At 57.6% G+C, this 42,767-nt stretch carries 42 protein-coding genes (1 of these 42 running past the window's edge); 11 read left to right on the top strand and 31 right to left on the bottom strand.

Features of this window, described 5'->3' with window-relative positions:
* Positions 1-362: the end of a MurR/RpiR family transcriptional regulator gene (locus tag ACOTXT_RS03580; protein WP_008500456.1), read on the top strand. 508 nt of this gene lie to the left of the window's left edge; only the last 362 of its 870 coding nucleotides appear in the window; its start codon lies off the left edge, out of view; it ends in the stop codon at positions 360-362.
* Positions 363-499: 137 nt separating this feature from the next.
* A complete protein-coding gene (pyk, locus tag ACOTXT_RS03585; protein WP_008500455.1) occupies positions 500-1,942 on the top strand; it encodes a pyruvate kinase in 1,443 nt (480 codons plus the stop codon).
* A gap of 45 nt (positions 1,943-1,987) precedes the next feature.
* On the opposite strand, the gene lpxM is transcribed toward pyk, so the two are convergent.
* The 3 genes from lpxM to znuA all read right to left on the bottom strand — a co-directional run bounded on the left by lpxM (position 1,988) and on the right by znuA (position 5,359).
* Complete coding sequence (lpxM, locus tag ACOTXT_RS03590) at positions 1,988-2,959, bottom strand: lauroyl-Kdo(2)-lipid IV(A) myristoyltransferase (RefSeq protein ID WP_008500454.1); 972 nt, start codon at positions 2,957-2,959, stop codon at positions 1,988-1,990.
* A gap of 120 nt (positions 2,960-3,079) precedes the next feature.
* A complete protein-coding gene (gene mepM / locus ACOTXT_RS03595; protein ID WP_008500453.1) occupies positions 3,080-4,399 on the bottom strand; it encodes a murein DD-endopeptidase MepM in 1,320 nt (439 codons plus the stop codon).
* 15 nt (positions 4,400-4,414) lie between these two features.
* The gene (gene znuA, locus ACOTXT_RS03600; protein ID WP_025910050.1) at positions 4,415-5,359 is read right to left on the bottom strand and encodes a zinc ABC transporter substrate-binding protein ZnuA; all 945 of its coding nucleotides are present in this window, start codon (positions 5,357-5,359) and stop codon (positions 4,415-4,417) included.
* A 77-nt stretch (positions 5,360-5,436) separates the two neighbouring features.
* On the opposite strand from znuA, the gene znuC reads away from it, so the two are divergent.
* Together znuC and znuB are read left to right on the top strand one after the other, a co-directional pair.
* On the top strand, positions 5,437-6,192 hold the full coding sequence (znuC, locus tag ACOTXT_RS03605) for a zinc ABC transporter ATP-binding protein ZnuC (RefSeq protein ID WP_023344425.1): 756 nt from the start codon (positions 5,437-5,439) through the stop codon (positions 6,190-6,192).
* A complete protein-coding gene (gene znuB, locus ACOTXT_RS03610; RefSeq protein WP_069598488.1) occupies positions 6,189-6,974 on the top strand; it encodes a zinc ABC transporter permease subunit ZnuB in 786 nt (261 codons plus the stop codon). Before znuC ends, znuB begins: the two co-directional genes overlap by 4 nt.
* A gap of 52 nt (positions 6,975-7,026) precedes the next feature.
* Here znuB and ruvB read toward each other — a convergent pair whose 3' ends face one another.
* The 6 genes from ruvB to aspS all read right to left on the bottom strand — a co-directional run bounded on the left by ruvB (position 7,027) and on the right by aspS (position 12,282).
* Positions 7,027-8,037 (bottom strand): Holliday junction branch migration DNA helicase RuvB, encoded by a 1,011-nt coding sequence (ruvB, locus tag ACOTXT_RS03615; protein ID WP_008500449.1) that lies wholly within the window; start codon positions 8,035-8,037, stop codon positions 7,027-7,029.
* Positions 8,038-8,045: 8 nt separating this feature from the next.
* Positions 8,046-8,660, bottom strand: coding sequence for a Holliday junction branch migration protein RuvA (gene ruvA / locus ACOTXT_RS03620; protein ID WP_008500448.1), 615 nt, complete (start codon positions 8,658-8,660; stop codon positions 8,046-8,048).
* 80 nt (positions 8,661-8,740) lie between these two features.
* The gene (gene ruvC / locus ACOTXT_RS03625; RefSeq protein WP_003859749.1) at positions 8,741-9,262 is read right to left on the bottom strand and encodes a crossover junction endodeoxyribonuclease RuvC; all 522 of its coding nucleotides are present in this window, start codon (positions 9,260-9,262) and stop codon (positions 8,741-8,743) included.
* A gap of 34 nt (positions 9,263-9,296) precedes the next feature.
* Positions 9,297-10,037, bottom strand: coding sequence for a YebC/PmpR family DNA-binding transcriptional regulator (locus ACOTXT_RS03630; RefSeq protein ID WP_008500447.1), 741 nt, complete (start codon positions 10,035-10,037; stop codon positions 9,297-9,299).
* A 27-nt stretch (positions 10,038-10,064) separates the two neighbouring features.
* Entirely contained in the window at positions 10,065-10,508 is a 444-nt protein-coding gene (gene nudB, locus ACOTXT_RS03635) for a dihydroneopterin triphosphate diphosphatase (protein WP_008500446.1), read from the bottom strand.
* Between the two features lies 1 nt (position 10,509).
* A complete protein-coding gene (aspS, locus tag ACOTXT_RS03640) occupies positions 10,510-12,282 on the bottom strand; it encodes an aspartate--tRNA ligase (RefSeq protein WP_008500445.1) in 1,773 nt (590 codons plus the stop codon).
* A gap of 263 nt (positions 12,283-12,545) precedes the next feature.
* Here aspS and ACOTXT_RS03645 point away from each other — a divergent pair, with 263 nt between their 5' ends.
* From ACOTXT_RS03645 to cmoB, 5 genes are read left to right on the top strand one after another with little or no spacing between them, the layout of a single operon-like run.
* A complete protein-coding gene (locus ACOTXT_RS03645; protein ID WP_333165527.1) occupies positions 12,546-13,112 on the top strand; it encodes a hydrolase in 567 nt (188 codons plus the stop codon).
* A complete protein-coding gene (locus ACOTXT_RS03650) occupies positions 13,109-13,927 on the top strand; it encodes a DUF72 domain-containing protein (RefSeq protein WP_055321122.1) in 819 nt (272 codons plus the stop codon). The genes ACOTXT_RS03645 and ACOTXT_RS03650 overlap by 4 nt, the downstream gene beginning before the upstream one ends.
* A gap of 51 nt (positions 13,928-13,978) precedes the next feature.
* Positions 13,979-14,374 (top strand): MAPEG family protein, encoded by a 396-nt coding sequence (locus ACOTXT_RS03655; RefSeq protein ID WP_021240443.1) that lies wholly within the window; start codon positions 13,979-13,981, stop codon positions 14,372-14,374.
* A gap of 40 nt (positions 14,375-14,414) precedes the next feature.
* Positions 14,415-15,158, top strand: a complete 744-nt coding sequence (gene cmoA, locus ACOTXT_RS03660; protein WP_008500441.1) for a carboxy-S-adenosyl-L-methionine synthase CmoA — start codon at positions 14,415-14,417, stop codon at positions 15,156-15,158.
* A complete protein-coding gene (cmoB, locus tag ACOTXT_RS03665) occupies positions 15,155-16,126 on the top strand; it encodes a tRNA 5-methoxyuridine(34)/uridine 5-oxyacetic acid(34) synthase CmoB (protein ID WP_025912287.1) in 972 nt (323 codons plus the stop codon). The genes cmoA and cmoB overlap by 4 nt, the downstream gene beginning before the upstream one ends.
* 175 nt (positions 16,127-16,301) lie before the next feature.
* Here the strand turns inward: cmoB and cutC are convergent, their stop codons facing one another.
* A complete protein-coding gene (cutC, locus tag ACOTXT_RS03670; protein ID WP_333165544.1) occupies positions 16,302-17,045 on the bottom strand; it encodes a copper homeostasis protein CutC in 744 nt (247 codons plus the stop codon).
* A gap of 69 nt (positions 17,046-17,114) precedes the next feature.
* The gene (locus ACOTXT_RS03675; RefSeq protein ID WP_023325525.1) at positions 17,115-17,684 is read right to left on the bottom strand and encodes a VOC family protein; all 570 of its coding nucleotides are present in this window, start codon (positions 17,682-17,684) and stop codon (positions 17,115-17,117) included.
* Between the two features lie 239 nt (positions 17,685-17,923).
* Here ACOTXT_RS03675 and argS point away from each other — a divergent pair, with 239 nt between their 5' ends.
* Positions 17,924-19,657: an arginine--tRNA ligase gene (gene argS, locus ACOTXT_RS03680; RefSeq protein WP_008500436.1), complete on the top strand. Its 1,734-nt coding sequence runs from the start codon at positions 17,924-17,926 to the stop codon at positions 19,655-19,657.
* 58 nt (positions 19,658-19,715) lie between these two features.
* On the opposite strand, the gene flhE is transcribed toward argS, so the two are convergent.
* The 14 genes from flhE to ACOTXT_RS03750 all read right to left on the bottom strand — a co-directional run bounded on the left by flhE (position 19,716) and on the right by ACOTXT_RS03750 (position 35,095).
* Complete coding sequence (flhE, locus tag ACOTXT_RS03685) at positions 19,716-20,108, bottom strand: flagellar protein FlhE (RefSeq protein WP_008500435.1); 393 nt, start codon at positions 20,106-20,108, stop codon at positions 19,716-19,718.
* The gene (gene flhA, locus ACOTXT_RS03690; protein ID WP_008500434.1) at positions 20,108-22,186 is read right to left on the bottom strand and encodes a flagellar biosynthesis protein FlhA; all 2,079 of its coding nucleotides are present in this window, start codon (positions 22,184-22,186) and stop codon (positions 20,108-20,110) included. The genes flhE and flhA overlap by 1 nt, the downstream gene beginning before the upstream one ends.
* Positions 22,179-23,327, bottom strand: a complete 1,149-nt coding sequence (flhB, locus tag ACOTXT_RS03695; RefSeq protein WP_021240449.1) for a flagellar biosynthesis protein FlhB — start codon at positions 23,325-23,327, stop codon at positions 22,179-22,181. Before flhB ends, flhA begins: the two co-directional genes overlap by 8 nt.
* A gap of 148 nt (positions 23,328-23,475) precedes the next feature.
* On the bottom strand, positions 23,476-24,120 hold the full coding sequence (gene cheZ, locus ACOTXT_RS03700) for a protein phosphatase CheZ (protein ID WP_008500432.1): 645 nt from the start codon (positions 24,118-24,120) through the stop codon (positions 23,476-23,478).
* 10 nt (positions 24,121-24,130) lie between these two features.
* On the bottom strand, positions 24,131-24,520 hold the full coding sequence (gene cheY / locus ACOTXT_RS03705; protein WP_008500431.1) for a chemotaxis response regulator CheY: 390 nt from the start codon (positions 24,518-24,520) through the stop codon (positions 24,131-24,133).
* Between the two features lie 17 nt (positions 24,521-24,537).
* On the bottom strand, positions 24,538-25,587 hold the full coding sequence (locus tag ACOTXT_RS03710; protein ID WP_008500430.1) for a protein-glutamate methylesterase/protein-glutamine glutaminase: 1,050 nt from the start codon (positions 25,585-25,587) through the stop codon (positions 24,538-24,540).
* A complete protein-coding gene (cheR, locus tag ACOTXT_RS03715; protein ID WP_008500429.1) occupies positions 25,584-26,450 on the bottom strand; it encodes a protein-glutamate O-methyltransferase CheR in 867 nt (288 codons plus the stop codon). The genes ACOTXT_RS03710 and cheR overlap by 4 nt, the downstream gene beginning before the upstream one ends.
* A 19-nt stretch (positions 26,451-26,469) precedes the next feature.
* On the bottom strand, positions 26,470-28,071 hold the full coding sequence (gene tap / locus ACOTXT_RS03720; protein WP_008500428.1) for a methyl-accepting chemotaxis protein IV: 1,602 nt from the start codon (positions 28,069-28,071) through the stop codon (positions 26,470-26,472).
* A 44-nt stretch (positions 28,072-28,115) separates the two neighbouring features.
* Positions 28,116-29,783, bottom strand: coding sequence for a methyl-accepting chemotaxis protein II (gene tar, locus ACOTXT_RS03725; protein WP_021240451.1), 1,668 nt, complete (start codon positions 29,781-29,783; stop codon positions 28,116-28,118).
* Positions 29,784-29,867: 84 nt separating this feature from the next.
* Positions 29,868-30,830: a Csu type fimbrial protein gene (locus tag ACOTXT_RS03730; RefSeq protein ID WP_100121875.1), complete on the bottom strand. Its 963-nt coding sequence runs from the start codon at positions 30,828-30,830 to the stop codon at positions 29,868-29,870.
* Positions 30,827-33,211: a fimbria/pilus outer membrane usher protein gene (locus ACOTXT_RS03735; RefSeq protein ID WP_045372557.1), complete on the bottom strand. Its 2,385-nt coding sequence runs from the start codon at positions 33,209-33,211 to the stop codon at positions 30,827-30,829. Before ACOTXT_RS03735 ends, ACOTXT_RS03730 begins: the two co-directional genes overlap by 4 nt.
* The gene (locus ACOTXT_RS03740; protein WP_021240454.1) at positions 33,187-33,945 is read right to left on the bottom strand and encodes a fimbrial biogenesis chaperone; all 759 of its coding nucleotides are present in this window, start codon (positions 33,943-33,945) and stop codon (positions 33,187-33,189) included. Before ACOTXT_RS03740 ends, ACOTXT_RS03735 begins: the two co-directional genes overlap by 25 nt.
* Positions 33,946-33,961: 16 nt before the next feature.
* Positions 33,962-34,510, bottom strand: coding sequence for a Csu type fimbrial protein (locus tag ACOTXT_RS03745; protein WP_032635222.1), 549 nt, complete (start codon positions 34,508-34,510; stop codon positions 33,962-33,964).
* 12 nt (positions 34,511-34,522) lie between these two features.
* A complete protein-coding gene (locus tag ACOTXT_RS03750; protein WP_008500422.1) occupies positions 34,523-35,095 on the bottom strand; it encodes a Csu type fimbrial protein in 573 nt (190 codons plus the stop codon).
* A 430-nt stretch (positions 35,096-35,525) separates the two neighbouring features.
* Between ACOTXT_RS03750 and ACOTXT_RS03755 the strand changes: the two genes are divergently transcribed.
* A complete protein-coding gene (locus ACOTXT_RS03755; RefSeq protein WP_333165537.1) occupies positions 35,526-36,791 on the top strand; it encodes a dicarboxylate/amino acid:cation symporter in 1,266 nt (421 codons plus the stop codon).
* A gap of 472 nt (positions 36,792-37,263) precedes the next feature.
* Here ACOTXT_RS03755 and cheW read toward each other — a convergent pair whose 3' ends face one another.
* The 6 genes from cheW to flhD all read right to left on the bottom strand — a co-directional run bounded on the left by cheW (position 37,264) and on the right by flhD (position 42,690).
* Positions 37,264-37,767, bottom strand: a complete 504-nt coding sequence (gene cheW / locus ACOTXT_RS03760) for a chemotaxis protein CheW (protein ID WP_008500420.1) — start codon at positions 37,765-37,767, stop codon at positions 37,264-37,266.
* 19 nt (positions 37,768-37,786) lie between these two features.
* Positions 37,787-39,823, bottom strand: coding sequence for a chemotaxis protein CheA (gene cheA, locus ACOTXT_RS03765; RefSeq protein ID WP_023293970.1), 2,037 nt, complete (start codon positions 39,821-39,823; stop codon positions 37,787-37,789).
* Positions 39,824-39,827: 4 nt separating this feature from the next.
* Complete coding sequence (gene motB / locus ACOTXT_RS03770; RefSeq protein WP_008500418.1) at positions 39,828-40,757, bottom strand: flagellar motor protein MotB; 930 nt, start codon at positions 40,755-40,757, stop codon at positions 39,828-39,830.
* Positions 40,754-41,641, bottom strand: coding sequence for a flagellar motor stator protein MotA (gene motA / locus ACOTXT_RS03775; RefSeq protein WP_008500417.1), 888 nt, complete (start codon positions 41,639-41,641; stop codon positions 40,754-40,756). Before motA ends, motB begins: the two co-directional genes overlap by 4 nt.
* Positions 41,642-41,764: 123 nt before the next feature.
* Positions 41,765-42,343: a flagellar transcriptional regulator FlhC gene (gene flhC / locus ACOTXT_RS03780; RefSeq protein ID WP_008500416.1), complete on the bottom strand. Its 579-nt coding sequence runs from the start codon at positions 42,341-42,343 to the stop codon at positions 41,765-41,767.
* A 2-nt stretch (positions 42,344-42,345) separates the two neighbouring features.
* Positions 42,346-42,690, bottom strand: coding sequence for a flagellar transcriptional regulator FlhD (flhD, locus tag ACOTXT_RS03785; RefSeq protein WP_421625281.1), 345 nt, complete (start codon positions 42,688-42,690; stop codon positions 42,346-42,348).
* Positions 42,691-42,767: the final 77 nt, after the last annotated feature.

The following is a 42,767-nucleotide window of genomic DNA, read 5'->3' on the forward strand; positions in this document are numbered from 1 at the left end:
GTATGAATTGCAGTGAAGATGACGTCGTGGTACTGATTTCGCATACTGGCCGCACTAAGAGTCAGGTAGAACTGGCGCAGCTGGCCCGTGAAAACGATGCCATGGTGATTGCGCTGACCACGGCGGGCACACCGCTGGCCCGTGAGGCGACGCTGGCGATCACTCTCGACGTGCCGGAAGACACCGACATTTATATGCCAATGGTCTCCCGACTGGCCCAGCTCACCGTGATTGACGTGCTGGCGACCGGTTTTACCTTACGCCGGGGGGCAAAATTCCGGGATAACTTGAAGCGGGTCAAGGAAGCGCTGAAGGAATCGCGTTTTGATAAAGAATTGCTTATAAAGAGCGATGTTCGATAGTTGATAACGAAGACGTCACGAATAATGACGAAGTAACGATTTACGGCATTCGGTCCCCTCTCCACTGCCTTGCAGCAGATGAAGGCCGATTCAATGTTCACGCAACACCAAAGTTGTTTCAGTCAACGGAGTATTACATGTCCAGAAGGCTTCGCAGAACCAAGATCGTAACCACCTTAGGCCCGGCCACCGATCGCGATAATAATCTCGAGAAAATTATCGCCGCTGGCGCCAACGTGGTGCGTATGAACTTCTCTCACGGTACGCCAGAAGACCATAAATTACGTGCCGATAAAGTGCGTGAAATCGCAGCTAAACTGGGCCGTCACGTTGCGATCCTCGGCGATTTGCAGGGTCCTAAAATCCGTGTTTCGACCTTTAAAGAGGGTAAAGTTTTCCTCAATATCGGCGACAAATTCCTGCTGGATGCCAACCTGGGCAAAGGCGAAGGCGATAAAGAGAAAGTCGGTATCGACTATAAAGGCCTCCCGGCTGACGTCGTACCTGGCGATATCCTGCTGCTTGACGACGGTCGCGTGCAGCTGAAAGTGCTGGAAGTTCAGGGCATGAAAGTGTTCACCGAAGTCACCGTCGGCGGCCCGCTCTCCAACAATAAAGGCATCAACAAGCTGGGCGGCGGCCTCTCTGCGGAAGCGCTTACTGATAAAGATAAAGCGGATATTGTGACTGCTGCACTGATCGGTGTTGACTACCTGGCCGTCTCCTTCCCGCGCTGCGGCGAAGATCTGAACTATGCGCGTCGTCTGGCGCGTGATGCAGGCTGCGATGCCAAAATCGTCGCCAAAGTTGAGCGTGCGGAAGCCGTTTGCGATCAGGATGCTATGGACGACGTGATCCTTGCCTCTGACGTGGTGATGGTTGCGCGTGGCGACCTGGGTGTGGAAATCGGCGACCCTGAGCTGGTGGGGATTCAGAAAGCCCTGATTCGTCGCGCACGTCAGCTGAACCGCGCGGTGATCACCGCCACTCAGATGATGGAATCGATGATCACCAACCCGATGCCAACCCGTGCAGAAGTGATGGACGTGGCCAACGCCGTGCTGGACGGTACCGATGCGGTAATGCTCTCTGCGGAAACCGCTGCGGGCCAGTATCCGGCAGAAACCGTGGCCGCCATGGCACGTGTTTGCCTGGGTGCTGAAAAGATCCCAAGCATCAACGTCTCTAAACACCGTCTGGACGTGCAGTTCGACAACGTTGAAGAAGCGATTGCGATGTCTGCAATGTATGCGGCAAACCATCTGAAGGGCGTTACCGCGATCATCACTATGACCGAATCTGGCCGCACCGCGCTAATGACCTCTCGTATCAGCTCGGGTCTGCCGATCTTCGCCATGTCCCGTCACGAACGTACGCTGAACCTGACGGCGCTGTACCGCGGCGTGACGCCGGTACACTTCGACAGCACCAATGACGGCGTGGCCGCGGCGCACGATGCCGTAAACCTGCTGCGCGACAAAGGCTATCTGGTCTCTGGTGATATCGTCATTGTGACCCAGGGCGATGTGATGAGCACCATCGGCTCAACCAACACCACGCGCGTTATGACCGTCGAGTAATAACGTCTCTGTTAAAAAGCCCTCTCCAGATGGAGAGGGCTTTTTTTATTTCGTTGGATAAAGCTCTTTGCGTTTATACGGCTCTTTTTCACCCGGCTTACGCGTTTTAAGCAGCTTCAGGATCCACGTGTATTGCTCGGCATGCGGCCCTACCAGGATCTCCACCTCTTCGTTCATCCGACGGGCAATGGTGTGGTCGTCAGCGGTCAGCAGATCGTCCATCGGCGGACGAACCTCAATGCTCAGGCGATGCGTTTTACCGTCGTAGACCGGGAATAGCGGGATCACGCGGGCACGACACACTTTCATCAGGCGGCCAATCGCAGGGAGCGTCGCTTTATAGGTCGCAAAGAAATCGACAAACTCGCTGTGCTCGGGGCCGTGGTCCTGATCCGGCAGATAGTAGCCCCAGTACCCCTGGCGTACCGACTGAATGAACGGCTTAATGCCATCGTTGCGCGCATGCAGGCGTCCGCCAAAACGACGACGCACCGTATTCCAGACAAAATCGAAGATTTTATTGCCCTGGTTATGGAACATTGCCGCCATCTTCTGGCCCTGAGAGGCCATCAGCATCGCCGGAATATCAACGCCCCAGCCGTGTGGGACAAGGAAAATGACTTTCTCGTCATTGCGGCGCATCTCCTCAATGATATCCAGCCCTTTCCAGTCAACGCGATCGACAATTTTCTCCGGCCCTTTCAGCGCCAGCTCCGCCATCATCGCCATGGCCTGCGGTGCGGTGGTATACATCTCATCAATGATTGCCTCGCGCTCGGCGTCGCTCTTTTCAGGAAAACAGTAATAGAGATTGATCTGCGCGCGGCGGCGGGCACTTTTGCCTAAGCGCCCGGCAAGACGGCCAATTTTACCCAGGACAGGATCGCGGACGGAAGCCGGCAGCAACGCTATCCCCGCAAAGGCGTAGACACCGAGCCAGGCGCCCCAGTTGCGCGGATGGCGGAAGGATTTTTCAAACTCAGGAATGTATTCAATATTGTTTTTTTGGGTTTCCATGCTGGATCCAGGGTCTGATGACGCAAAATTAATTCAGATAGTGTAGCGAGGCAGTCGTCCGCGCACAAAAGAAAAAGCCGGCGTCAGGGTGCGCCGGCTTTTTTAACAAAAACAGAGGGCTTAGTCTAAACTCAGCTGCGGCAACACCTCTTTCACCTGCGCCAGGTAATCCGTACGATCTTTACCCGTCAGGCCCTCGGTGCGCGGCAGTTTTGCCGTCAGCGGGTTCACGGCCTGCTGGTTGATCCACACTTCGTAGTGCAGGTGCGGGCCGGTAGAGCGACCGGTATTACCGGAGATCGCAATGCGGTCACCACGCTTCACCTTCTGTCCTGGTTTAACCAGCAGCTTACGCAGGTGCATGTAGCGGGTCGTATACGTACGGCCATGACGAACCGCAACGTAATACCCGGCTGCACCGCTACGTTTGGCCACCACCACTTCACCATCCCCTACCGCCAGAACCGGTGTGCCCTGCGGCATGGCAAAGTCAACGCCACGGTGCGGTGCGACACGTCCGGTGACCGGGTTCAGACGACGCGGGTTAAAGTTGGAGGAGACGCGGAACTGTTTCGCCGTCGGGAAGCGCAGGAAGCCCTTTGCAAGGCCCGTACCGGTGCGGTCGTAGAACTTGCCGTCTTCGGCACGGATCGCGTAGTAATCTTTGCCTTCGGAGCGCAGACGCACGCCCAGCAGCTGGCTTTGCTCGCGCTTGCCGTCCAGCATTTCGCGGGACATCAGGACGGAAAACTCATCGCCTTTTTTCAGCTTGCGGAAATCCATCTGCCACTGCATGGCTTTGATCACCGAACTGATTTCAGCGCTGGTCAACCCTGCGTCGCGCGCGCTGGAGACAAAGCTTGCGCCCACGGTGCCTTTGAGAACGCTGTTGACCCAGTCGCCCTTCTGCATTTCGCTGGTCATTTTGAAACCGGTTGCCGTGCGATCGTAGGTGCGGGTTTCACGGCGGGACATTTCCCAGGTCAGACGCTGGAGATCGCCATCGGCCGTTAACGTCCAGGAGAGCTGTTGCCCAATTTTCAGGTTGCGAAGATCTTTATCTGCCGCCGCCAGCTGGCTGATATTGCCCATGTCGATGCCGTACTGGTTCAGCACGCTGCTCAGCGTGTCCCCGGTAGAAACTACATATTCGTGAATACCCGCTTCATTCTCGGTTTTATCGTCCAGTTCATCCTGTGGAATGGCTTCATCTTCCTGAGCCGACTGGTCGATAGGCTCACTGGCTTCAGGCAGCAAAGAGCGGATTTCGCTCTTTTCAAGCTCGATGGTTTTAATGATAGGGGCAGAACTCGGGTGGTAAACATAGGGCCGCCAGACGGCGACCGCTAAGGTGAGTACTGTAAGCGACCCCAGCATGACTCGGTGGGGTCGAGGCAGATTGTTAAATGCCAGGGCGACAGAGCGGGCTATCTGTTGCACGTATTCACTTCCTCGTTAATCTCCTTTCAGGCAGCTCGCATACTGGTTCGCCAGTTGGCTGAGGAACTGCGAATAGCTCGCTTTGCTCAACTGGATATTCGTTCCTAGCGGGTCAAGGGTCCCCATGCGCACGGATGTCCCCCTGGCCACGGCTTCTACGACCGCTGGCCTGAACTGTGGCTCAGCAAAAACGCATGTCGCTTTTTGCTCAACCAGCTGTGTTCTGATTTCATGTAAACGCTGCGCACCAGGTTGAATTTCAGGGTTGACGGTAAAGTGCCCCAGCGGGGTCAAACCGTAGTGTTTTTCGTAATAGCCGTAGGCGTCATGAAAAACGAAATACCCTTTTCCTTTCAACGGTGCGAGCTCATTACCTACCTGCTTATCGGTTGCGGCTAATTGTGCCTCAAAATCTTTCAGGTTGGCGTCTAGTTTGGCTCGACTTTGCGGCATAAGTTCCACTAATTTGTCATGGATTGCAACCGCTGAAAGCCGCGCTATCTCTGGGGATAACCAAAGATGCATGTTGTACTCGCCGTGATGGTGATCTCCATCACCTTTTTCACCGTCGGCAGCATGATGGTCATGTTCATCGCCGTCGTCATCCGTGCCTTTCATGAGTAACGGTTTCACGCCTGGGAGGGCGGCAATCGCGACCTGTTTTTCGCCCGCCACCTGTTTAGCTGACTTCTGCATAAACGCTTCCATTTCCGGACCAATCCAGACAACTAAGTCCGCGTTTTGTAAGCGTTTTACGTCTGAAGGGCGCAGGGAGTAGTCATGCTCGGATGCACCATCCGGGAGCAGAACCTGAGTTTCTGTTACCCCGTCAGCAATGGCTGACGCGATAAACCCGAGTGGTTTAAGCGAAGCAACAACCGCAGCGTTAACATCTTGTGCGGTTGTGCCCCAAAGGGCAGCGGATAATGCTGCGAAAAGAAGCGTATTTTTATGTAACATAATGCGACTAATCATCGTAGTGAATGCGTGGAATGTGATATTATAACATTCGTTGACTTCTTCAAGCTTAAAATGACATGACGACATTGGTTTCTCTTGAAAATATTTCGGTCTCATTTGGCCAGCGCCGCGTCCTCTCTGACGTGTCGCTCGATCTGAAGCCCGGCAAAATTCTGACGCTGCTCGGCCCCAATGGCGCAGGCAAATCCACCCTGGTTCGCGTGGTGCTGGGTCTGGTCGCACCCGATGAAGGCGTGATCAAGCGTGAGGAAAAATTGCGTATCGGCTATGTGCCGCAAAAGCTTCACCTTGACGCCACGCTGCCGCTGACGGTGAGCCGTTTCCTGCGCCTGCGCCCCGGCACGCGTAAAGCCGATATTCTCCCGGCGCTGAAGCGCGTGCAGGCAGGCCATCTTGTCGATGCGCCGCTGCAAAAACTGTCCGGCGGTGAAACGCAGCGCGTATTACTTGCCCGTGCGTTGCTCAGCAGCCCGCAGCTGCTGGTGCTGGATGAGCCGACTCAGGGTGTAGACGTCAACGGCCAGGTCGCGCTGTACGATCTTATTGACCAGCTGCGCCGGGAACTGAACTGCGCGGTACTGATGGTATCCCACGACCTGCATCTGGTGATGGCAAAAACTGATGAAGTGCTGTGTCTCAACCACCATATCTGCTGCTCCGGCACGCCTGAAGTGGTCTCCATGCACCCGGAATTTATCTCCATGTTCGGCCCTCGCGGCGCTGAACAGCTCGGCATCTATCGCCATCATCATAATCATCGCCATGATTTGCAGGGACGAATCGTTCTGCGTCGGGGAAATGGACACTCATGATTGAACTGTTACTGCCCGGCTGGCTGGCCGGGATTATGCTTGCCTGCGCCGCGGGTCCACTCGGCTCGTTTGTGGTGTGGCGCAGAATGTCTTACTTCGGCGATACCCTGGCGCACGCGTCCCTGCTGGGCGTGGCTTTTGGCCTGCTGCTGAACGTCAACCCGTTCTATGCGGTGATTGTCGTCACGCTGCTGCTGGCGGCCGGTCTGGTCTGGCTGGAAAAACGCCCTCACCTCGCCATTGATACGCTGCTTGGCATTATGGCGCACAGCGCCCTGTCGCTGGGTCTGGTGGTGGTCAGCCTGATGTCCAATATCCGCGTGGATCTGATGGCTTACCTGTTCGGTGACCTGCTGGCCGTCACGCCTGACGATCTCATCGCTATCGCCATTGGCGTTGTGGTGGTGCTCGGGATTCTGCTCTGGCAGTGGCGTAACCTGCTGGCGATGACCGTCAGCCCCGATCTGGCGTTCGTCGATGGCGTGAAGCTGCAGCGCGTTAAGCTGCTGCTGATGCTGGTAACGGCGTTAACCATTGGCGTGGCGATGAAGTTTGTCGGCGCGCTGATTATTACGTCGCTGCTGATCATCCCTGCGGCTACGGCGCGTCGTTTTGCCCGTACGCCGGAGCAGATGGCCGGTGTCGCCGTAATTATCGGGATGATTGCGGTAACGGGTGGGCTAACCTTCTCGGCGTTCTATGACACGCCTGCGGGGCCGTCCGTGGTGCTGAGTGCGGCGATGCTGTTTATCTTCAGTATGATGAAGAAGACCGCACAGTAGCGGGTATGTCCCCGGTGGCGCTTCGCTTACCGGGGCTGCAAATTATCGCTGCTTACGGCATTGCCGGTGGCGTAATGCCGAAATGATTCCACGCCCGCACCGTGGCCATACGCCCACGCGGGGTACGTTGCAGGAAGCCCTGTTGGATCAGATACGGTTCAAGCACGTCCTCAATGGTTTCACGCTCTTCCCCGATTGCCGCCGCCAGGTTATCCAGCCCGACCGGCCCCCCAAAGAACTTGTCCAGCACCGCCAGCAGCAGCTTGCGGTCCATGTAGTCAAAACCTTCGGCATCGACGTTCAGCATATCCAGCGCCTGCGCGGCGATCTCTGCGGAGATCGAACCGTTGTGCTTCACCTCAGCAAAGTCACGCACGCGGCGCAGCAGGCGGTTGGCGATACGCGGCGTACCGCGGGAACGCTTCGCCACTTCAAACGCCCCCTCTTCGCTCATCTCCAGCCCCATATAGCGGGCGCTGCGGCCAACGATGTGCTGGAGATCGGCCACCTGGTAAAACTCCAGACGCTGCACGATACCGAAGCGGTCGCGCAGTGGAGAGGTCAGCGACCCGGCTCGCGTCGTGGCGCCTATTAGGGTAAACGGCGGCAGATCGATTTTGATGGAGCGTGCAGCCGGACCTTCACCGATCATGATATCCAGCTGATAATCTTCCATCGCCGGATAGAGCACCTCTTCCACCACCGGTGACAGGCGGTGGATCTCATCGATAAACAGCACGTCATGCGGTTCGAGGTTGGTCAGCATGGCCGCCAAATCGCCCGCCTTCTCCAGCACCGGGCCGGAGGTGGTGCGCAGGTTCACGCCCATTTCATTAGCGACGATATTCGCCAGCGTGGTTTTGCCTAAACCCGGCGGGCCAAAAATCAGCAGGTGATCGAGCGCATCGCCGCGCAGCTTTGCCGCCTGGATAAAAATCTCCATCTGGGAACGAACCTGCGGCTGGCCAATGTACTCATCAAGCAGTTTTGGGCGAATCGCGCGATCCACCACATCCTCTGCCTGAACAGTGCCTGCCGAAACCAGGCGGTCTGCTTCAATCATCCTTTACCTCACAATGCAGCGCGCAGCGCTTCACGAATCAGGGTTTCACTGCTGGCGTCCGGTTTGGCAATTTTACTTACCATGCGGCTGGCCTCCTGAGGTTTATAGCCCAGTGCCACCAGCGCGGCAACCGCTTCCTGCTCCGCGTCATCATCCGCCGCAGGCGCACCTGGCGAGGTCAGTACCAGATCGGCCGCCGGCGTGAAGAGATCGCCATGCAGGCCTTTAAAGCGGTCTTTCATCTCGACAATCAGGCGTTCTGCCGTTTTCTTACCGATGCCAGGAAGCTTAATCAGCGCCGCAGGATCTTCACGCTCAACGGCATTCACAAACTGTGGTGCAGACATGCCGGATAAGATCGCCAGCGCCAGCTTCGGCCCGACGCCGTTGGTTTTAATCAGCTCGCGGAACAGGGTGCGTTCCTGTTTGTTGTTGAAGCCGTACAGCAGCTGAGCATCTTCACGCACCACAAACTGGGTAAAGACAATCGCCTCTTTGCCCGCGTCCGGCAGCTCGTAGAAGCAGGTCATCGGCATATGGACTTCATAGCCCACGCCACCCACTTCCAGCAGCACTAACGGGGGTTGTTTTTCAATGATGATGCCTCTGAGTCTGCCTATCACGTGACGCTCCTGCGTTCTGGAAGAAATTAACTGCCGACATAATAAAAAAAGGCTGGATAAACATCCAGCCTGATTTGTCATTATCGTAACCTGCCTCGCGCCAGATTGAGCCGCGATTCGCTCATTTGCATCGCGTTCTGGCTGACGTGACAGTGGGTAATCGCAATCGCCAGCGCATCGGCGGCGTCGGCCTGCGGGTTCGCAGGGAGCTTGAGCAGGGTCCGCACCATGTGCTGCACCTGACTTTTCTCCGCGCTACCGATGCCCACCACCGTCTGCTTAACCTGCCTTGCCGCGTATTCGAATACCGGCAAATCCTGGTTCACCGCAGCGACAATGGCCACCCCGCGCGCCTGACCGAGCTTTAGCGCCGAATCGGCGTTTTTCGCCATAAAGACCTGCTCGATGGCGAAATAATCTGGCTGAAACTGGGTGATGATCTCCGACACGCCCGCATAGATGAGCTTCAGGCGCGACGGCAGATCGTCCACTTTGGTGCGAATACAGCCACTGCCCAGGTAGGTTAACTGGCGTCCCACCTGACGGATAACGCCATAACCGGTGACGCGTGAGCCTGGGTCAATCCCGAGAATAATCGACATCACGCGTCTCCTGTAACGGATTTACACGCTCTCATCAGAGAGTCGCTGCAACCTCATCAGAGATTTCACCGTTGTGATACACTTCCTGCACGTCGTCGCAGTCTTCGAGCATGTCGATCAGACGCAGCAGTTTTGGTGCCGTTTCTGCATCCATGTCCGCTTTGGTGGACGGGATCATGGAGACTTCAGCGTTGTCCGCTTTCAGGCCCGCCGCTTCCAGCGCATCGCGCACGGCACCCATCTCTTCCCAGGCGGTATAAACGTCGATAGCGCCGTCGTCGAAGGTCACCACGTCTTCCGCACCGGCTTCCAGCGCCGCTTCCATGATCGCATCTTCGTCGCCTTTCTCGAAGGAGATGACGCCTTTTTTGCTGAACAGGTAAGCAACAGAACCGTCAGTGCCCAGGTTGCCACCGGTTTTGGTGAACGCGTGGCGCACTTCCGCAACGGTACGGTTACGGTTGTCGGACAGGCACTCAACCATCACCGCCGTACCGCCAGGACCGTAACCTTCATAAATGATGGTTTCCATGTTCGCGTCTTCATCACCGCCCACGCCACGTGCGATAGCACGGTTCAGGGTGTCACGCGTCATGTTGTTAGACAGCGCTTTATCCACCGCTGCACGCAGACGTGGGTTAGAGGCCGGATCGCCGCCGCCCAGACGCGCTGCCGTCACCAGCTCGCGAATGATTTTGGTAAAGATCTTACCGCGCTTGGCATCCTGTGCCGCTTTGCGGTGTTTGGTGTTGGCCCACTTACTATGACCTGCCATAAAAATATCCTCAAAGAGCGCGCCTTTTCAGGCAGCGTTAATTACAAATTCTTCAATCGCCTGCCGGTTGCTCCACGACTTGGTCAGTGCGGCGGCATCCGCCGCATTCACCCAGCGGTAGGTCAGGTGTTCGGTAAACACGATCTCCCGTTCATGGGGGAGCGCGAGACAGAACCACGATTCCGTATTGCGCTCGGTACCCGGCGCGTAGCGATGACGTAAATGGCTAAAAATTTCGAACTCCACCGTGCGCTGACAGTCCTTCAGGGTCAGTTGCTCGCGGGCAACGTCAATGGCGACCTCTTCCTTTACTTCACGCGCGGCGGCCTGCGGCGCGGTTTCCCCCTCTTCCAGACTGCCGGTAACCGACTGCCAGAATTCAGGGTCATCGCGCCGCTGCAACATCAGCACCCGCTTCGTGTCTTCTGCATAAATGACCACCAGGACCGAAACGGGGAGCTTATATGTCATATCAGTTTTTCTCTTCCTTCTTCACCACCTCAATGCCCAGCTCAGCCAGTGCGGCCGGGTTGGCAAAGCTTGGCGCTTCGGTCATCAGACACGCTGCAGCAGTGGTTTTCGGGAAAGCGATAACATCACGGATGTTATCGGTGCCGGTCAGCAGCATGGTCAGACGGTCAAGACCGAAGGCCAGACCCGCGTGCGGAGGCGTACCGTATTTCAACGCGTCCAGCAGGAAGCCGAATTTCTCGCGCTGCTCCTGCTCGTTGATGCCCAGGATGCCGAACACGGTCTGCTGCATTTCACCGCTGTGAATACGCACGGAACCACCGCCCACTTCGTAGCCGTTGATGACCATATCGTAGGCGTTGGCGACGGCCTCTTCCGGTGCCGCTTTCAGCTCGGCAGCCGTCATGTCTTTCGGCGAGGTGAACGGGTGGTGCATCGCGGTCAGGCCGCCTTCACCGTCGTCTTCAAACATTGGGAAGTCGATAACCCACAGCGGCGCCCATTTGCTCTCGTCGGTCAGATTCAGGTCTTTACCGAGCTTCAGACGCAGCGCGCCCATCGCATCCGCAACGACTTTCTTGTTATCTGCACCGAAGAAGATCATGTCGCCGTCCTGCGCGCCGGTGCGCTCCAGGATCGCTTCCACGATGTCCGCGTTCAGGAATTTCGCAACCGGGCTGGTGATACCTTCCAGACCTTTCGCACGCTCGGTCACTTTAATATAGGCCAGACCTTTCGCGCCGTAGATCTTGATGAAGTTGCCGTAGTCGTCGATCTGCTTACGGCTCAGAGCCGCTCCGCCCGGCACACGCAGCGCGGCCACGCGGCCTTTGGCGTCGTTAGCCGGACCCGCGAAGACCGCGAACTCCACGTTTTTAACCAGATCAGCTACGTCCACCAGCTCCATCGGGTTACGCAGGTCGGGTTTGTCAGAGCCATAGCGACGCTCGGCTTCCGCGAAGGTCATGATTGGGAAATCGCCCAGCTCAACGCCTTTCACGTCATTCCACAGGCTACGCACCAGGGCTTCCATCACTTCACGCACCTGCTCGGCGGTCATGAAGGAGGTTTCCACATCGATCTGGGTAAATTCAGGCTGGCGGTCAGCACGCAGGTCTTCGTCGCGGAAGCATTTCACGATCTGATAGTAGCGATCGAAGCCGGACATCATCAGCAGCTGTTTGAACAGCTGTGGAGACTGTGGCAGCGCGTAGAATTTGCCTTTATGGACGCGGGATGGCACCAGGTAATCGCGCGCGCCTTCCGGCGTGGCTTTGGTCAGCATCGGGGTTTCGATATCGAGGAAACCGTGGTCATCCATAAAGCGACGCACCAGGCTGGTGATTTTCGCACGGGTTTTCAGGCGCTGAGCCATCTCCGGACGACGCAGATCCAGATAGCGGTATTTCAGACGCGCTTCTTCAGTGTTGACGTGGTTGGAGTCCAGCGGCAGCGCTTCAGCACGGTTGATGATCGTCAGATCGGACGCCAGCACTTCAATGGCACCCGTCGCCATGTCGGCGTTAACGTTTTTCTCGTCACGCGCACGCACGGTGCCGGTGACCTGAATGCAGAACTCATTACGCAGCTCAGAGGCCAGCTTCAACGCATCTGCGCGATCCGGATCGAAGAACACCTGAACGATACCTTCGCGGTCGCGCATATCGATGAAGATAAGGCTACCAAGATCACGACGACGATTGACCCAACCACACAGGGTGACCTGCTGTCCGACGTGGGACTGACGCAGCTGCCCGCAATATTCTGTACGCATGAGATATCCCTTAATTAGCCGCAGGCTAAATGTCGCCTGGTATGCAGGCTACTATGTCGCAGCTTTCTGTATGTCACAACTGGATGAAAAAAGGCGGCTATTATACTGGAAATTCCGCCGGACGATAAGAGCGAACCACGGCCAGGCGGTCGTTTGCTGCACTCTTATTGCGCATTCTCACAAAAATTAACAAAATTATGCGACCAATAACAGGCCATCGCGTCGTATGGTGTGTGGAAGTGATTCATTTAACGGGAGTAACGATGTTAACCCTTGATGCCAGCAAAACCGCGCTTGTGGTGATTGATTTACAGGAAGGCATTTTGCCCTTCGCCGGTGGCCCGCATAACGCGGACGATGTGGTCAGCCGCGCCGCCCGTCTGGCGGAAAAATGCCGCACCAGCGGTGCCCCGGTTGTCATGGTGCGCGTCGGCTGGTCTGCGGATTACGCCGAAGCGTTAAAACAGCCCGTTGATGCGCAGACTCCCGCCCGCGCCCTGCCGGAAAACTGGTGGACGTACCCGGTCTCGCTCGGCAAACGCGACGGCGACATCGAAGTGACCAAACGTCAGTGGGGCGCCTTCTACGGAACCGATCTCGAACTGCAGCTCCGCCGTCGCGGCATTGACACGATCATCCTGTGCGGCATTTCCACCAACATCGGCGTGGAGTCGACTGCCCGCAACGCGTGGGAGCTGGGCTTTAATCTGGTGATTGCCGAAGATGCGTGTAGCGCGGCCTCGGCGGAACAGCACCAGGGCAGCATGACGCACATCTTCCCGCGCATCGGTCGCGTGCGCAGCACGGACGAGATCCTCAGCGCGTTATGATGTATGTGGGCCTGCCCCAGTGGTCGCACCCGAAATGGGTGCGTCTGGGCATCACCAGCCTTGAGGAGTATGCCCGACACTTCAACTGCGTCGAGGGTAATACCACCCTGTATGCGCTCCCTAAAGCCGAGATTGTTGCGCGCTGGCGGGAGCAAACAACCGACGACTTTCGCTTCTGCTTCAAGTTTCCGGCTACGATTTCCCATCAGGCCGCGCTGCGAAACTGCGGTGAGTTGACCGACGAATTCTTTGGCCGGATGGCGCCTCTGGCAAACCGCATCGGCCAGTACTGGCTGCAGCTTCCGGCCACGTTTGCTCCGCGCGACCTGCCTGCGCTCTGGCAGTTCCTGGATGCCCTGCCCCGGGAATTTACCTACGGCGTGGAGGTTCGACACCAGGACTTCTTTGCGAAAGGCGAAGCGGAAAAAGCGCTCAACCGCGGCCTGCTTGAGCGTTCCGTTAACCGTGTGATCCTCGATAGCCGTCCGGTGCACAGCGCGATACCGCATAACGAGGCCATCGTTGAAGCTCAGCGTAAAAAACCGAAAGTGCCGGTCCACGCCATCGTGACCGCGAAGAACCCAATGGTCAGGTTTATCGGCAGCGATAACATGCCGCAAAACCAGGCAATGTTCGCCGTCTGGCTGGAAAAACTGGCCTCGTGGGAACACACCACCACGCCGTATCTCTTTTTGCACACGCCGGATATTGCCCAGGCCCCTGAACTGGTCGATGCTCTGTGGCAGGCCTTGCAGGCTGCGGTGCCATCCGTGGGCAGCGCCCCTTCCATCCCACAACAATCTTCTCTTTTCTGATATCACCCCCTATCATAGGGAAGTGCCATCTGCCAAAAACAGGGAGTTTGTATGGTCAGCGCGCTGTACGCGGTGTTAGGTGCATTACTGCTGATTAAGTTTTCATTTGACGTTGTGCGCCTCAGAACGCTTTACCGCGTTTCTTACGGTGACGGCGGCTTTTCCGAGCTGCAAAGCGCTATACGCATTCACGGCAATGCGGTCGAATACATCCCCGCGGCCTTAATCCTGCTGCTGTTTATGGAGATGAATGGCGCAGAAACCTGGATGGTGCACATCTGTGGCCTGCTGCTTATCGCTGGCCGCCTGATGCATTATTACGGCTTTCACCACCGCTTAATCCGCTGGCGTCGTTCCGGCATGAGTGCAACCTGGTGTTCGCTTTTGCTGATGGTGCTGGCTAACCTGTGGTATATGCCGTGGGAGTTGGTTTTCTCCCTCCATTAGCGCACAATACGCCACTTTATTTTTCCCGGATTTTTACGTTATGTCAGATCGCGACACGCTTTTTTCCGCGCCTATCGCCAGCCTGGGCGACTGGACCTTCGATGAACGGGTAGCCGAAGTCTTCCCGGATATGATCCAGCGCTCTGTTCCCGGTTATTCCAATATTATCTCTATGATCGGCATGCTGGCTGAGCGCTTCGTTCAACCCGGCACGCAGGTCTATGACCTGGGCTGCTCGCTCGGCGCGGCAACGCTGTCGGTACGTCGTAACGTTCATCACGAAGGCTGCCGAATCATTGCCGTGGATAACTCTCCGGCCATGGTGGAACGCTGCCGTCGCCATATTGACGCCTACAAAGCCCCTGTTCCGGTTGACGTGGTGGAAGGCGATATCCGTGAGATCGAGATCCAAAACGCCTCGATGGTGGTGCTGAATTTCACCCTGCAGTTCCTGGTGCCGGAAGACCGCCAGCTGCTGCTGGACAAAATCTATCAGGGGCTGAATCCTGGCGGCGCGCTGGTGCTCTCGGAGAAATTCAGCTTCGAAGATGCCGAGGTTGGCGAGCTGCTGTTCAATATGCACCACGATTTCAAACGGGCGAACGGCTACAGCGAGCTGGAGATCAGCCAGAAGCGCAGCATGCTCGAAAACGTGATGCTGACGGACTCCGTAGAAACCCACAAGACGCGCCTGCGTCAGGCCGGATTTGAGCATAGCGAACTGTGGTTCCAGTGCTTCAACTTTGGGTCTCTGGTGGCGCTGAAAGCGGGGAAACCCGCATGATCGAGTTCAGCAACTTCTATCAGCTGATTGCCAAAAATCACCTCTCCCACTGGCTGGAGACGCTGCCTGCGCAGATTGCCGCCTGGCAGCGGGATCAGCAGCACGGCCTGTTAAAGCAGTGGTCAAATGCGGTGGAGTTTCTGCCGGAACTGACCCCGCATCGTCTGGATCTCCTGCACAGCGTCACTGCAGAGAGTGAAGAACCGCTTCCGCCAGGGCAGATCAACCGTATCGAAACGCTGATGCGCAACCTGATGCCGTGGCGTAAAGGGCCGTTCTCGCTGTACGGCGTGAACATCAATACCGAATGGCGCTCAGACTGGAAATGGGATCGCGTTCTGCCGCACCTTTCCGACCTGACCGGGCGCACCATTCTGGACGTGGGCTGCGGTAGCGGCTATCACATGTGGCGCATGATTGGCGCGGGCGCGCATCTGGTGGTTGGTATCGACCCGATGCAGCTGTTCCTGTGTCAGTTTGAAGCGGTACGTAAGCTGCTTGGTAACGACCAGCGCGCGCACCTGCTGCCGCTGGGTATTGAGCAGCTGCCCGCACTGAAAGCCTTTGATACTGTGTTCTCCATGGGCGTGTTGTATCACCGCCGTTCCCCACTGGAGCACCTGTGGCAACTGAAAGATCAGCTGGTCAGCGGCGGCGAGCTGGTGCTGGAAACGCTGGTGATCGAAGGCGATGAACATGCCGTTCTGGTACCGGGCGATCGCTACGCGCAGATGCGCAACGTTTACTTCATCCCTTCCGCGCTGGCGCTGAAGAACTGGCTGGAGAAATGCGGATTTGTGGATGTGCGAATTGCCGATGTCAGCGTGACCTCTATCGAAGAGCAGCGCCGGACCGAGTGGATGATCACCGAATCGCTGGAGCAGTTCCTCGACCCGGCCGATCACAGCAAAACCATTGAAGGCTATCCGGCCCCGATGCGAGCGGTGTTGATTGCGACGAAGCCGTAGCCTGTTAGCCGGGTGGCGGCTGCGCCTTACCCGGCCTACTCCCGATTTTCCAGGTCCGGTAAGCGAAGCGCTACCGGGCGCAGGAGAAAAAAAGGCCCCTGTGTAATTTGCAGGGGCCTGGTACAAGCAAGCATCATATTGGGCGACATGATGCGCGGTAAAAATCGGTACGTTGCTACACGTGATGGCGCTCAATCAGCGACTTCATTTCCGCAACCGACTCTCCCTCTACGCCGTAGCGTGAATACTCATCCGCTTCAGCATCCGTCGACATTGACAATCCTGTATTGCGATAACGCATGGGTGACGGCATCCATTTGCCTGCCGAGCTGTGCAGCTCTTCTACCCCGGCGTTTAAAAACCGTTCCAGATTGCTGGCACGGACTCCCGCACCCGCCATTATTATTGGAACACCGGAATGTGCTTTTAGTTCCGTAATTAATTGCAGTCCTTTTTCAGCGGACGGCTGTTGACCCGATGTCAGAATGCGCGCCACGCCAAGTTCTCCAAGCGTTTCAAAGGCCTGAAGCGGATCTTTACACATATCAAATGCGCGATGAAAAGTGACGGCGAGCCCCTGCGCGGCGCTCATGACCTGACGCATGCGCGGGAGGTCGATATTGCCGTCTTCATCCAGCAGGCCGGTGACCAGCCCGGGGAACCCCAGGTCGCGCACGAGGGCGATATCATCAAGCATGGCACCGAACTCGCCCGCCGTGTAACAAAAATCACCGCCGCGCGGACGAATAATCGGGTGAACGGGAATCGTGACGGCCTGACGGGCAGCCTTCAGCACGCCGTAAGAAGGCGTCAGCCCGCCCTCTTTGGGTGCCGCACACAGTTCAATGCGGTCAGCCCCGTAATTTTGCGTGGTGACGGCACACTCCACGCTGTAACAGCAAATCTCCAGCAGCGCCATGTAATCCTCCTTAAATTCCACCAAACGCACCATCATGACACGCCGTCTGTTTTCAGTCCCGGCGGGAACTCACATCTCTTGCGCCTCACTGGCAACGATCTGCTCAATGGTCCAGGGATGAAACTTCACCGTGACCTGCCCGTCCGTGACGGCCAGCGTCGGGTTGGGTAACCGCTCGCGTTCGCCTTTGGGCGAACTGGTCTTCACAAAAATCCCCGGCTGGCTTAAGCCTTCGTCAGCTAACAGGGCCAGCGCGCGCGCGTTTAATGTCTCCGGCTCACCCGGCAGGACAATTTCAATGTGCTCCCACCCTTCGTGCGGATAGCGCTTCTCGCCCGGCCACGGCAGTTCAACCACGGTGAATTGCCAGTGGGCCACGCTCACCGGCTCACGCAGCCTGAACAGGCAGATGGGGCGACCGTTAATGATATTCTCGGACAGTAACTCGCCGCACTGTTCGAACCCGCGACGCCAGCGTTCTGCGGTGGCATTCTGATGGCAGCGCAAAGAGATGTGATCGGCCTCGAGCGGCGCGATATCCAGACCCAGACGGGTGGCAAGTTCTGTGAACGCCTGGGTGAAGCGCGGTAAATCTGCGGAAATATCATGCAGTTCGTCGATGGATTGCCAGTTCGCCATAAGTCACTCTCTTTTCGTGTCGCAAAGCCGCTAATTTACTCTGTTGCTCTGTTTTGACCAACCGCAGAATCCGGCTTTTTACGACTGCATGTTTATGCACACCTTCTTAGCCTGGATTCTGAGCAATCTTCAGGCCCCGCGATGCTGACGGCAGAAGGCATTTGCAGTATACTCCCGCCCTAAATTCTCTAACTGGCGCGGGTGGTTGTGAGCCCGCATCAAAAAAGTAAGGTATCCAGGTGAATATTCAGGCTCTTCTCTCCGAAAAAGTCAGTCAGGCACTGATTGCCGCAGGCGCGCCTGCGGATTGCGAACCGCAGGTTCGTCAGTCAGCAAAAGTACAGTTTGGCGACTATCAGGCTAATGGCGTGATGGCAGTGGCTAAAAAACTGGGTATGCCGCCGCGACAGCTCGCTGAGCAGGTACTGACGCATCTGGATCTCGCCGGCATTGCCAGCAAAACCGAAATCGCCGGCCCGGGCTTTATCAACATCTTCCTTGAGCCTGCCTTCCTGGCAAGCCACGTTGACGCGGCGCTGAAATCCGATCGTCTGGGTGTTTCCCAACCGGAAGCGCAGACCGTCGTGATCGACTACTCTGCCCCGAACGTGGCGAAAGAGATGCACGTTGGCCACCTGCGCTCCACCATCATCGGTGATGCCGCGGTGCGTACGCTCGAGTTCCTCGGTCACAAGGTGATCCGCGCGAACCACGTGGGCGACTGGGGTACCCAGTTCGGGATGCTGATTGCTTACCTGGAAAAACAGCAGCAGGAAAATGCGGGCGAAATGGCGCTGGCGGACCTGGAAGGGTTTTATCGCGAAGCCAAAAAGCACTATGACGAAGATGAAGCCTTTGCCGAGCGCGCGCGCAGCTACGTGGTAAAACTGCAGGGCGGCGATCAATACTTCCTCGAGATGTGGCGCAAGCTGGTTGACATCACCATGTCGCAGAACCAGCTTACCTATAACCGTCTGAACGTCACCCTGACCCGTGACGACGTGATGGGTGAAAGCCTGTATAACCCAATGCTGCCCGGCATTGTGGCGGACCTGAAAGCGAAAAACCTGGCGGTTGAGAGCGAAGGCGCAACGGTGGTGTTCCTTGATGAGTACAAAAACAAGGAAGGCGAACCGATGGGCGTGATCATCCAGAAAAAGGATGGCGGCTACCTCTACACCACGACCGATATCGCCTGTGCGAAATACCGTTATGAAACGCTGCACGCCGACCGCGTGCTGTACTACATCGACTCCCGTCAGCACCAGCACCTGATGCAGGCGTGGACCATCGTGCGTAAAGCCGGGTACGTACCGGACAGCGTTCCGCTGGAACACCACATGTTCGGCATGATGCTGGGTAAAGACGGCAAGCCGTTCAAAACCCGCGCGGGCGGGACCGTGAAGCTCTCCGACCTGCTGGACGAAGCGCTGGAACGCGCCCGTCGTCTGGTGGCTGAGAAGAATCCGGACATGCCGGCCGACGAGCTGGAAAAACTGGCGAACGCCGTAGGTATCGGCGCGGTGAAATACGCGGACCTGTCCAAGAACCGTACCACCGACTACATCTTCGACTGGGATAACATGCTGGCGTTTGAAGGCAACACCGCGCCATACATGCAGTACGCTTACACCCGCGTGCTGTCGGTCTTCCGCAAAGCCAATATCGACGAAAGCGTGCTGGCGAATGCCACCGTGACCATCACGGAAGATCGTGAAGCGCAGCTGGCGGCGCGTCTGCTGCAGTTCGAAGAGACGCTGACCGTGGTCGCGCGTGACGGCACGCCGCACGTGATGTGTGCTTACCTGTACGATCTGGCGGGTCTGTTCTCCGGCTTCTACGAACACTGCCCTATTCTCTCTGCGGAGAATGAATCGGTCCGCAACAGCCGCCTGAAGCTGGCGCAGCTGACGGCGAAGACCCTGAAGCTGGGTCTGGATACTCTGGGTATCGAAACCGTAGAACGTATGTAATACCAAAAACCCGGCAATCGCCGGGTTTTGTTTTTTTGCAGTCCTGTCAATTCAACCGTCAGCGGTAGTTCACGATGACAGAATTACTCTGCACCTTCAGCGCCGGGATTAAACGTCCCCCGCCCGGCACTTCCCAGATGAAACGCAAAGGTTCAATAGCCGGCACGCCGTTGAACGCCTGCGTTGTTCCATTTTCGCCGTCGATTTCGGTACAGCGCGTCTGAGAGCAGAGGCGCACCCGCAGGCCCGCTGGCGTTGGGCCAATCAGCCGGTAGTTCCAGACCACCAGACCCATCAGACCGGAAACCTCTTCAGCAGGCGCCAGCGGGTTAGATGACATGGCAACACCGCGGTTGCTGAGGGTCACCCCTATGCTGCTCGCCTGCCAGGTGCCTCCCCCGGCAGCCTGCGCCGCCAGCGGGAAGAACAGCAGCCAAAGCCATTTACGCATTATTTTCCTCCAATCGTCGCGGTCATGCGGATATGACGGTTATCCGACAGCTCCAGATTCGACAGCACGACCAGCTGGCTCAGGCTGCGGCGCAGGAAGCGGGACAGCAGCGGACGCAGCGCGTGGTTCACCAGCAGCACCGGCGGCGCGCCGAGCATCTCCTGACGCGCCAGCGCCTCCTGGGTTTGCGCCAGCAGGCGATCCGCCAGGCCCGGCTCCAGGCCACCACCGCCCTGCAGAGCCTGCAGCAGCAGACGCTCAAGCGGCGTATCGAGGCCGATCACCTGCACCTCCCCGGTTCCCGGGAACCACTGCTGGGTAATGGCGCGTCCCAGCGCCACGCGCACCACCGCCGTCAGCTCGTGAGGATCGCTCTGGATTGGCGCGTGCTCTGCCAGCGTTTCCAGAATGGTGCGCATATCGCGAATTGGCACCTTCTCGTCGAGCAGGTTTTGCAGCACCTTATGCAGCGTGGTTAAGGTCAGCACGCCCGGAACCAGATCTTCCGTCAGCTTCGGCATCTCCTGCGTGACGCGGTCGAGCAGCTGCTGCGCTTCCTGACGGCCAAACAGCTCGGCCGAGAATTGCCCAATCAGGTGGTTAAGGTGGGTTGCCACCACGGTACTGGCTTCAACAACCGTGTAACCCTGGATCTGCGCCTGCTCTTTCAGCGCGCTTTCAATCCAGATCGCGGCCAGACCAAAGGCCGGATCGATGGTTTGCTCGCCCGGCAGCGTGCCTGCGGCGGTGCCGGGGTTAATCGCCAGCCAGCGGCCCGGATAGGCATCACCGCTGCCAATTTCAACGCCTTTCATCAGGATGCGATAGCGCGCGGGCGGCAGGTCCATATTGTCGCGGATGTGAACCACCGGCGGCAGGAAGCCCATGTCCTGGGCGAATTTTTTACGGATACTGCGGATACGGCCGAGCAGCTCGCCGTCCTGCTGGAAATCGACCATCGGGATCAGGCGATACCCGACTTCCATTCCCAGAGAATCCTCCAGCTGAACGTCGTTCCAGGTCGCTTCGACGGCCTGATTATTCTCCGGCATTTTGACCGGAACAGGTTCCGCTGCCGGTTTGGTTTCACGGCCACGCATCCACCAGGCAAGGCCCAGCAGCGCCGCCGTAAACAGCAGGAAGACGAGGTTTGGCATACCCGGCACCAGGCCGAGCAACCCGAGCACCGCCGCGGCCAGCAGCATCACGCGCGGGTTACTGAACAGCTGGCCCACCATCTGCTCGCCAACGTCCTGATCGGTGCTCACGCGGGTCACGATGACACCCGCCGCAGTGGAGATCACCAGCGCCGGGATCTGCGCGACCAGACCGTCACCGATGGTCAGCAGCGTGTAGCTTTCCGCCGCGTGGCCCATGTCCATCCCGTGCTGCAATACGCCCACCAGCAGGCCGCCGACCACGTTAATCACCATGATCAGAATGCCCGCGATGGCGTCACCGCGCACAAACTTACTCGCACCGTCCATGGAGCCGTAGAAGTCCGCTTCCTGCGTCACTTCCGCACGGCGCTTTTTGGCTTCATCTTCGGCGATTAGCCCGGCGTTCAGGTCGGCGTCGATCGCCATCTGCTTGCCCGGCATTCCGTCCAGCACAAATCGCGCGCCCACTTCCGCAATACGCCCTGCACCTTTGGTGATAACCATAAAGTTGATGATCACGAGGATGACGAACACCACGATCCCGATAGCGAAATTTCCGCCTACCAGGAAGTGGCCGAACGCTTCCACCACTTTACCCGCCGCTGCCGCCCCGGTGTGGCCTTCCATCAGGATGATACGCGTGGACGCCACGTTCAGCGCCAGTCGCAGCAGGGTGGTAAACAGCAGAATGGTCGGGAACGCGGCGAACTCCAGGGTACGCTGGGTGAACATCGCCACCAGCAGCACCATAATGGACAGCGCGATATTGAAAGTGAAAAGCAGGTCGAGGATGAACGCCGGGAGCGGCAGTACCATCATCGACAGAATTAGCAGGATCAGAATCGGCCCGGCCAGGATCTGCCATTGGGTCGATTTCAGGTTGCCGGGCAGGCGCAACATTGCCACCAGATTAGCCATCAGTGTCCTTCTCGTTCATAAAATCCAGCGCGGCAGGCACCGGAAGGTTCTCAGGTTTCACAGGCCGTTGACCGCCGGCCAGACGCCAGCGCTTCAACTGCCATACCCAGGCCAGCACTTCCGCCACGGCGGCGTAAAGTTGTCCCGGGATCTGTTGTCCAATATCCGCATGGCGGTACAGGGCACGCGCCAGCGGAGGGGCTTCGAGGATCGGCACGCGGTGTTCGGTGCCAATTTCACGGATACGCAGCGCGATCAGTCCCGCCCCTTTCGCCACCACTTTCGGCGCGCTCATTTTGTTTTCGTCATAGCGCAGCGCAACGGAATAGTGTGTCGGGTTGGTAACGATGACGTCGGCCTTTGGCACATCGTCCATCATGCGGCGACGGGCGGCGGCACGTTGCATCTGGCGGATGCGCCCCTTCACGTGCGGGTCACCTTCCATCTGCTTATATTCGTCACGGATATCCTGACGCGACATCCGCAGCTTCTTGAAGTGGGTATAGAGCTGGAAGATCACGTCAAAACCCACCATCGGGATAATGCTGAGCACCACCAGCAGCGCGCAGAGCCCGACCAGATTCAGCGCGTTGCTCATCGCGGTGAGCGGCGATTCGCTGATAAGACGCATCATTTCCGGCCAGTGGTACCAGAGGTAAAACCCCGCGGAGCTGCCCATCAGCACCGATTTGAGAATGGCTTTGAGCAGCTCGGCCCCGGTCTGGGCAGAGAACATTTTCGCAATACCCGGCAGCGGGTTGAGTTTGGAAAATTTCGGCTGCAGCGATTTGGCGCTGAAGACCAGACCGCCGAGCATCACCGGCGAGACCAGCGCGACCAGCACAACCCCGGTAATGAGGGGCAGCAGCGCAACCATGGCCCCTTTAATCAGCTGAATAATCTGGCTGAGGATCAGATTCGGATCGTTGACCATACTGTGGTCAAAACGGAGGCCGGTTGAGAGCATGCCCGCCAGCTTGCGGGCGAGCGACTCCCCGCCCCACCAGATAATGCACACCCCTACGATAAGGATCAGCAGGGAGGTCAATTCTCGGGATCGGGGGATTTGCCCTTCCTCACGCGCCTTTTCTAGTCGGTGGGGTGTGGGGGCTTCCGTTTTGTCGTCGTTCTCTTCTGCCACTGTGCACGCTCAGCCCATTACGTCACGGGTATCATGCCAGCGCAGCGGAAATCCAATGGCGGGAAAAGCCCGTTTATTCGGGCTCTTTTCGGTGATTTTGTCGCAAACCGCCTCAGGCGGCGTTAACCCCCTGAAGCGGAATGGACCATCAGAAGCCGAGGCTGTCCAGCAGGTCGTCCACCTGATCCTGGCTTGCCACCACGCCCGCCTTGCTGGCGTCGAGCTGTGGACCATTGAGCAGGCTTTCGTTCTCGCGTTTTGGACGGGCTGCCGGTTCCGGGATGTTCTCCAGCAGCACCATCAGCAGCTGGCGCTCAATCTCCTGGATCACATCCATCATGCGCTTAATCACCTGACCGGTCAGGTCCTGGAAATCCTGCGCCATCATGATGTCCAGCAGCTGGGCGTTGGTGAAGCTGGTGTGGCCGGGCACATCCCCCAGGAACTGACGGGTGTCGGTCACCAGTTCGCGGGCATCCGCCAGCTCGATTGGGTTCTCAAACCACTCGTCCCAGCGTTTGGTCAGCGCTTTCGCACCCTTTTCCATCGCATCCTGGTGCGGTTGTGACGCTTCAACGCTGTTCAGCGCACGTTCCGCGGCCTGAGCGGTCATCTGCACGACGTAGTCCAGGCGATCGCGTGCATCAGGAATCGCTTCCGCCGCTTCGGCAATTGCCTGATCCAGACCCAGCTCACGCAGGCTGTCACGCAACATGCGCGTCAGGCTGCCGATGCGGACGATAATGTCGCTCGGCGAGTGTTCTTCAACGGGTTTCATAGCAGGTTGCATCATAACCAACACCTCACATGCCGAGTTTCTCGAAGATCTTACCGAGCTTCTCTTCCAGGGTCGCCGCCGTGAATGGCTTCACCACGTAGCCGCTTGCGCCCGCCTGTGCAGCGGCAATGATGTTCTCTTTTTTCGCTTCTGCCGTGACCATCAGCACCGGCATGGACGCCATTCCCGCATCAGCACGAATGGTTTTCAGCAGTTCCAGACCGTCCATGTTTGGCATGTTCCAGTCGGAGATAACAAAACCAAACCCGCCCGCCTGCAGCTTGTTCAGCGCATCCACGCCGTCTTCTGCTTCTTCAACGTTGTTGAAGCCCAGCTCTTTCAGCAGGTTGCGCACAATGCGACGCATGGTGGAAAAGTCATCCACAACCAAAAACTTAAGCTCTTTATCCGCCATAAAATAATACTCCTGAGTCAAATACGTATTGCCTGTCCGGCACTGATTTTCGCCAGCATCTGCTGGCTTACCTGGCTAAGATCGACCACTTCGCTCACGCCACCCATATTGATGGCCTCGCGCGGCATGCCGAACACCACACAACTTGCTTCATTCTGCGCAATCGTCCAGGCGCCAGCCTGGTGCATTGCAAGCATTCCGGCGGCCCCGTCGTTGCCCATCCCCGTCAGGATCACCCCAACGGCGTTGCGCCCCGCATGTTTCGCCACCGAATGAAACAGCACATCCACCGACGGACGGTGCCGGTTGACCGGCGGTCCGTCATGAATTTTGATTTGATAGTTAGCGCCGCTGCGCGCCAGTTCCATATGCTTGTCGCCAGGGGCGATATAGGCATGTCCCGGCAGCACGCGCTCGCCGTCTTCCGCCTCTTTCACGCTGATCTGGCACAGCTTGTTCAGGCGTTCGGCGAACGAACGGGTAAAGCCTGGCGGCATATGCTGCGTGATCAGAATACCCGGACTTGAGAGCGGCAATGGCTGGAGTACATGACGAATTGCCTCTGTTCCTCCGGTTGACGCGCCAATGACCAGCAGTTTTTCCGAACTGAGTAAGGGACCGGCCTTCAGGGTCGCAGGCGCGGCCATCGGCGTGTGGGCGGCAAGCTTCGCCCGCGACGCGGTGCGGATCTTCTCGGCGATCATCTCGCTGTACGCCAGCATCCCCTCGCGAATGCCGAGCTGCGGCTTGGTGACAAAATCCACCGCTCCCAGCTCCAGCGCGCGCAGGGTGATTTCCGATCCTTTCCCGGTCAGGGAGGAAACCATCACCACCGGCATGGGCCGCAGCCGCATTAATTTTTCGAGGAAATCTATGCCATCCATGCGCGGCATCTCGACATCCAGCGTTAGCACGTCGGGGTTATATTTTTTAATTAAATCCCGCGCTACCAGCGGATCGGGGGCGGTTGCCACCATCTCCATGTCGCTGTGGCTATTGATAATTTCAGTCATGATCTGACGCATCAGCGCTGAATCATCGACGGACAATACCCTGATTTTACTCATGCTTTTTCCTTACTCAGCGCATATACCGTTTGCCCACGCAGGCTAAACTCACGCACGAGGTTGCTGAAGTTTTCCGAGTGCCCGGCAAACAGTAAACCGTCAGGCTTGAGCAACGGAACAAACCGACGCAAAATGTCCTGTTGCGTCGTTTTATCAAAATAGATCATGACGTTACGGCAAAAAATGGCGTCGAACGGCCCCGGCACGTTGTACTGCTTATCCAGCAGGTTAACGGGCGCGAATTCGACGCAGTTCGCCAGCTCCTGGCGTACGCGTACCAGGCCTTCATGCGGGCCCGTGCCGCGCATGAAATAACGCTGCAGCTGCTGCGGCGACAGCGTTTTCAGTTCATCCTGGCGATAAACGCCGTTACGCGCCTTCTCCAGCACTTCGGTATCGATATCGCTGGCGTAGACCTTCCAGCGTCCCGGCGCCATCCCCAGCGTATCGGCAAGGGTGATCGCCAGCGAGTACGGCTCTTCACCCGTCGAGGCGGCCGCACTCCAGACGCGATACTCCCCGGTGCGCCGGCGCGCATGCTCGGCCAGGACCGGGAAGTGGTGGGCCTCCCGGAAAAATGCCGTCAGGTTGGTGGTTAACGAGTTAATAAAAGCCTGCCACTCGGCGCTGTTCTGGTTCGCCTCGAGCATGCTCAGATAGCGACCAAAATCATCCAGCCCCAGCGTACGCAAGCGCCGCACCAGACGGTTGTAGACCATGTCCCGCTTATGATCCGCAAGCACGATCCCCGCACGCTGGTAGATTAACTGACATATCCGACGAAAATGCGCGTCGGACAGCGCGAGGCGCTGTGTCATCTGCAACAATAATGACGTTTGCCCAGGGGGCATTGGTGATGTCATAGCGCCTTCTTAATTACATTCAGGATACAACTGGCACGGCCTGCGACCGCCCGACTTCTGTTACTGCTTCAACGTGCTCTTTCACATTAAATACCGCGACCAGCCCGGTCAGACGATCCGCCTGGCTGGCCAGCTGATCGGTTGCCGCTGCCGCTTCCTCAACTAACGAGGCGTTCTGTTGCGTCACCTGATCCATCTGGGTGACCGCCTGAGCAACCTGCTCAATCCCGCGACGCTGTTCATCCGACGCCGAGGCAATCTCGCCCATGATGTCGTTCACCCGCGTCACGGAGGTGACGATTTCGTGCATGGTTTGTGCCGCCGTATCCACCAGGGCAGAGCCTTGCTGAACCCGTGACACCGATTCTTCAATCAGCACCTTAATTTCTTTCGCCGCGTTGGCGCTGCGGCTCGCCAGGTTACGCACCTCACCCGCTACCACCGCAAACCCGCGCCCCTGCTCCCCGGCACGCGCCGCTTCAACGGCAGCATTCAGCGCCAGTATGTTGGTCTGGAACGCGATACCGTCAATCACGCTGATGATGTCACCAATTTTCTGTGAACTGGTGGCGATCTCCTGCATGGTGCTGGCGACATGGGACGCCTGGTCGCCGCCCTTCTTCGCCGTCATCGCCGCCTGTTTTGACAGGTCAGATGCCTGACGCGCGTTATCGGCGTTCTGGCTAACCGTCGCGGTCAGCTGCTCCATGCTGGCTGCCGTCTGCGCCAGCGAGGCCGCCTGCTGCTCGGTGCGGGATGAGAGATCGTTGTTACCCGCCGCAATCTCTGAGATCCCGGCGTGCATGGCATAACTGCCCTGACGCACGTCGGATACCGTTTCCCTCAGCGATCCCTGCATCGCCTTCAGGCTGGCAAAAATTGCCGAAATTTCGTTTTTGCCGAACACCGCCACCGGACGCGCCAGGTCGCCTTTCGCAATGCTGTCGAAGTGGCTGCTGATAATCGCCAGCGGCTGCACAATCATTTTGCGTGACCAGAGCAGCGCGGCGCCGGTCAGCAAGCCCGCCTGAATCACCATCACGCCGAAGATGACGCCCGACATGTGATAGCTGGTGCGGCTTGCTTCACCGGCGCGCAGAACAGACTGATTGATATCCTGCTGCCATGCGTCAAAGCTGCCGTCAAACGCCGCCTGCGAGGCCTGAACCGGCGCGGTCATAAAGTCCGACAGCTGGTTGTTCTCAAGCCACGTCGCCTGATGGTCGAGATCGCTGTACCACTGTTCAAAATGGGTATTCATGGCGGCCTTCAGCGCTTTCTCTTTCTCGCTGCCGGTGGCCTGTGCCGCAAAGGCCTTAAACTGTGCGTCAGCCTGTTTCAGGCTGTCGCGCGCGGTGGCCATCAGCGCCTTAATGTCATCCGGCGGATAACTTAGCGCGGTTAAGGTTCCCGCCTTGTTCAGCGCAGTGCTTGCCTGCAACAGCACGGCACGGGTTTGTGCCAGTGCGGAGCGCTGCTGATTACTCGCCTCAACGTCCTGCAAATTCTGATAGCCATCGCGAAACGCCCAAAAAGACAACCCGTTACTGCCAACCTGCAACACACCGCAAAGGATCAGAATCAAAAACAGTGTGGTCGAGATACGAATACGATTTAACATCCACGCTCCCATCAAGCGGCAAGCAGCCGCGGTTTAATTGTCAGTCAAAATGTTTCCCAGTTTTCATCTTGTCCGGTCGTCGCGGTACGCGTACGGTTGGCAGCCGGTTCAGCGGCTGGCGCACGGTACGTCGCCTGCGGGGTGACCGTGTTTCCAGCGAGTGAAGCGAGACGAAACGCCGAGACGGCCATCTTCAGACGGCTCGCCTGGTCTTCCAGGGCAGCGGCCGCCGCAGCGGACTCCTGCACCAGGGCGGCGTTTTGCTGTGTCACGCGATCCATTTCCGATACCGCCAGGGCAACCTGGTCGATACCACGACTCTGCTCATCAGACGCAGAGGCGATTTCACCCATGATGTCCGTCACGCGGGTGACGGCATTCACGATGTCATTCATGGTCTCCCCGGCGCTTTCCACCAGCACGGAGCCGGTATCGACGCGGGAGACGGAATCTTCAATCAGCGATTTGATCTCTTTTGCCGCATTGGCGCTGCGGCTGGCCAGGTTGCGCACTTCCCCGGCCACCACGGCAAACCCGCGTCCCTGTTCGCCCGCGCGCGCCGCTTCCACGGCGGCGTTCAGCGCCAGAATGTTGGTCTGGAAGGCAATGCCGTCGATAACGCTGATGATGTCGGCGATTTTCTTCGAGCTCTCGGCGATGTCGTGCATGGTTTTCACCACGCCATCCACCACGCGGCCGCCGCGCTGCGCCGTCTCGGAGGCGCTTTCCGCCAGCTGAGACGCCTGGCGGGCGTTATCGGCGTTCTGCTTCACGGTCGCGGTGAGCTGCTCCATGCTGGCCGCCGTCTCTTCCAGGGCGGACGCCTGCTGTTCAGTGCGCGATGAGAGGTCGTTATTGCCCATCGCAATTTCGCTGGTGCCGGTATAGATGGCATCCGTGCCGCTACGCACGTTGGCGACGGTATCGATAAGCGAACGCTGCATATGGTCAACGCTGTTTGCCAGCTCGGTGATCTCATTGCGCCCGGACACGGTCAGCGTTTTGGTCAGGTCACCGCCGGCAATGTCACGAATATGGGCGATGACGCGACCGAGAGGGTTCAGCAGGATATGGCGAATGCCGTACCAGACCGCGATCAGCACAATGACCAGCGCCAGCGCCAGCACCGCCATCTGCCATTTCGCAAAGCGGTAGTCATTCTGGCTTTCAGCAAACGCGGAGTGATACAGATCGCCACTGACCTTTGCATATTCCCCCAGCGCCGCGCCGAGGGCGTTTTGCATCCCCTGCGTCGGCTGCGCGAAATAGGCGTCCATGTTGCCGCTCTCCAGGAACTGAATCAGCTCTGCCAGACCGGCATGGTAGGCGTTGTATTTTTCGTCGATATTCTGGCTCACCTGCTCCATCGCAGGCTGCGGGGTGATTTTCTTAAAGGCCTCGTAATGCTTTGCGGCATCCGCAAGTGTCGCCCGGGCATTTTTCAGCAGATCGGTTTTCGCGCTGCTCTGCTGATTGTTGGGATCCATCATCATGCGCGCGGACGAGCGGCTCAGGTTGATACGCGTTTGCAGCATCAGATCCCACGTTGAGGTGAGTTCACTCTGCTGCAGGCGGAGATCGTTCGAGGCCGCAAAGCTGTCCTGGTTCTGTTTTAATGACGAGAAAAAAAGCCCGCCGGAGATAAGCTGAAGTAGTGCGAAAATGACCAGCACCATCATAAGCATTGTGACAACGCGGATACGGTTCAACATACAACACCTTCTCATAGATTTATTAACGGTGTTATCGGCACAGCCAACAGGAACTTTACATTTGAGAAAGGGAAAAGCGCGGGGTTAGAAAGCCACGTCGACAATCAGCGTATCGGTGTAGGTTCCGGCGGGTGGCGTGGCCTGATTAGTTAGCACTTTCGCGGTGTAGTTGTAGGTACGCAGTAAACCGTCAGCACTGACCTGCGACGACGTCGCGCTGGTCCAGCGTTCGCTGCCGCTGCCGCCCCAGCGGTTACCCGTGGCTTCTTTATAGATGTCATAACTGAGGTAGTTACTGCCGCTTACCATCCGGCGCACGTTATTCAGCGCGTTAGCACCGTTGTTAATGCCGATGGTATACGTACTGCCTTTGGTACAGGTGACGGCAATCGCCTGTGAGACGGTGGGGAAACTTTGTACCAGCGGCGCGCTGTTGAAGTTGACGTCCGGCGTGGTCATGGCGCTGCAATCGTTGGTAACAGTCATGTTCAGTAGAATGGTGGTCGTCGCGGTGCCCGCCTGATTGATTGTGCAAATGCCGAGCGCGCCCACGGAGCACACGCTGTAGTTAACGCTGAAGGTTAACTGAACCTGATATGGCCCGGCAGTGACGTTTTGTCCGGCGACGGTGCGAAAATAGATCGGAATGTTGTACTGCTTTGACCCCAGCAGCCCCAGCAAGGTATTCCCACTCCAGGTATACGATTTACTTATCTGTACCTCGCTGCTGCTCGCGCAGCCCGAGAGTCCGCACAGCCGGGTGGGGATCACGTCCGTGATGGTCGCATCATCTGTCCGTTTCATGGTGGCCCGGCTGCTGCCCGAAACCGATGCCGCGGTGTAGGTCAGCGTCACCGAGTCGTTGGTCAGCAGATTCAGTATGGCATCACAGGACACCACCAGCGTGCCGGTGGTTTCCACCTCGCCTGTTCCGCTGAGCGCGAAGGAGGTGACGCTGCCAAATGAGGCATTGACCGTACTGACGGTACACGCCGCCCAGCCGCCGCCGGAGAACAGCAGCAGCATCAACAGCAGCAGGCGCGTCATGGCGCCTCCCGACACACCAGCGGACCGTAGGTTTGCAGCTTGTGCTCCGGGTTGGCTCCCACGGTCAGGGTGACCTTGCAGCGTTTTCCGTCAGGCGCGATCACCTCCAGCGGATTCACATCGCTAAGGTTTTCCAGCCAGGCAATACCGTCATACCCCACCACCGCATTGCTGCGCGAGGCACGCCGGACCTGGCTTCCCACCGGCAGCGCCTGGCCGCGCGCATCGTGGAGGATGACGCTTGCCACTCTCTCCTGCTCCATCGGGAAATCGACCAGATAGCCGCTGTGACGCCGAATCGCAATTCGCCGCTCGGTCTCTTTCAGCCGGGTGTCCGCCGGCAGGTTCAGGGTATCAATGCGGTAGCTTGCCGGGTAATACGCCGACACCCCGCTGACCAGCAGGTAACCGTTGTTATTCGTTTTGCCAACGGGCTGGTTCTCATAGCTGACGGGCACGTCCGGATGACCGTCGGTACTGATGACCACAAACGCATCGTTGATCTTATTCGCCGCGAACAGCTCGCCGTCCATCAGAACAATCGCGCCCATCGCCTCGCCCCACCAGGTCATCATGTCCCTTTCGCCGTAGCCGCCGCCCTGCAGTTCAATATTGTTATTACGCCAGCCCAGCGTGCCCTGCTGATAGTCACTGGATTTTGACTGGTTGGCCCAGGCCATGTTCCAGCTAAAGCCGCCGTCAGACGGCATGGAATGGTTGTAGTTAATGCGCTGGGTATTGCCCGCATCCGGGGTGTTTTCGACGGTGAACGCGGCGCTGTCGCGTGCCCCCAGCGGCACCTGCAGCGACAGCGCGACCGTCCAGTCTCCCCGCTGCTGGTCCCGGCTCCCGGCGAGGTAAATACTGCTCGCGCCCCACAAATTACGGCTCCATGAGAGATTAAGCAGCTCGGTTTTTTGACTGTCAAAACTCTCCACGCCAATCCAGGCTGCGCCGATGTTGCCGTACTGTCCCAGGTTGAAGGTCAGAGAATACTGGTCCGTATTGCGGCTGAAGCTGGCGATGGGTTTATCGTTCTCGTCATACACCGTAGGCTGGTCGTACAGGGCCAGATTGCCAAAGCCGCGGTCCCGACGCGTGTGCTGGGTGGCCACGCTGAACTCGCTGGTGCTGTACTGGTAACCCCAGTTGATTTGCCCGCCCGCCTCCCCGCGCATGCGGCTTTGCGAGTAAGAGGTATTCACCACGCCAAACTGGCCGAGTTTAATCACCGTCCCAGCCCCGCCCAGCGCCAGTTCCTGCGCCCCTTCGGCATGACCCTCCAGCGTCAGCCAGTCCGTCACCCCGTAGCGATACGAACCGCTGCCTGCCGCCGGGCCGTAGTCAAAATTCTTGATACCGTAATTACGCCGCAGGCTGCCCAGCGTCACGGCGCCGTCGCTCAGCCCTTTTTTGAGCAGGTCGCTGGAGACGTAAAACGGCAGCGTGGTGCTGACCTGGCGCCCCAGTGCATCCGTCGTGACCAGTACCGCATCCCCGGCGCCGTTGATATAGGGCAGATTGGTCAGGGTGAAGGGGCCCGGCTGAAGCTGGGTTGAGCCGGACCGATAGCCGTTGATAAAGAGATCCACCGAGGTGGGTACCGCCGCTTCCCCCGCGAATTCGGGCAGCGGCCACGTCACCAGGTCAGGGCGCAGGGAGAAATCTCGCCCGACGCTGATCCCTCCCATCCGCACGCTGGAGCTCCAGCTCAGGGCATCGCTGATCACGTCCCCGACGCTCCAGCTCATTGCGTCATCCTCGTTAGTGAACAGCAGGGTCGTGTCATAGCGGACATACCCCTCCTGCTGACCGTCGTTACCGGTGAAATTTTCCCGGGCATAGCCGGTGGAGGAAAACGAGCCGTTCTCATTGAAATAGCGGAATTCATGCCAGAGGGACGCCTGTCCGCCGATATGCTCCGTGTGGTTGGTGTAGAGATCGTAATTGAGCAGCGCGCCGCGCCCGAAGTGCGGTTTGGCCTGCGCCGTTTGCGCGCCGAACGGCGTCACGCGGGATGCGACCCAGTCCCGGGGAACGGTCAGCAGCAGGCGCTGCCCGGCGCTGTCGTACTCCACCCGAACCTGAGAAAGCGATGAGAGATTCACCTCTCCGGCAGGAACATGTTCCGGGGGCAGCCCCGCGCGCAGCAGGTCAGCGCTTGAGATAAAGAAAGCGCCTTTGCGCTGCGTCACGGGCACGACCAGACCGGTATCGTAGTGGTTGAGCACGAGGGCAAGCTGGAAGACCGCTTCATCATGTATCGCCTGTGCCTGGGGCGGCGGCGGAAGGCTGTCATCGCCGGGCTCAGCCCAGGTCGCGGAACTGACGCAAAGCAGTATCATCATCGCCGGCTTCAGTTGACGGGCGTCGACTGCCATTGTGCGTCCCTGGCATTAATCTGCGCGCTCATCCGCTCTGGCTGACGAACGCCCGCGGGTACCGGCCAGCTGCGGGTGCTGCCGGGAAGTACGTAACCCAGCAATCCCTCCGCGACCGTGCGTTTCTGCCCTCCCTGCTCCAGCGCCACCTGGCTCAGCCTGACATGGACATCCCCCCGATTCCGAACCTCCAGTACCGGCTGCCCATCCGCTCGCGTCACCCGCCAGCTCAGGTTCCGGGTCTCCACCAGCGCGTGATGCGCCCCCTCTTTTATTGTCGGGATCCCCTGGCCATACACAAACAGCGGAATGGAGTAACGCATCTGCAACTTGAGGCCGATGGCGGGTTCTGCTTTGGCATCAGGCTGAGGAATTTCATCCACGATAATGCGGTAGGCCTGTTCGACGCCTGCGGGAACGGGGGCCTGCTTAATAAGACGGATAAGCTGCTTGCTGCCTGTGCCAATCGTGACGATGGGCGGGCTGGCGACCACATCCTGCTGCGCGGCGTAGCGTTCGTGTCCGTCCTCCTGCTTCCAGCGCACAATACGCACCTGCATCGTGGTGGCGCTGTTTCCCTGGTTCTGGATCCACAACTCCGTGGCGTTGGCGTCTGCCGCAAGCCACGGGTCGATAGGCCAGAGCAGAATGGTGGCTGCCGCCTGCGCCTGACCGGTTGCCACAGCCATTCCCAACGCGCCCGCCAGACAAACAGGTCTGAAAACTGGCTTCATCAACACTCTCCCTTTATTACCATGACAAGGTCACGGTGAGCTGATCGGAATACGTTCCTGCCGGGCTAAATCCGGTCAGTAGCGCCACGCCAAAAAGCGGCAGCGCGATGTTATTGCTGTTGCTATAGGTCACCGGTATCGCCTGGTTGACGCCAATTTCGCTGTTCGCTGCCAGCGAGCTGCTGCTGTAAAGCCGGTATCCCACCACGTCGGCGCCGTTCGAGCGCTTCATGCGGCGAACGGTTGAATAATTCTGTCCGCCATTAATGCTCATGCTCAGCGCCACGCCCGGCGTGCAGGCGATAGACAACGCCCCGTTTGGCACAAAGCTGGTGCTGACCGGCGCGCTCTCGACGCCGTTATGGGTGCCAAAATCCAGCGTCCCGAGCACCCCTCCGCTGCCGGTGGCCACCGCGCATCCCGGAACAATCGTCGCGCTGACCTTAAAGGACTGTGATGTCACCGCCTCCGCCGCGGGCGCCATCAGCAATCCGACGATCAGCGCGAAAAAAGGCTGCACGTGTCCCTCTGCGCATATGCGCAGACCAGTAAGAGTTGCCTTCATGGCGGTGCAGGACTAATAGGTGACGCTGACGTTAATCGTGTCGGTGTAGGTGCCCGGGACGACCGTCACGCTGTTACCGCCGCCGGTAATACGTCCGTAGAGGGTGTAACTGTCCACCCCTCCGGCCGTAGAGGCGATCGGCAACGCGGTGTTATTGGCAATCACGCTGTTAAACCCGCTGTCGCTGTACAGGCTGTATGCCACGCCCTGTGCCGCGTTGGCGGTGTTAACCAGATAGCGCGCAGGGGTTCCCGGGGTGCCGACAACGGTGCCGGGTGCGGTGGAGTTGGTGTTGCCGGTGATCGCCACCGTATAGCTGGCGGTCGTACATTGAATAGTGAAGGTGTTTCCGCCGCTGGCGCCGGTGAGCTGCGTGGTCAGAGTGGAAAACGTTGCGGGATGGGTGCCGAAATCCAGTGTCCCGAAGTTAATGCCGTTTTGCGTGGGCGATCCATTTATCAGACAACCGTTCGTGAGCGTCAGCGTCGCGCCGATGGTGCCGCTACTGGTGACGGCCAGCGCCTGATGGACCGTTGTCGCAGTCAGTAAGGTGCCTGCGCAGATCAAAAGGAGTTTTCTTTTCATTTACCACCCTCCAGAAGACGTCTCCGTTCCCTTGCCACGTTTTATTTTTGTCGTTCAAGATGTTAGCCCCGCTTAATGTTCCTCTGAGGGGGGTTATTGAGAATTTAGTTTACGGATATCGCTTCGACCACCTGCCCCATAACGCATAAGCACTTTGTCTTATTGACTTCTTATTGCCTTAAATAACAGAGAGTTAAATTATTTTTTTCAGCATTTTCATGCTATCAGGAGAGAATATATCCATTAAAGTGTGATGCAGATCACAATATATCGTCAGGGCAATAACAACAAAATTAATAAAACTTAAAAAGGAGTTGTATCCCCCTACGCTTTGCGTCAATTTATGTGCCGAATAATTTCCCGCGTCGCAATAAAAAATTTATATGTATCGGTGCGGGCTACATCTGAAGCGCATAGAGGGTCTTTTTTCGTGGCAAGTGCAAACAAACTCACACTCTTCATCGTGATATTCATGCTGGCGGGTATTCTTTCAGGGGCAGCAATTCATGAATATGCATCTGTGGATGCCATCAAAGCCTGGTCGGATAATATTACCCTTCTGACCGATATTTTCCTGCGACTGATCAAAATGGTCATTGCGCCGCTGGTCTTCAGTACGCTCACCGTCGGCATTATGAAGCTGGGCGAAACCTCCACCATTGGCCGCGTGGGCGGCAAAGCGATGGTATGGTTTATCAGCTCATCCGTGCTCTCAATTCTGGTCGGCCTGTTTATCGTCACGCTGGAGCATCCGGGCAGCGGACTGAACCTGACCGTCCCGACCGAGGCGGTGGATACCGGATTAGCCGTTGGGGGGATGACGCTGAAAGCGTTCCTGTCTCACACCATTCCGACCAGCATCGCGGGGGCGATGTCGAACAATGAGATCCTGCAGATTGTGGTGTTCTCAATGTTCTTTGGCATTGGCGGCGCGTCGCTGGGGCAGAAGTTCAACGCCCCGCTGGTGGCCGCGCTGGACGTGGTTTCTCATATTATGCTGAAGGTCACAGGCTACGTAATGTACGTTGCGCCGCTGGCCATTTTCGCGGCAATCTCCTCCGTCATCGCCACGCAGGGCCTGGGCATTCTGTTGAACTATGCCTCCTTTATTGGCGGCTACTATGTTGCCATTCTTCTCACCTGCATGGTGCTGCTGGCCGTGGGTTACATGGTGCTGAAAAAAGAGGTGTTCCGCCTGGTCAGCATGCTGAAAGATCCGGTTCTGGTGGCGTTTACCACCAGCAGTTCTGAAGCGGCCTACCCTAAAACGCTGGAGCAGCTGGAGCGTTTTGGCTGCTCGCGCAACATCGCCTCTTTCGTGCTGCCGATTGGCTACTCCTTCAACCTGGTGGGGTCGATGGTGTACTGCTCTTTCGCCTCAATGTTTATCGCGCAGGCTTACAACATTCACCTGAGCTTCTCTGAAGTGACGGTGCTGATGCTGACCCTGATGCTGGCCTCAAAAGGGATTGCGGGCGTACCGCGCTCCTCGCTGGTGGTGCTGGCCGCGACGATCCCAAGCTTCAACATTCCGGTGGCCGGTATTCTGCTGCTTATGGGGATCGACCACTTCCTGGATATGGGCCGTTCCGCAATTAACGTTCTGGGTAATGGTATTGCGACCGCCATGCTGTCGCAGAATGAAGGCGCGCGGGACGCGGAAGCTGAAGCTGAACTGGTAAAGCAGGAAGCGTAATGGCATGAAAAAGCCGGGTGGCGGCTTCGCCTTACCCGGCCTACAAATGACTCGAACACGTAGGCCGGGTAAGCGTCAGCGCCACCCGGCTTTGTTTTTATGCCACGTGACTCGCCGCGATATCCAGCTGCGAAGACGGCCCCCGAGCATTAACGTATGGGTGGCCACGGAAGCTGAGCAGATGGAGCAGGATGTAAAAAAGCCGGGTGGCGGCTTCGCCTTACCCGGCCTACAAATGGCTCGAACACGTAGGCCGGGTAAGCGTCAGCGCCACCCGGCTTTGTTTTAGGCTACGTGACTCGCGGCGATATCCTGCAGTGAAGACGGCCCCGAGCATTAACGTATGGGTGGCCATGAAAGCTGAGCAGGTGGAGCAGGATGTAAAAAAGCCGGGTGGCGGCTTCGCCTTACCCGGCCTACAAATGGCTCGAACACGTAGGCCGGGTAAGCGTCAGCGCCACCCGGCTTTGTTTTAGGCTACGTGACTCGCGGCGATATCCAGCAGCGCCATCTCATCGCTGTTCAGCAGCTTCTCAATGTTCACCAGAATCAGCATACGCTCGCCGAGCGCGCCCAGACCGGTCAGGTATTCGGTCGACAGCGTGACCGCAAACTCTGGCGCAGGACGAATCTGATCAGAGGTCAGGGAAAGCACGTCAGACACGCCATCCACCACGATCCCCACCACGCGCTGCCCCAGATTCAGGACGATCACCACGGTGTTGTCGTTGTAGTCAACGTCGCCCTGGCTGAACTTCACGCGCAAATCCACGATGGGCACAATGACGCCACGCAGGTTGGTGACACCTTTAATAAACGCAGGCGTGTTAGCGATGCGGGTAACCTGGTCGTAACCACGGATTTCCTGCACTTTCAGGATATCGATGCCGTACTCTTCATCGCCTAAAGTGAATACCAGAAATTCCTGTCCTGATGGCTCGCCCGCCAGTTTCGTTACATTACTCATACCGGTCATGTTATTACCTTCTACTTAATCAGGCGGCTGTGTACGCCACACGTTGTTCACGATTTAATCCCTGAAGCGCCGACACGTCGACGATCAGCGCCACGCTACCATCACCCAGAATGGTGGCGGCAGAAATACCCGGCACTTTGCGGTAGTTGCTTTCGAGGTTCTTCACCACCACCTGGTGCTGACCGATCAGCTGATCGACCAGCAATGCGTAGCGGCGGCCCGCGCTTTGCAGGATCACCACGATACCCTGCGTAGCCTCTGTCTTCGCCCCGTCCACTTCGAACACTTTCCACAGTTCCACCAGCGGCAGGTACTCACCGCGAACCTCGAGCACGCGCTCCCCGCCCGCCAGCGGATGCAGATCTTCCTCACGCGGCTGGAGGGATTCCATCACGGCGTTCAGCGGGAGGATAAAGACTTCGTCCGCCACTTTGACTGACATGCCGTCAAGGATCGCCAGCGTCAGCGGCAGCAGGATGCGAATGGTCGTGCCGGAACCCTGTTTGGACTGGATCTCAACGTGGCCGCCCATCTCCTGGATGTTACGTTTCACCACGTCCATGCCCACGCCGCGCCCGGAGACGTCGGTCACCTGCTCTGCGGTAGAGAAGCCCGGTGCGAAGATCAGCATGCCCACTTCTTCGTCGGTCATGTTTTCATTGACCGCCATTCCCTGCGAAATCGCTTTTGCCAGGATGCGCTCGCGGTTCAGGCCTGCGCCGTCATCGGTCACTTCAATGCAGATGTTTCCGCCCTGATGTTCCGCAGACAGGATCAGATTCCCGACCGGGGATTTCCCGGCGGCAATGCGGTTTTCCGGCAGTTCGATACCGTGGTCGAGGCTGTTACGCACCAGGTGCGTTAACGGGTCAATGATGCGCTCGATCAGGCTCTTATCCAGTTCGGTTGAGCTGCCCATCAGGGTCAGTTCAATCTGCTTGTTCAGCTTGCTGGCGAGATCGCGAACCAGACGCGGGAAGCGGCTGAAGACATATTCCATCGGCATCATACGGATGGACATGACCGATTCCTGCAGATCGCGGGCGTTACGCTGCAGCTGGCCCATGCTGGTAATCAAATCCCCGTGGGTGACCGGGTCGAGTTCGTTTGAACGTTGCGCCAGCATCGACTGGGTGATCACCAGTTCGCCCACCAGGTTAATCAGCTGATCAACCTTCTCAACGGCGACACGGATGCTGGTTGACTCGCTGGAGCGCGCGGCAGGTTTTTCACCACGGCCCGGTGCAGCAGCCTCTTTTGGCACCGCCTTGAGCGCCGGAGCCGCAGGCGCCACAGCCGGTGCGGCAGCCTGAGCGACAACAGCCGCCTCTTCCACAGCCGCAGGAACGTCAACCGCGACCGTTTCGGTTTCGAAGGCGATTTGATCGGCTTCAATCACAAAGCACAGCACCGCCACGATATCGTCCTGGCCAATACCGTCATCAAGCGTCGCGGCCAGGCTGTCTTTGCCTTTAACCACGTTGCTTAATTTCGCCAGGTTACCCAGCTCTTCTTCCAGCAGGTTAACTTCATTCTCTTTCAGGCGAGACAGTACCACGCGCAGTTTGCCCGCCGGTGCGTCGGCAGGGGCAGACGCCTGCGCGGCAACCGTATCCACAACGCTCAGTTTTGCGGCAGGAACCACGGCTGCGGCAACCTCACCTTTGGCTTCCAGCGCGAGCTGGCGCAGCGCATTGCAGATGTATTCAAAGCTGGCGGCGTCAGGCTCTGCCGAACTTTTATAGGCGTCGAGCTGTTCCTGCATAATATCTTTGGTTTCCAAAAACAGGTTGATAATGTCGGTATTGAGCTGCATCTCACCGCGTCGTGCTTCATCAAGCAGGTTTTCCATTAAATGGGTCGTTTCCTGCAGGATGGTAAATCCAAACGTTCCGGCTCCGCCTTTAATGGAATGCGCCGCACGGAAGATGGCATTGAGCTGCTCGGAATCCGGTGCTTCGGGCACCAAATCGAGCAAGTGTTGCTCCATATCGGCCAACAATTCGTCGGCTTCATCAAAGAATGTCTGGTAAAAATCGCTAATATCCATGCTCACGCTATCACCTCGGATTGGCTGGTGGCGATGTTGGAACGGCAGCCGAAGGAACGGCCCCAGGCTGTTTTAAATCGTCCAGTGACTCATTCTGACTTTCGGCGTTTTCATGCAGGATGGCCTGCTCTGCCTGCTGGTTCAGCACTAAAAGACTGATACGACGGTTGATGGCATCATCCGGCCCGCGGTCGGAAACGCGCATGGTTGCGGCCATGCCGACTACGCGCAGTACCTTGCCATCATCAAGCCCACCTGCCACCAGCTCGCGGCGCGAGGCGTTGGCACGGTCGGCAGAAAGTTCCCAGTTGCTGTATCCCTTCTCCCCACTGGCGTACGGGAAATCATCCGTGTGGCCTGACAGGCTGATTCGGTTAGGAATGCCGTTCAGCACCGGTGCAATGGCACGCAGAATATCGCGCATGTACGGTTCGACTTCCGCACTCCCGGTTTTAAACATCGGGCGGTTCTGGCTGTCGATAATCTGGATACGCAGCCCTTCCTGCACCAGGTCAATCTTCAGATGCGGTCGCAGCGCGCGCAGCTTCGGATCCGCTTCAATCAGCTGATCGAGATCGCCACGCAGTTTTTTCAGGCGCGCCTGTTCCATCTTTCGTTTCAGCTCGTCGATGTTCGGCTCTTTTTTCACCTCACCCTTCTGCTGGGTGTAATCATCGCCGCCGCCCGGGATCGGGCTTTCGCTGTTAGAGATACGCGGCCCGCCGGCCACCGCCGTTGCCAGCGGCGTGCGGAAATATTCGGCAATCTGGATCAGTTCTTTTGGGCTGGAGATGGAGATCAGCCACATCACCAGAAAGAACGCCATCATTGCGGTCATAAAATCGGCGTACGCGATTTTCCACGAGCCGTGCGCGCCATGCCCACCGCCCTTGTGCTTGCGTTTTTTTACGATGACGATCGGATGGGACTGGTTTTTCATGCGTCCTCAGTTGTCGTCTGTTGGTTTGGGTTTTTCACCGCACGCACGTGTTCTTCAAGCTCGATAAACGACGGACGCTCGCTGGAGTAAAGCGTTTTACGGCCAAACTCAACCGCGATCGGTGGCGCATAACCGTTGAGGTTAGAGAGCAGCGTGATCTTCACGCACTGCATCATTTTTGTGGTTTCCGCGCTCTTCTGGCGCAGCACGCTGGCCAGCGGAGAGATAAAGCCGTACGCCAGCAAAATACCGAGGAAGGTACCCACCATCGCATGGGCAATCAGCGCGCCGAGCTCGGCTGCCGGACGGTCTGCCGAGGCCAGGGCGTGCACCACCCCCATGACCGCAGCAACGATACCGAATGCCGGAAGCGAGTCGCCGACCAGCGCCAGGCTGTTAGCCGGCACTTCCGATTCGCTTTCATGGGTTTCAATCTCTTCATCCATCAGCGCTTCGATTTCGAAGGTATTCATGTTGCCGCTGATGATCAGTCGCAGATAGTCGACGATGAAATCCAGCATCATGGCATCAGCGAGAATGCGCGGATAGCTGGCAAAAATTTCGCTCTCTTTCGGGTTTTCAATATCCCGCTCAAGCGAGAACATGCCCTGCTGACGCGACTTCGCCATCAGGCGATAGAGCAGTGCCAGCAGATCCATATACATGCTTTTGGTGTATTTTGAGCGACGGAACAGCAACGGAATTGCTTTCAGCGTGCCCTTGATCGATTTACCGTTGTTGCCAACGATAAAAGCCCCTACCCCTGCGCCGCCGATGATAATAAGTTCAGCCGGTTGATAGAGTGCTCCAAGGTGCCCGCCGGTCATCATGTAACCGCCGAAAACTGTACCGAGAACTACCAGGTAACCTAATAAGATAAGCACGACATCATCCTTCCGCTAGTGACTATGGCAAGGACGTCCAGCTCGCAGCGTTGACCGTTCGCGGGGTAAAAAAAAGCAGCGGTAATCGCTTACCGCTGCTGGAATCTTTCCCACACGTTCGGGTTAAACAGCTTGTTCGATCTGTTCATCCAGCAGTTGTGGAATAATATCGGCAGCATCCCGGGAAAGTTTACGTCTTTTTACTGCTCGGGAAGGAGGCTGACATAAACTACAGGCGAAGCTGCCTGCAGGTTGGTGAGCATGGGTAATGAAATTGCCGTTGCAGCAGTTGCAGCGCGACAGCTCAAGCATTCCGCTCTCAACAAAACGCACCAGCGTCCATGCGCGGGTCAGCGCCAGCAGAGGACCTTCTTCCTGCTGTGGGCATTGTTCAAGGTAAAGTTTGTAGGCTTTGATCACGGCGTCAACGCCGCTACACAAACCGGTTTTGAGAAGATACTGCCAGGCATTACAGAACATGGAAGCGTGAATATTCTGCTCCCACGTCATAAACCAGTCGGTAGAAAACGGCAGCATGCCTTTCGGCGGGGGACTACCACGTAACTCTTTGTACAGTTTGATGAGACGACCACGGCTCAACTGCGTCTCGCTTTCCAGCATTTGTAAACGAGCACCCAGCGTAATCAGCTCCATGGCCAACTGTATGTCACGCGCTTCCTGAACAATGCTTTTCTCGCTCATTGCTAGGCCCTTTTCTTACGGGCTACGTCATCAGGCTGGCTGATTTCGTTAAGCAAGCGAGTAGAGAGAAGAATACCGGTATGGATCTGTTGAAGATCGTCTACACGGGACTCCTGCGTCAGACGCGTTATTGTCTGTGAATCATCGAAACGGAACTGGCAAACCAGTTGATTCGTTTCAGCCAGTTTAACCATCTGCGGGAGGGTTAAACCGCCCAGCATGGTTGCCATCTCTTCGTTAATACCCAGACGAAACATCGCGGACGCCTTGTCCTGACTAATCAAACGCTGCGCGAGCAGTAAATACGACAAATTGATGTCATAGATATGTTTTAGGGAAGTTGCGATTAAGTGGTCCGCAGCTCCCGATATGACGCCCCAAACCGTCCTTTATCGACGTCCTGTGGCTCAATTTTCCAATTTTC

The sequence above is a fragment of the Enterobacter cloacae complex sp. IR5422 genome, assembly GCF_049238165.1.
Taxonomy (GTDB): Bacteria; Pseudomonadota; Gammaproteobacteria; order Enterobacterales; family Enterobacteriaceae; genus Enterobacter; species Enterobacter roggenkampii.

Excerpts from the sequence above, each read along its gene's own strand:
- znuC (WP_023344425.1), top strand. The coding sequence starts at position 5,437 with ATGACGACATTGGTTTCTCTTGAAAATATTTCGGTCTCATTTGGCCAG.
- tar (WP_021240451.1), bottom strand. The coding sequence starts at position 29,783 with ATGTTGAACCGTATCCGCGTTGTCACAATGCTTATGATGGTGCTGGTC.
- aspS (WP_008500445.1), bottom strand. The coding sequence starts at position 12,282 with ATGCGTACAGAATATTGCGGGCAGCTGCGTCAGTCCCACGTCGGACAG.
- ACOTXT_RS03745 (WP_032635222.1), bottom strand. The coding sequence starts at position 34,510 with ATGAAGGCAACTCTTACTGGTCTGCGCATATGCGCAGAGGGACACGTG.
- ACOTXT_RS03730 (WP_100121875.1), bottom strand. The coding sequence starts at position 30,830 with ATGACGCGCCTGCTGCTGTTGATGCTGCTGCTGTTCTCCGGCGGCGGC.
- ruvC (WP_003859749.1), bottom strand. The coding sequence starts at position 9,262 with ATGTCGATTATTCTCGGGATTGACCCAGGCTCACGCGTCACCGGTTAT.
- nudB (WP_008500446.1), bottom strand. The coding sequence starts at position 10,508 with ATGACATATAAGCTCCCCGTTTCGGTCCTGGTGGTCATTTATGCAGAA.
- flhC (WP_008500416.1), bottom strand. The coding sequence starts at position 42,343 with ATGAGCGAGAAAAGCATTGTTCAGGAAGCGCGTGACATACAGTTGGCC.
- cmoA (WP_008500441.1), top strand. The coding sequence starts at position 14,415 with ATGTCAGATCGCGACACGCTTTTTTCCGCGCCTATCGCCAGCCTGGGC.
- ACOTXT_RS03740 (WP_021240454.1), bottom strand. The coding sequence starts at position 33,945 with ATGAAGCCAGTTTTCAGACCTGTTTGTCTGGCGGGCGCGTTGGGAATG.
- ruvB (WP_008500449.1), bottom strand. The coding sequence starts at position 8,037 with ATGATTGAAGCAGACCGCCTGGTTTCGGCAGGCACTGTTCAGGCAGAG.
- cheR (WP_008500429.1), bottom strand. The coding sequence starts at position 26,450 with ATGACATCACCAATGCCCCCTGGGCAAACGTCATTATTGTTGCAGATG.
- cmoB (WP_025912287.1), top strand. The coding sequence starts at position 15,155 with ATGATCGAGTTCAGCAACTTCTATCAGCTGATTGCCAAAAATCACCTC.
- lpxM (WP_008500454.1), bottom strand. The coding sequence starts at position 2,959 with ATGGAAACCCAAAAAAACAATATTGAATACATTCCTGAGTTTGAAAAA.
- ACOTXT_RS03630 (WP_008500447.1), bottom strand. The coding sequence starts at position 10,037 with ATGGCAGGTCATAGTAAGTGGGCCAACACCAAACACCGCAAAGCGGCA.
- ACOTXT_RS03710 (WP_008500430.1), bottom strand. The coding sequence starts at position 25,587 with ATGAGTAAAATCAGGGTATTGTCCGTCGATGATTCAGCGCTGATGCGT.
- flhE (WP_008500435.1), bottom strand. The coding sequence starts at position 20,108 with ATGCGTAAATGGCTTTGGCTGCTGTTCTTCCCGCTGGCGGCGCAGGCT.
- cutC (WP_333165544.1), bottom strand. The coding sequence starts at position 17,045 with ATGGCGCTGCTGGAGATTTGCTGTTACAGCGTGGAGTGTGCCGTCACC.
- ACOTXT_RS03750 (WP_008500422.1), bottom strand. The coding sequence starts at position 35,095 with ATGAAAAGAAAACTCCTTTTGATCTGCGCAGGCACCTTACTGACTGCG.
- ACOTXT_RS03735 (WP_045372557.1), bottom strand. The coding sequence starts at position 33,211 with ATGGCAGTCGACGCCCGTCAACTGAAGCCGGCGATGATGATACTGCTT.
- cheY (WP_008500431.1), bottom strand. The coding sequence starts at position 24,520 with ATGGCGGATAAAGAGCTTAAGTTTTTGGTTGTGGATGACTTTTCCACC.
- pyk (WP_008500455.1), top strand. The coding sequence starts at position 500 with ATGTCCAGAAGGCTTCGCAGAACCAAGATCGTAACCACCTTAGGCCCG.
- znuB (WP_069598488.1), top strand. The coding sequence starts at position 6,189 with ATGATTGAACTGTTACTGCCCGGCTGGCTGGCCGGGATTATGCTTGCC.
- ACOTXT_RS03655 (WP_021240443.1), top strand. The coding sequence starts at position 13,979 with ATGGTCAGCGCGCTGTACGCGGTGTTAGGTGCATTACTGCTGATTAAG.
- ACOTXT_RS03650 (WP_055321122.1), top strand. The coding sequence starts at position 13,109 with ATGATGTATGTGGGCCTGCCCCAGTGGTCGCACCCGAAATGGGTGCGT.
- flhA (WP_008500434.1), bottom strand. The coding sequence starts at position 22,186 with ATGGCTAATCTGGTGGCAATGTTGCGCCTGCCCGGCAACCTGAAATCG.
- znuA (WP_025910050.1), bottom strand. The coding sequence starts at position 5,359 with ATGTTACATAAAAATACGCTTCTTTTCGCAGCATTATCCGCTGCCCTT.
- cheW (WP_008500420.1), bottom strand. The coding sequence starts at position 37,767 with ATGACCGGTATGAGTAATGTAACGAAACTGGCGGGCGAGCCATCAGGA.
- cheZ (WP_008500432.1), bottom strand. The coding sequence starts at position 24,120 with ATGATGCAACCTGCTATGAAACCCGTTGAAGAACACTCGCCGAGCGAC.
- motB (WP_008500418.1), bottom strand. The coding sequence starts at position 40,757 with ATGAAAAACCAGTCCCATCCGATCGTCATCGTAAAAAAACGCAAGCAC.
- tap (WP_008500428.1), bottom strand. The coding sequence starts at position 28,071 with ATGTTAAATCGTATTCGTATCTCGACCACACTGTTTTTGATTCTGATC.
- ACOTXT_RS03675 (WP_023325525.1), bottom strand. The coding sequence starts at position 17,684 with ATGGCGAACTGGCAATCCATCGACGAACTGCATGATATTTCCGCAGAT.
- ACOTXT_RS03645 (WP_333165527.1), top strand. The coding sequence starts at position 12,546 with ATGTTAACCCTTGATGCCAGCAAAACCGCGCTTGTGGTGATTGATTTA.